This is a genomic window from Polynucleobacter sp. UK-FUSCHL-C3 (assembly GCF_040409815.1).
GTDB lineage: Bacteria > Pseudomonadota > Gammaproteobacteria > Burkholderiales > Burkholderiaceae > Polynucleobacter.
This window is the reverse complement of the sequence record NZ_CP099959.1, coordinates 862699-918721: the sequence shown is the minus strand read 5'-3', so window position 1 is coordinate 918721 and position 56023 is coordinate 862699. Positions and strand designations below refer to the sequence as shown.

At 48.0% G+C, this 56023-nt stretch carries 65 protein-coding genes (2 of these 65 running past the window's edge); 29 read left to right on the top strand and 36 right to left on the bottom strand.

What is annotated here, in order from left to right; translation table 11 throughout:
• Positions 1-541: the 3' portion of a 3-methyl-2-oxobutanoate hydroxymethyltransferase gene (panB, locus tag NKE59_RS04565; protein ID WP_353439821.1), read on the top strand. 344 nt of this gene lie to the left of the window's left edge; 541 of the gene's 885 nt are visible here — the last part of the coding sequence; the start codon falls outside the window, past its left edge; it ends in the stop codon at positions 539-541.
• Between the two features lie 70 nt (positions 542-611).
• On the opposite strand, the gene NKE59_RS04560 is transcribed toward panB, so the two are convergent.
• From NKE59_RS04560 to NKE59_RS04545, 4 genes are read right to left on the bottom strand one after another with little or no spacing between them, the layout of a single operon-like run.
• Positions 612-1445: a M48 family metallopeptidase gene (locus NKE59_RS04560; RefSeq protein ID WP_353439820.1), complete on the bottom strand. Its 834-nt coding sequence runs from the start codon at positions 1443-1445 to the stop codon at positions 612-614.
• 41 nt (positions 1446-1486) lie between these two features.
• Positions 1487-3127, bottom strand: a complete 1641-nt coding sequence (locus tag NKE59_RS04555) for a thiamine pyrophosphate-binding protein (RefSeq protein WP_353439818.1) — start codon at positions 3125-3127, stop codon at positions 1487-1489.
• A gap of 38 nt (positions 3128-3165) precedes the next feature.
• A complete protein-coding gene (locus NKE59_RS04550) occupies positions 3166-3798 on the bottom strand; it encodes a hypothetical protein (protein ID WP_353439817.1) in 633 nt (210 codons plus the stop codon).
• Positions 3799-3831: 33 nt separating this feature from the next.
• Complete coding sequence (locus NKE59_RS04545; protein ID WP_353439816.1) at positions 3832-4746, bottom strand: LysR family transcriptional regulator; 915 nt, start codon at positions 4744-4746, stop codon at positions 3832-3834.
• Positions 4747-4874: 128 nt separating this feature from the next.
• Between NKE59_RS04545 and gcl the strand changes: the two genes are divergently transcribed.
• Genes gcl through NKE59_RS04525 form a run of 4 tightly spaced genes read left to right on the top strand, consistent with a single transcriptional unit; the run spans position 4875 to position 9029 of the window.
• Complete coding sequence (gene gcl / locus NKE59_RS04540) at positions 4875-6665, top strand: glyoxylate carboligase (protein ID WP_353439912.1); 1791 nt, start codon at positions 4875-4877, stop codon at positions 6663-6665.
• 35 nt (positions 6666-6700) lie between these two features.
• Positions 6701-7474 (top strand): hydroxypyruvate isomerase, encoded by a 774-nt coding sequence (gene hyi, locus NKE59_RS04535; RefSeq protein ID WP_353439815.1) that lies wholly within the window; start codon positions 6701-6703, stop codon positions 7472-7474.
• A gap of 52 nt (positions 7475-7526) precedes the next feature.
• Positions 7527-8426, top strand: a complete 900-nt coding sequence (gene glxR / locus NKE59_RS04530; protein WP_353439814.1) for a 2-hydroxy-3-oxopropionate reductase — start codon at positions 7527-7529, stop codon at positions 8424-8426.
• A 3-nt stretch (positions 8427-8429) separates the two neighbouring features.
• A complete protein-coding gene (locus NKE59_RS04525) occupies positions 8430-9029 on the top strand; it encodes a YqiA/YcfP family alpha/beta fold hydrolase (RefSeq protein WP_353439813.1) in 600 nt (199 codons plus the stop codon).
• Here NKE59_RS04525 and NKE59_RS04520 read toward each other — a convergent pair.
• Complete coding sequence (locus NKE59_RS04520) at positions 9026-9901, bottom strand: LysR family transcriptional regulator (protein ID WP_353439812.1); 876 nt, start codon at positions 9899-9901, stop codon at positions 9026-9028. The genes NKE59_RS04525 and NKE59_RS04520 overlap by 4 nt on opposite strands.
• 81 nt (positions 9902-9982) lie before the next feature.
• On the opposite strand from NKE59_RS04520, the gene NKE59_RS04515 reads away from it, so the two are divergent.
• Genes NKE59_RS04515 through NKE59_RS04490 form a run of 6 tightly spaced genes read left to right on the top strand, consistent with a single transcriptional unit; the run spans position 9983 to position 14669 of the window.
• On the top strand, positions 9983-10714 hold the full coding sequence (locus tag NKE59_RS04515; protein WP_353439811.1) for a succinate dehydrogenase/fumarate reductase iron-sulfur subunit: 732 nt from the start codon (positions 9983-9985) through the stop codon (positions 10712-10714).
• Positions 10711-11058 carry a succinate dehydrogenase gene (locus tag NKE59_RS04510; RefSeq protein ID WP_353439810.1) on the top strand — a complete coding sequence of 116 codons (348 nt, stop codon included), beginning with the start codon at positions 10711-10713 and terminating at the stop codon, positions 11056-11058. Before NKE59_RS04515 ends, NKE59_RS04510 begins: the two co-directional genes overlap by 4 nt.
• A complete protein-coding gene (gene sdhC / locus NKE59_RS04505; protein WP_353439808.1) occupies positions 11055-11420 on the top strand; it encodes a succinate dehydrogenase, cytochrome b556 subunit in 366 nt (121 codons plus the stop codon). Before NKE59_RS04510 ends, sdhC begins: the two co-directional genes overlap by 4 nt.
• Before the next feature lie 33 nt (positions 11421-11453).
• Positions 11454-12329 (top strand): fumarate hydratase, encoded by an 876-nt coding sequence (locus NKE59_RS04500; RefSeq protein WP_353439807.1) that lies wholly within the window; start codon positions 11454-11456, stop codon positions 12327-12329.
• 7 nt (positions 12330-12336) lie between these two features.
• Entirely contained in the window at positions 12337-12945 is a 609-nt protein-coding gene (locus NKE59_RS04495) for a fumarate hydratase C-terminal domain-containing protein (protein ID WP_353439806.1), read from the top strand.
• Between the two features lie 2 nt (positions 12946-12947).
• The gene (locus NKE59_RS04490) at positions 12948-14669 is read left to right on the top strand and encodes an FAD-binding protein (RefSeq protein WP_353439804.1); all 1722 of its coding nucleotides are present in this window, start codon (positions 12948-12950) and stop codon (positions 14667-14669) included.
• 107 nt (positions 14670-14776) lie between these two features.
• Here the strand turns inward: NKE59_RS04490 and NKE59_RS04485 are convergent, their stop codons facing one another.
• Positions 14777-15760, bottom strand: a complete 984-nt coding sequence (locus tag NKE59_RS04485; protein WP_353439802.1) for a tripartite tricarboxylate transporter substrate binding protein — start codon at positions 15758-15760, stop codon at positions 14777-14779.
• 121 nt (positions 15761-15881) lie between these two features.
• Here NKE59_RS04485 and NKE59_RS04480 point away from each other — a divergent pair, with 121 nt between their 5' ends.
• From NKE59_RS04480 to NKE59_RS04460, 5 genes are read left to right on the top strand one after another with little or no spacing between them, the layout of a single operon-like run.
• Entirely contained in the window at positions 15882-16817 is a 936-nt protein-coding gene (locus NKE59_RS04480; protein WP_353439800.1) for a hydroxyacid dehydrogenase, read from the top strand.
• Positions 16814-17824 carry an Ldh family oxidoreductase gene (locus tag NKE59_RS04475; RefSeq protein ID WP_353439799.1) on the top strand — a complete coding sequence of 337 codons (1011 nt, stop codon included), beginning with the start codon at positions 16814-16816 and terminating at the stop codon, positions 17822-17824. The genes NKE59_RS04480 and NKE59_RS04475 overlap by 4 nt, the downstream gene beginning before the upstream one ends.
• Positions 17825-17850: 26 nt before the next feature.
• Positions 17851-18132: a UxaA family hydrolase gene (locus NKE59_RS04470; protein WP_353439798.1), complete on the top strand. Its 282-nt coding sequence runs from the start codon at positions 17851-17853 to the stop codon at positions 18130-18132.
• 39 nt (positions 18133-18171) lie between these two features.
• The gene (locus NKE59_RS04465; protein WP_353439797.1) at positions 18172-19344 is read left to right on the top strand and encodes a UxaA family hydrolase; all 1173 of its coding nucleotides are present in this window, start codon (positions 18172-18174) and stop codon (positions 19342-19344) included.
• Positions 19345-19387: 43 nt separating this feature from the next.
• On the top strand, positions 19388-20107 hold the full coding sequence (locus NKE59_RS04460; RefSeq protein WP_353439796.1) for a GntR family transcriptional regulator: 720 nt from the start codon (positions 19388-19390) through the stop codon (positions 20105-20107).
• 13 nt (positions 20108-20120) lie between these two features.
• Here the strand turns inward: NKE59_RS04460 and NKE59_RS04455 are convergent, their stop codons facing one another.
• The 3 genes from NKE59_RS04455 to NKE59_RS04445 are packed head-to-tail and all read right to left on the bottom strand — an operon-like array spanning position 20121 to position 24629.
• Positions 20121-21074: a DmsC/YnfH family molybdoenzyme membrane anchor subunit gene (locus NKE59_RS04455; protein WP_353439795.1), complete on the bottom strand. Its 954-nt coding sequence runs from the start codon at positions 21072-21074 to the stop codon at positions 20121-20123.
• Positions 21074-21742 carry a 4Fe-4S dicluster domain-containing protein gene (locus NKE59_RS04450; protein ID WP_353439794.1) on the bottom strand — a complete coding sequence of 223 codons (669 nt, stop codon included), beginning with the start codon at positions 21740-21742 and terminating at the stop codon, positions 21074-21076. The genes NKE59_RS04455 and NKE59_RS04450 overlap by 1 nt, the downstream gene beginning before the upstream one ends.
• Before the next feature lies 1 nt (position 21743).
• Positions 21744-24629, bottom strand: coding sequence for a molybdopterin oxidoreductase family protein (locus NKE59_RS04445; RefSeq protein ID WP_353439793.1), 2886 nt, complete (start codon positions 24627-24629; stop codon positions 21744-21746).
• Between the two features lie 442 nt (positions 24630-25071).
• On the opposite strand from NKE59_RS04445, the gene NKE59_RS04440 reads away from it, so the two are divergent.
• Positions 25072-25647 (top strand): HNH endonuclease, encoded by a 576-nt coding sequence (locus NKE59_RS04440; protein ID WP_353439792.1) that lies wholly within the window; start codon positions 25072-25074, stop codon positions 25645-25647.
• A gap of 42 nt (positions 25648-25689) precedes the next feature.
• Positions 25690-26664, top strand: a complete 975-nt coding sequence (locus NKE59_RS04435) for a DUF3108 domain-containing protein (protein ID WP_353439791.1) — start codon at positions 25690-25692, stop codon at positions 26662-26664.
• Between the two features lie 4 nt (positions 26665-26668).
• On the opposite strand, the gene NKE59_RS04430 is transcribed toward NKE59_RS04435, so the two are convergent.
• The 6 genes from NKE59_RS04430 to mltG all read right to left on the bottom strand — a co-directional run bounded on the left by NKE59_RS04430 (position 26669) and on the right by mltG (position 31608).
• On the bottom strand, positions 26669-27151 hold the full coding sequence (locus NKE59_RS04430; RefSeq protein ID WP_353439790.1) for an ion channel: 483 nt from the start codon (positions 27149-27151) through the stop codon (positions 26669-26671).
• Positions 27152-27219: 68 nt separating this feature from the next.
• A complete protein-coding gene (locus NKE59_RS04425) occupies positions 27220-27927 on the bottom strand; it encodes an ankyrin repeat domain-containing protein (RefSeq protein WP_353439789.1) in 708 nt (235 codons plus the stop codon).
• Entirely contained in the window at positions 27924-28712 is a 789-nt protein-coding gene (locus NKE59_RS04420) for a TatD family hydrolase (protein ID WP_353439788.1), read from the bottom strand. Before NKE59_RS04420 ends, NKE59_RS04425 begins: the two co-directional genes overlap by 4 nt.
• An 11-nt stretch (positions 28713-28723) precedes the next feature.
• Positions 28724-29872 (bottom strand): DNA polymerase III subunit delta', encoded by a 1149-nt coding sequence (locus tag NKE59_RS04415; protein WP_353439787.1) that lies wholly within the window; start codon positions 29870-29872, stop codon positions 28724-28726.
• A gap of 53 nt (positions 29873-29925) precedes the next feature.
• Positions 29926-30564, bottom strand: coding sequence for a dTMP kinase (gene tmk, locus NKE59_RS04410; protein ID WP_353439786.1), 639 nt, complete (start codon positions 30562-30564; stop codon positions 29926-29928).
• 3 nt (positions 30565-30567) lie between these two features.
• Positions 30568-31608, bottom strand: a complete 1041-nt coding sequence (gene mltG, locus NKE59_RS04405) for an endolytic transglycosylase MltG (RefSeq protein ID WP_353439784.1) — start codon at positions 31606-31608, stop codon at positions 30568-30570.
• Positions 31609-31715: 107 nt separating this feature from the next.
• Here mltG and NKE59_RS04400 point away from each other — a divergent pair, with 107 nt between their 5' ends.
• From NKE59_RS04400 to NKE59_RS04355, 10 genes are read left to right on the top strand one after another with little or no spacing between them, the layout of a single operon-like run.
• Complete coding sequence (locus tag NKE59_RS04400) at positions 31716-32660, top strand: folate-binding protein (protein WP_353439783.1); 945 nt, start codon at positions 31716-31718, stop codon at positions 32658-32660.
• Between the two features lie 17 nt (positions 32661-32677).
• Positions 32678-33535, top strand: coding sequence for an NRDE family protein (locus NKE59_RS04395; protein ID WP_353439782.1), 858 nt, complete (start codon positions 32678-32680; stop codon positions 33533-33535).
• A 4-nt stretch (positions 33536-33539) separates the two neighbouring features.
• Positions 33540-35006, top strand: coding sequence for a protein adenylyltransferase SelO (locus NKE59_RS04390; protein ID WP_353439781.1), 1467 nt, complete (start codon positions 33540-33542; stop codon positions 35004-35006).
• Between the two features lie 21 nt (positions 35007-35027).
• Positions 35028-35438 (top strand): peptide-methionine (R)-S-oxide reductase MsrB, encoded by a 411-nt coding sequence (msrB, locus tag NKE59_RS04385; RefSeq protein WP_353439779.1) that lies wholly within the window; start codon positions 35028-35030, stop codon positions 35436-35438.
• Entirely contained in the window at positions 35438-35986 is a 549-nt protein-coding gene (locus NKE59_RS04380) for a septation protein A (protein ID WP_353439911.1), read from the top strand. Before msrB ends, NKE59_RS04380 begins: the two co-directional genes overlap by 1 nt.
• Positions 35983-36261, top strand: coding sequence for a BolA family protein (locus NKE59_RS04375; RefSeq protein ID WP_353439777.1), 279 nt, complete (start codon positions 35983-35985; stop codon positions 36259-36261). Before NKE59_RS04380 ends, NKE59_RS04375 begins: the two co-directional genes overlap by 4 nt.
• Positions 36262-36298: 37 nt before the next feature.
• Positions 36299-37090 carry a peptidylprolyl isomerase gene (locus NKE59_RS04370; protein ID WP_353439776.1) on the top strand — a complete coding sequence of 264 codons (792 nt, stop codon included), beginning with the start codon at positions 36299-36301 and terminating at the stop codon, positions 37088-37090.
• A 1-nt stretch (position 37091) separates the two neighbouring features.
• Complete coding sequence (gene gloA / locus NKE59_RS04365; RefSeq protein WP_353439909.1) at positions 37092-37475, top strand: lactoylglutathione lyase; 384 nt, start codon at positions 37092-37094, stop codon at positions 37473-37475.
• Between the two features lie 6 nt (positions 37476-37481).
• On the top strand, positions 37482-38681 hold the full coding sequence (locus tag NKE59_RS04360) for a GNAT family N-acetyltransferase (RefSeq protein WP_353439775.1): 1200 nt from the start codon (positions 37482-37484) through the stop codon (positions 38679-38681).
• Positions 38682-38684: 3 nt separating this feature from the next.
• Positions 38685-38930, top strand: coding sequence for a DUF1289 domain-containing protein (locus NKE59_RS04355; protein WP_353439774.1), 246 nt, complete (start codon positions 38685-38687; stop codon positions 38928-38930).
• On the opposite strand, the gene NKE59_RS04350 is transcribed toward NKE59_RS04355, so the two are convergent.
• The 5 genes from NKE59_RS04350 to NKE59_RS04330 all read right to left on the bottom strand — a co-directional run bounded on the left by NKE59_RS04350 (position 38927) and on the right by NKE59_RS04330 (position 44540).
• Positions 38927-40534, bottom strand: coding sequence for an ABC-F family ATPase (locus tag NKE59_RS04350; protein ID WP_353439772.1), 1608 nt, complete (start codon positions 40532-40534; stop codon positions 38927-38929). The genes NKE59_RS04355 and NKE59_RS04350 overlap by 4 nt on opposite strands.
• A gap of 83 nt (positions 40535-40617) precedes the next feature.
• Entirely contained in the window at positions 40618-42252 is a 1635-nt protein-coding gene (locus NKE59_RS04345; RefSeq protein ID WP_353439771.1) for a gamma-glutamyltransferase family protein, read from the bottom strand.
• Between the two features lie 9 nt (positions 42253-42261).
• Positions 42262-42864, bottom strand: coding sequence for a protein-methionine-sulfoxide reductase heme-binding subunit MsrQ (locus NKE59_RS04340; protein ID WP_353439770.1), 603 nt, complete (start codon positions 42862-42864; stop codon positions 42262-42264).
• A 3-nt stretch (positions 42865-42867) separates the two neighbouring features.
• The gene (gene msrP, locus NKE59_RS04335; RefSeq protein WP_353439769.1) at positions 42868-43836 is read right to left on the bottom strand and encodes a protein-methionine-sulfoxide reductase catalytic subunit MsrP; all 969 of its coding nucleotides are present in this window, start codon (positions 43834-43836) and stop codon (positions 42868-42870) included.
• Positions 43833-44540: a queuosine precursor transporter gene (locus NKE59_RS04330; protein ID WP_353439768.1), complete on the bottom strand. Its 708-nt coding sequence runs from the start codon at positions 44538-44540 to the stop codon at positions 43833-43835. Before NKE59_RS04330 ends, msrP begins: the two co-directional genes overlap by 4 nt.
• Before the next feature lie 111 nt (positions 44541-44651).
• Here NKE59_RS04330 and NKE59_RS04325 point away from each other — a divergent pair, with 111 nt between their 5' ends.
• Positions 44652-45830, top strand: coding sequence for an acyl-CoA dehydrogenase (locus NKE59_RS04325; protein ID WP_353439767.1), 1179 nt, complete (start codon positions 44652-44654; stop codon positions 45828-45830).
• Here the strand turns inward: NKE59_RS04325 and mnmH are convergent.
• The 16 genes from mnmH to NKE59_RS04245 all read right to left on the bottom strand — a co-directional run.
• Positions 45823-46878 carry a tRNA 2-selenouridine(34) synthase MnmH gene (mnmH, locus tag NKE59_RS04320; RefSeq protein WP_353439766.1) on the bottom strand — a complete coding sequence of 352 codons (1056 nt, stop codon included), beginning with the start codon at positions 46876-46878 and terminating at the stop codon, positions 45823-45825. The two genes, NKE59_RS04325 and mnmH, sit on opposite strands and share 8 nt — an antisense overlap.
• Positions 46875-47300, bottom strand: a complete 426-nt coding sequence (locus NKE59_RS04315) for a thioesterase family protein (protein ID WP_353439765.1) — start codon at positions 47298-47300, stop codon at positions 46875-46877. Before NKE59_RS04315 ends, mnmH begins: the two co-directional genes overlap by 4 nt.
• Before the next feature lie 45 nt (positions 47301-47345).
• The gene (locus NKE59_RS04310) at positions 47346-47768 is read right to left on the bottom strand and encodes a DUF2244 domain-containing protein (protein ID WP_353439764.1); all 423 of its coding nucleotides are present in this window, start codon (positions 47766-47768) and stop codon (positions 47346-47348) included.
• A 23-nt stretch (positions 47769-47791) separates the two neighbouring features.
• Positions 47792-48094, bottom strand: a complete 303-nt coding sequence (locus NKE59_RS04305) for a 4a-hydroxytetrahydrobiopterin dehydratase (protein WP_353439763.1) — start codon at positions 48092-48094, stop codon at positions 47792-47794.
• A gap of 27 nt (positions 48095-48121) precedes the next feature.
• Positions 48122-48466, bottom strand: coding sequence for a TIGR01244 family sulfur transferase (locus NKE59_RS04300; protein WP_353439762.1), 345 nt, complete (start codon positions 48464-48466; stop codon positions 48122-48124).
• Positions 48467-48494: 28 nt separating this feature from the next.
• Positions 48495-48929, bottom strand: a complete 435-nt coding sequence (locus NKE59_RS04295; RefSeq protein WP_353439761.1) for a YeeE/YedE family protein — start codon at positions 48927-48929, stop codon at positions 48495-48497.
• A 4-nt stretch (positions 48930-48933) separates the two neighbouring features.
• Positions 48934-49365, bottom strand: coding sequence for a YeeE/YedE family protein (locus tag NKE59_RS04290; protein ID WP_353439759.1), 432 nt, complete (start codon positions 49363-49365; stop codon positions 48934-48936).
• A 16-nt stretch (positions 49366-49381) separates the two neighbouring features.
• Positions 49382-50509 carry a YeeE/YedE family protein gene (locus NKE59_RS04285; RefSeq protein WP_353439758.1) on the bottom strand — a complete coding sequence of 376 codons (1128 nt, stop codon included), beginning with the start codon at positions 50507-50509 and terminating at the stop codon, positions 49382-49384.
• 6 nt (positions 50510-50515) lie between these two features.
• Complete coding sequence (locus tag NKE59_RS04280; protein WP_353439757.1) at positions 50516-50824, bottom strand: hypothetical protein; 309 nt, start codon at positions 50822-50824, stop codon at positions 50516-50518.
• 139 nt (positions 50825-50963) lie between these two features.
• On the bottom strand, positions 50964-51404 hold the full coding sequence (locus NKE59_RS04275; RefSeq protein ID WP_353439756.1) for a DsrE family protein: 441 nt from the start codon (positions 51402-51404) through the stop codon (positions 50964-50966).
• Between the two features lie 20 nt (positions 51405-51424).
• Positions 51425-53155, bottom strand: a complete 1731-nt coding sequence (gene soxB / locus NKE59_RS04270) for a thiosulfohydrolase SoxB (RefSeq protein ID WP_353439755.1) — start codon at positions 53153-53155, stop codon at positions 51425-51427.
• A gap of 21 nt (positions 53156-53176) precedes the next feature.
• The gene (gene soxX, locus NKE59_RS04265) at positions 53177-53737 is read right to left on the bottom strand and encodes a sulfur oxidation c-type cytochrome SoxX (protein ID WP_353439908.1); all 561 of its coding nucleotides are present in this window, start codon (positions 53735-53737) and stop codon (positions 53177-53179) included.
• A gap of 66 nt (positions 53738-53803) precedes the next feature.
• Complete coding sequence (gene soxA, locus NKE59_RS04260; protein WP_353439754.1) at positions 53804-54667, bottom strand: sulfur oxidation c-type cytochrome SoxA; 864 nt, start codon at positions 54665-54667, stop codon at positions 53804-53806.
• Positions 54668-54704: 37 nt separating this feature from the next.
• Positions 54705-55013, bottom strand: coding sequence for a thiosulfate oxidation carrier complex protein SoxZ (soxZ, locus tag NKE59_RS04255; RefSeq protein ID WP_353439752.1), 309 nt, complete (start codon positions 55011-55013; stop codon positions 54705-54707).
• A gap of 50 nt (positions 55014-55063) precedes the next feature.
• Positions 55064-55516 carry a thiosulfate oxidation carrier protein SoxY gene (gene soxY, locus NKE59_RS04250; RefSeq protein WP_353439751.1) on the bottom strand — a complete coding sequence of 151 codons (453 nt, stop codon included), beginning with the start codon at positions 55514-55516 and terminating at the stop codon, positions 55064-55066.
• Between the two features lie 92 nt (positions 55517-55608).
• Positions 55609-56023, bottom strand: the end of a protein-coding gene (locus tag NKE59_RS04245; protein WP_353439750.1) for a c-type cytochrome. Its footprint extends 674 nt past the window's final position; only the last 415 of its 1089 coding nucleotides appear in the window; its start codon lies off the right edge, out of view; it ends in the stop codon at positions 55609-55611.

The following is a 56023-nucleotide window of genomic DNA, read 5'->3' as shown; positions in this document are numbered from 1 at the left end:
AGAGGCAGGATCGGATGCAGTTAAACCACAGGGCGGTAAATCACAGGCACATATCTTGAAGGCATTGGTCGACGCAGGCATACCAACAGCATCCCATATTGGTATGACACCACACACCGTTGCAGTCTTTGGTGGCTTTCGTATTCAAGGAAGAACAGCGGATGCCGCTATGAAAATCCTCGAGGATGCTTTTGCCATTCAGGATGCCGGTTGCTTCATGTTGGAGTTTGAAGCAGTGCCTGCAAAAATAGCAACGGTTATCTCTAAGCAACTTGAGATTCCGACTATCGGAATTGGAGCAGGGGTGGGTACCGATGGCCAAATCCTTCTATGCCATGATCTCTTGGGAGTCTTCTCTGATTTCAAACCCAAGTTCACAAAACGCTATGCGAACTTAACAGAGGTAGCTGTTAAAGGCATCAAGGAATACATCTCGGAAGTGAAATCTGGATCATTTCCAGATGATGATCACAGCTATTCTGTGGATGAGAAAGAGTATGAGAAGTTCTTAGGAATGGTTCAAAAGCGAAAACATATATAACGCATAACAATCAATAAAGCATGTCTCCAACTTTTGGGTTACTGCGGTAACCCATTTTTTTGCTCTTCGATTAAGGCTTCTTAGCTGCCTCATACAAAGGCATGACCCGCGGCATGAGAGCTGAGAGCTCTTTGATGCGATTCTCATTGGAGGGATGAGTCGATAAAAACTCAGGAGGGTTCTTACCTTTACTTTCTTTACTCATCTTCTCCCACAAGGTAATTGCAGCCCTGGGGTCGTAGCCGCCGCGCGCAGCAATCTCTAAACCAATCGCATCCGCCTCTTTCTCATTCTGACGCGAGTTAGGCAAGACCAAAACATATTGCATGATCTGATTAGCCGCATCAATCGATTGAGCAGAGCCGGCCCCTGCGGTAGCTAAGGCAACATTAGTAATAACATTCTGAGCCAGTGCTTGCGAGACTTGCTCGCGGCCATGCTCACGTACCGCATGCGCAATCTCATGACCCATGATGGCAGCAATCTCATCATCGGTAAGGTTGAGCTTATTAATAATGCCGGTATAAAACGTAATACGCCCACCAGGAGCACAGGTCGCATTAACCATGGGAGAGTCAATTAACTGCAAGCCCCAATTCCAAGAATGGGTGTCATCTCTAAAGACAGCGGTCTGCGGTATCAAACGATTAGCGATGGTCTTGAGGCGCTCATACTGAGGACCACTTGTAATCAAAATGTTCTTCTTTTGGGCAGCCTTAGCCTGCTGCTCAAAACTACTCGCTGAGATGCGATCGATTTGAGAGGCTGAGATCATCATGAACTGAGAACGCTCAACACCGACCACACCAGGACGACTCGTATTAGCACACGCCACCAACAAGCAAGCAGATGCCAACACAGTCACAAAGGACTGAATAAAGCAGGGCCGGTAGAAGATGTTCATATACCTAAAACGCTAAATAGGCCGCTAGGATGACAGGGGGTCTAAACCCTCTTCAAAGTAGGAGCCGGCAAGCCCTCAATCAAGATGTTCAAAATAGACGGTAAGCCTTGAGACTGCAAAGCCTTGGCAGCCGGCAAGACCTGCTCAACATCGGTCACCATTGAACCTGCACCGCCAAACGCAATCGCAACTTGGTCATAGCGTGATGGGAGTAACTCACATCCCTTGGCACGCTCTTTGCCATACTCACGAACTTGGATCTGATACTCGGCATTCCAACAGGCATCGTTACCAACGACTCCGATAAATGGCAAGCGATACCGGACTGCGGTATCTAATTCAGAAGAATGAAAACCAAAGGTTCCATCGCCCATCACTGCAACCACAGGAACGCCAGGTTTTGTGTACGCGGCGGCCGTTGCAAATGGAAGAGCTGCCCCAATCGAACCAGCCATGCCATTAATGATGCGATTAGGGGCATGCAAACACGCTTGGGCCCATTGCCCAATCTCACCACCATCAGCCACTAATACTGAGTCTGGATGCGAATCTAAAATAGCTTGCAATGCGAGCATCGCACGACCTGGGTGCGCATGATTGGGGGTAGACGAGACAGCAGTGGCCCACGCAGCAGGACGATAGGTAATCGCTTCTTTTACCCACGACAACCAAGTAGCATCGTGTACTTTGCTGCTGGCGCTCTTAGTGGCATTCACTAAAGCATGAACCGACGGTTCCAAATCAGCCTGAGCAGCTAAGACCAAGCGGGCACCTAAGGCATTCTTGGAACGCACAAGTTCAGCTGCTTCAGAGTCGACCTGCATAAATTTGGCATCGCTCATAAAACTGGGCGAACTACCAAACTTCAAAGTGAAATCGAGCTTCTTATCCAAGAGTAAAACGCAATCGCTTTGCGCTAAGACCTCGGCAAAGGCTCCTAAGCTAGGATCGCCAATACCGCGCGGACTCTCTGTTGCAATCACCGGAACACCCGATGCCTGACTTAGTTCTTGCAAAAGAGCAGGGTAGCGATGACAGCCTCGTGGGCCCACTAAGATCACGGGTTTCTTGGCAGCATGCAATTGGGCGATGATGCTCTTGGCATGTTCAGCAGAGAGTAATTGTGGGGCGGGTAATTTAGGGGCCGATGGACTAGGACTTGCAGAGGCCTGCGTTAACTTACCTTCCAGCGCATCGGACGGCAGACTTAAATGAACGGGGCCAGGACGTCCTGCTTGCGCAATGGCACAAGCAAGTAAAAAATCTGCCTGGAGGTACTCAGGGCCCGCACAGGTCCAAGAGGCTTTGCACAATGGTGCTGCAATATCGGCTTGCGCCATTTCTTGGAAGGCGCCTTTGCCTAATTGATTGAGAGGCGCATGACCCGAGAGTAAGACAACGGGAGCCTCAGCCATTGCTGTGGTGTACAGGGCAGACACCGCATTAGCGTGCCCAGGACCACCGGTTACCATCGCAACTCCTACTTTTTTAGTAAGACGCGCATAGGCATCGGCCATATGAACCGTTGCAGCCTCATGCCGCGTATGGATCAACTCAATGGATGCATCGATCACCGCATCAAATATGGGCATGATGTGATTACCCGAAAGAGTAAAGAGTGTGCTTACACCAGCTTTCTCAAAAGCATGCACTAAAGAACGGGCGCCGACTTGCTCAGCCATTAAAGGTCTCCACTAAAGGGGGTTCTAATACAAAAGGATTATTTCTTGGGATTGCTTGCGGGGGCAGTAAAGGAAGCGGCCATCGCATCGTATAGGGTAATCTTGACCTCATCATTAATAGCAATATCTTTTAAGAGAGATGCGCTCTTCACCCGATAGGTATCGGTCTTACCCTTCGGACCCTTCACCGACACGGTCATCTTCTGACGATCAACTGACACCACGTTCGCAATAATGATGGTGGTGTTGGAGATCACCGAAGCAGGCTTGCTACCCAATGCGGCAGAGGTTTGAGTACTCGTTTGCACTTCACTGCGCACACCTTGGTTATTGACCTTCACGAGCTCAATCGCAACGGCTAACTCATGGGTAACGGTTAAACGATCGCCCACCTTGATTTGGGGAAAGTTCTTAATCTCAGGGCCCGCTACAAAATTAGTGAAGGTGCCATCTTTATCTTTTAAGGTCACCGTACGGGTTTTGCTATCGACCTTCGTCACAACCGCATCAACTAATTGATAAACCTCATCAATACCGGCAGCAGCAATCGGTGCTTTAGCAGGATCGGTCATCGCTGGTTTGGTTTGCGCAGACCCTATTTGGGGGAGAGCTAAAGCGCTCACTGCAAAACAGCCAATGATTAATGAACGGGGGGATTGAGCGATACGCATGATGGTGAACTTAGTGTGTGAACAAGGTAATGATTATGACCCGATTTCTTGCGTCCACCAGTTTCCCCGAAACTGACCCGCTAGCCAATCGATCAACATGCTGACCTTGGTGGGTACCAAGCGAGGGGATGAGAACACCGCATGGATCTCTTGGGCGGGCAAACTCCAATCAGCCAGGAGCGGTTTGAGGTGCCGACTTTGCACCGAGCTGTAGGCAACATACCAAGGTAGAGCGGCAATGCCTAAGTGATTACGGGTGGCGGCAAGCAGGGTCGACAAATTGTTGGAATACAGCGGGCCATTCACCTGAATCGACTTATTAGAGCCGTCTCGCCCTGTAAATTGCCAACGGTGATCACCCTGAACCGAGCTGTAGATCAGAGCAATGTGCTTACTTAGATCGCTGGGGATGGAAGGGGTGCCGTTTTTCTCGAGATACTCGGGGGTCGCCACCACAACCCAAGGGTTGAGACCCAAGAACCGAGCACCTAGGGAGGAGTCAGAGAGTCGGCCCATCCGAATGGCCAGATCAACGCCTTCTTCAACCAAATTAATATAGCGATCGTCTAGGTTCAGGCTGACCTGTAATTGAGGGTGCTGCCCCATGAACTGTAAGACCAGGGGAGTTAAAACTCGACGCCCAAAGGCTACCGAGCTACTAATCATGAGTTTTCCCTGTACCTCAGATTGCAAGAGTCCGGCGATATTCTCGGCATCCTCGAGCTCGTGCACGATGGTCTTGCACTTCTCGTAATAGATCTTGCCAATCTCCGTTGGGGTCACCCCTCGCGTGCTGCGATGGAGCAAAAGGGAGCCTAGGCGCTTTTCGAGAGCGGCCACATGCTTGGTAGCGGTGGGTTGCGTAATGCCTAAGCTGCCCGCGGCTTTACTAAAAGAACCCGTCTCAACTACCCGAATAAAAAGAGAAATTCCTTGAATTCGATCCATAAGCTAATCATTATAAAGGAAAAAATACCATATATTCCAAAATGGAATAGGTGATATAGGGGTATCTATCTTCTCAGAATATCTATTAATAAGGATGATAGTGACATCTTATTCAAAAGGAGGCAATGATGGCACTCATGAAAGCCGCAATGGCAGCAGTTTTGGTAATGGAAAAAGAAGGTGTAACCACTGCATTTGGAGTACCCGGTGCAGCAATTAATCCACTCTACGCGCAATTGCGTGAGCGTCAATCAATCACTCATATCTTGGCCCGCCACGTTGAGGGTGCATCGCATATGGCCGAAGGTTATACCCGTGCCAAAGCCGGCAATATTGGTGTGTGTATCGGCACATCAGGCCCCGCTGGTACCGACATGATTACTGGTTTGTACTCCGCTACCGCTGACTCCATTCCTATTTTGTGCATCACCGGTCAAGCACCCCGTGCACGCCTCTATAAAGAAGACTTCCAAGCCGTCGATATCGAGAGCATTGCCAAGCCAGTAACCAAGATGTCGGTAACGGTTCGTGAGCCAGGCTTAGTGCCCCGCGTATTCCAACAAGCATTCCATGTGATGCGCTCTGGCCGTCCTGGCCCGGTCTTGATTGACCTGCCAATCGACGTGCAGTTAGCCGAGATCGAGTTTGATATCGACACCTATGAGCCATTGCCAGTCTACAAACCATTTGCGAACAAGAAGCAGATTGAGAAAGCCATGGAGATGTTGATGGCTGCCGATAAGCCATTGATCGTTTCAGGTGGTGGCGTGATCAATGCCGATGCAGCAGATCTCTTAGTAGAGTTTGCAGAACTCACCAACATTCCAGTGATCCCAACCCTGATGGGCTGGGGCACGATTCCGGATGATCATCCATTAATGGCCGGTATGGTTGGCCTACAAACCTCGCACCGTTATGGCAATGCCACCATGTTGGCTAGCGACTTTGTACTGGGCATTGGTAATCGCTGGGCAAACCGTCATACGGGTTCTTTGGAGGTGTACACCAAGGGCCGTAAGTTTGTGCACGTGGATGTAGAGCCAACCCAAATTGGTCGCGTGTTTAACCCCGACTACGGCATCGTATCGGATGCTAAGGCAGCGCTTGAGCTATTTGTAGAAGTAGCTAAAGAGTGGAAAGCCAAAGGCAAGTTAAAGAACTACAGCGACTGGGTTGCCCGTTGCCAAGAGCGTAAGCGTTTGATGTTACGTAAAACCAATTTTGATAATGTTCCGATCAAACCACAGCGCGTGTATCAAGAGATGAACGAAGTATTCAAGCGCGACACCATTTATGTATCAACCATTGGTCTCTCACAGATCGCAGGTGGTCAGTTCTTGCATGTGTATGGTGCCCGTCAGTGGATTAACTGCGGACAAGCTGGCCCATTAGGTTGGACAGTGCCAGCCGCATTGGGTGTACTCGCTGCAGATCCAACCCGTACCGTGGTTGGTCTCTCTGGTGATTACGACTTCCAGTTCCTGATTGAAGAGTTAGCGGTGGGTGCGCAGTTCCATTTACCGCTCGTGATGGTATTGGTCAACAACAGCTACCTCGGTTTGATCCGTCAAGCACAGCGTGGCTTTGATATGGACTATTGCGTCCAGTTAGCCTTTGACAACATCAACGTACAGGACGAGAACCTCAAAGGCTATGGCGTAGACCATGCCAAAGTAGTTGAAGGCTTAGGCTGCAAATCCTTACGTGTAACCAACCCTGCCAAGATCCAAGAAGCATTGATCGAAGCGCAGAAGATGGCAAAAGAGTTCCGGGTTCCAGTGGTAGTTGAGATCATCCTCGAGAAGGTCACCAACATTGCCATGGGTACCGAGATCAACAATATCAATGAGTTTGAGGATATTGATTGCCGTCACCCTGCGGGTACTGAGGGATTGGTTACTGCCGGTCTTTTAGAATAACTCCCTAAACCTAATCAACCCATAAAGGAACTGGAATGCCCAAGTTTGCCGCCAATCTCTCCATGTTGTACAACGAAGTTCCATTCATGGAGCGCTTTGATAAAGCAGGGGCGGCAGGCTTTAAAGCAGTCGAGTTCCTCTATCCCTATGCATTCTCGGCAGCCGATATCAAAGCTAAATTGGATAGCAATGGTTTGGCACTGGTGTTGCATAACATCCCTGCGGGTGATTGGGATGGCGGTGAGCGCGGCATTGCCTGTTTACCAGATCGGGTTGACGAGTACAGAGCGGGTGTTGCGAAAGCAATCGAGTACGCCAAAGCCTTGGGTGTGCCACAACTTAACTGCTTAGCAGGTAAAGCACCTGCTGGAGCAGACCGTAAAGTCTTGCACGACACCTTTGTGGCAAACCTTAAATACACGGCGGCAGAGTTTAAGAAGAATGGACTCAAGTTATTAATTGAGCCCATCAACACCTATGACATCCCTGGCTTCTTCCTGTCGACTACTGCTCAAGGTATTGCGATCTTGGATGAAGTCGGTGCTGATAACGCCTTCTTGCAATACGACATCTACCATGCGCAACGTATGGAAGGTGAACTTGCCAACACGATGCAAAAGCACCTCGCACGCATTGGCCATATGCAGTTAGCCGACAACCCAGGCCGCAATGAACCGGGTACTGGCGAAATCAATTACGCATTCTTATTTAAGTTCATCGACAAAATCGGTTACTCCGGTTGGATCGGTTGCGAGTACAAGCCGGCCACAACGACCGATGCTGGTTTAGGCTGGCTGAAATCCCTTTAAGCCTTGGTCCAGCCAAGGTAATTTCTATTATTTTTAAGCAGAAGGTATTGATATGAGCGCACAAAAGTTAGGCTTTATTGGTTTAGGCATCATGGGTTCACCCATGGCTGGTCATTTATTAAAAGGTGGCCATCAGGTCTTCGTCGCAACCCGCAGCCAAGTCCCCGAAGATTTAATCAAAGCCGGTGCTGTTGCTTGCAAGACCGCTGCTGATGTTGCCAAACAGGCTGACATCATTTTCACGATGGTTCCTGATACTCCGGATGTTGAGAAAGTTCTCTTTGGTGAGAACGGCATCTCCTCAGGTATCACCAAAGGCAAGACCGTCATCGACATGAGCTCGATCTCACCGATCGCCACCAAAGAGTTTGCTAAGAAGATGAACGATCTAGGCTGCGACTATGTTGACGCTCCTGTATCGGGTGGGCAAGTAGGCGCACAAAATGCCACCCTCTCGATCATGGTTGGTGCCGATGAGGGCGTATTCAATAAAGTGAAGCTCCTCTTTGAGCTCATGGGCAAGAACATTAATCTCGTTGGTGGCAATGGAGCAGGGCAGACCGCCAAAGTAGCCAATCAGATCATCGTGGCTCTTAATATTGAAGCCGTTGGAGAAGCACTCTTGTTTGCAGCCAAAGCCGGTGCCGATCCTGCTAAAGTTCGTCAAGCACTCATGGGCGGCTTTGCAAGCTCAAAGATCTTGGAAGTACACGGCGAGCGCATGGTCAATCGCACCTTTAATCCAGGGTTCAGAATTGAGTTGCATCAGAAGGATCTGAACTTAGCACTGAGCAGTGCTAAAGCCTTAGGTGTATCACTACCAAACACTGCAACTGCGCAAGAGTTATTTAACTCCTGTGCAGCACATGGTGGCAAGGCATGGGATCACTCCGCTATGGTGAAGGCCCTTGAGAAGCTTGCTAACTTTGAGATCGGACAAAAGGCTTCATAAGAAATGCCCACACCTAAACTCTTGATTGTTTATCTTCACGGGTTTAGGTCGTCCCCAAGTTCTTCTAAGGCACAACTAACAGGAGAGGCGATTGCCTCTCTCGTTAAAGACGGTCAAGCCATCGAATGGTATTGTCCCCAGTTACCACCATCCCCCCAAGCAGCAATGACGATGGTCAAACAAAAAATTGCAGAGACTAAGGCGAAAGATCTATGCATCATTGGTTCATCCTTGGGCGGCTTCTATGCCACCTACCTTGCTGAGCAATACCCGCACGCTAAAGCTATCATGCTTAACCCCGCCGTGCGCGCAGCGCGGGAGTTAGCCCCTTATGTCGGACAGCTAACTGCATACGATAGTGACGAGCCCTTTGATTGGCGAGCAGAGTATGTCGAGCAACTCAAAGAGCAACAGGTTGAAGAGATTACCCATGCAGAGCGCTATTTCTTGTTAGCAGCAAAGGGCGATGAGTTACTCGACTGGCATGAGATGGTAGAACATTACCCTGGAGCAAAGCATCTCATCATCGAGGGTAGTGATCACGGAATCACCGAGTACCCGCAGTATCTTGATCAAGTGATTGGGTTTGCGACCCACGCTTAGCGCTTTACCCCAGAACGCAAAGCTTTCTTGACCTTCCGAAAGTGATCCTCAATCGCTTGGGTAATGTTCTTACGCCCATGATTCTTGCGTTCTAACAAACCTACACGTCGGTAAACCGCTTTGCGACCAGGTATGCTGATTACAATGCGTTTATCTTTATCCCACTGCACATTGGCAAGCATCGGCACAATTGCATAGCCAAGACCCTGTCGCACCAACTCAATGATGGCCTCAACCGAGTTAACCACCATACTGCTCTCAATCTGCAAGTGATTGGACCGAATCACTTGATCAACGAGTTCACCGGTCCAGGTTTTGGGTTCAAAGCGGATGAAGGGTAAATCGGTACGATCTTTATCCTTGGGATAAATCAGGATCATTTGTTCTTCATAGAGAGCTGTCCATTGCACGCTTTTTGGAAGAGCGTAGGGTGACTCGGTCACAATCGCAGCATCTAAGACCCCAGCGATTACCTGCTCTAAAAAATCACTAGATAGTCCTGTGCTAATTTTGATCTCTAGCTCGGGGTATTGCTGCTTCAGTTGCTCAAGGGTCTTCCCAAATTGCCCCATCAAACTTGAGACCAGCGCCCCTAGGGTGAGCGAGCCGCTTAGGCCCGACTTAAACTCTGCGCCTAAGGACTCATAGCGCGAGATGATCTCCTGAATCGGCTCGATCAAAGCCCGACCTTGATTATTAAGAACCAAGGAGCGCTTATTGCGATCAAAGAGCGAAACCCCAATATCACCCTCAAGCTGGGCCAGTTGTTGACCAGCAGCAGCCGGGGTTAAGCCGATCTCACGCGCAGCGGCAGCGACGCTGGGGTGGCGGGTGACAGCAATAAAGTTCTTGAGAACACGGATACTCGACATAGATCAATTATAAATTAATTGTTTATCTCAATTAAAATACTATTCGATATAAATTTTACTGTCTATCCCTATAATGAGTACATGAGTCAATCGATCCTAAAAGTAAAAGTCTGGCGCGGCACCCAAGATGGCGGCTTCGTAGATTACGAAGTGCCCCGCGCAGCTAACCAAACGGTGTTGGATGTTGTGACCTATATCCAGCGCAAACTCGACCCAACACTGAGCTATCGCTTTGCTTGCCGAGTGGGGATGTGTGGGTCCTGCGCTATGACTGTAAACGGCAAAGCCCGTTGGACCTGCCGCACGCACGTGGCCAAGATTGCGGATAGCGACACCCTCGAGATTGCACCATTGGATAACTTACCAATCATCAAAGATCTAGCAACCGATATGAGCGAGTTCTTTGACAAGATGAGTAAAGCGGTTGGCTACTTTAAGGGAGAGCAAACTCGCCATGATGACTTCGCCAAGGTCAAACCCGATTCGGAAGAACGCCAACTAGCCAATGCCGGAATCGAGTGCATTGGTTGTGGTGTTTGCTACGCCTCGTGCGAAGTGGTGTCGGCCCGTGAGTCTTATTTAGGACCTGCAGCCTTAAATCGTGCTTGGACCTTAGTGAACGATGAGCGTGATAGTCAACAGCTTGATCGTCTGCGCTCGGTTGCCGGTGATGCAGGTTGTCACTCGTGCCACACCCAAGGAACTTGTTCAGAGCGATGCCCGAAACAAATTGAGCCCACCGCTGGGATTGCGGGTCTTAAAAAGATTGTGGGACGTGCCGCCGTAATGGGTAGTAAATGGGGCAAGCTGTGAGTGCAGCAATACTGCAAGCCAAACTATGGTACTACCAACGCATTAGTGCAATGGTCTTAGCTCTGTGCGTAGCGATCCATCTCATCATCATCTACATTGCTGTGCAAGACGGACTAACAGCAAATGAGATCCTTGGAAGAACGCGCGGCAATTGGGGCTTTGCTTTGTTCTACGAGATCTTCGTGCTCGCCTGCTTTGTGCATGCCCCCATTGGCCTTGCCAATATCTTGCGAGAGAACATCCAAAACGCTTTTCTGAACCGTGCCTTACCACTCTTGCTGGCAGCCCTAATACTCATACTAGGAACCATGGCGGTAATTGGTGTGGTCTGGGGACAGCCATGAGCCAAAAATCTATGCGCCAACTTGATTTTCGGGGAAGGGCCCACTGGTCTTATTTTGCTTACTATTTGCATCGTGTTTCGGGTCTACTATTGGCCTGCTTTCTGCCCCTGCATTTTTTCTTACTCTCGCGTTCTTTAAAGGGCGAAGCTGAGCTGGCAAGTTACCTTAAACTGACCGACTTCCCCATCTTCAAGTTTGGGGAATGGGCTTTGGTTACTCTCTTGGCATTGCACTTAATCGGTGGGACACGCTTGCTCGTAATTGAGTTTGGTGTTTGGAAGGGCTTACGGAAAGCATGGATCCAAATGGCAGTGCTTGGATCGCTCGTATGTGGCGGCTTATTTTTAATCTTGTCACGCTAGATCATCCCAGGACTTACTTCATTAGGATCGGATATGGAACTAAATCTGCAACACGTTGAGGACGCATGTAAGGAGTTGTATATCCGCGCACTTAAATTACTTCCCGATGATGTGAAACAGGGGATTAATCGACTGAAGAGCACCGAAACCGACGCACGTGCCCAAGTGGTGCTAGGAACCATGGTGACCAATATTGCGGTAGCCGAGCGTGAAGATAATTTGCTGTGCCAAGACACAGGTCTACCGATCTACAACGTTTGGATTGGTAGAGGCGTAACAGTGGATGGAGTGCGCCTAAAGGAAGCCATTCGCAGAGGGTGTGAACGCGCCACCACAGAATACCCGCTGCGCTCCTCCGTAGTTCATCCCATTACACGTAAGAACAATCACACCTCGAGTGGTATTGAGATGCCTGCAATCCATATTGATTTTATGGACAAGGCCGATACGATTGAGATTGAGATGATCCCAAAAGGTAGCGGCTCGGAGAACAACTCCTTCCTAAAGATGGCCATCCCAGCCGAAGGAATCTTAGGGGTCAAGGCCTTTGTGATCGAAAGCGTTGTGAACGCCGGTGGTAAAACCTGCCCGCCGACAATCGTGGGAGTTGGCGTGGGGGGCACCTCGGATCAATGCGTCGCCTTAGCCAAACGTGCTGCCACCCGAGCGCTGGGAACACACTGCAGTGATGAAGAGGGTGCCAAATTGGAAGTGGAACTGAGCACTGCAGTTAATCAATTGGGGATTGGTCCTCAAGGGCTTGGTGGTGATGGTACCGCTTTTGCAGTCCATGTAGAACTCGCTGCTACACATATCACCATGAACCCCGTTGCTGTAAACATGCAGTGTCATTCAGCGCGACGTGCGCGGGTTCGCATCACACCACAGGGTGTGGCATACGGATTTTAGGACGATCATGGCCCATTACAACTTACCCACCCCTGTTAGCGAAGCCGATATTCGGAAGCTCAAGATCAATGACACCGTAACCTTGCAACAAACACTTTTTGGGATTCGGGATGCCACCCAGATCCATTTGTTTGATCGGGGTCGTAAAACGAAGTTTGATCTTCGCGGTCATGCCGTGATTCATACGGCGCCCAACGTGCGTAAAGTGCCTGTCAGTGCAGAGTTCCCCGCAGGGTATCAGCCTATTTGTATTGGTACTACCACCTCGGATCGGATGGAACGATTTACTGAACCTCTCATGAACGAATATGGCGTACGCATGATTGTGGGGAAGGGTGGCTTACGCGAGTCATCGGCAGCAGCATTTGCAAAACATGGCGGGGTCTACTTAGCAATCATTGGTGGCACAGCCGCATTAGAGACCACCTGGATTGATCAGATTGAAGATGTGGATCTTGATGATCTCAATCCAGAGTCGCTCTGGAAGTTCAAGATTAATCAGTTTGGCCCACTCTTGGTAGCAATGGATAGCCACGGCGGCAGTATTTATCAAGACGTGAAAGCCGATGTGGCGATCAATAAAGCAACGGTACTAAAAAGTTTAGGGATTGTGTAACCATGACAAGCATTCAAACACTGCAAACCGATATCTTGGTATTAGGCTCTGGCGGTGCAGGGCTCTTTGCAGCCTTGCATGCACATCAAGCCAATCCCGATCTACACATCACCATTGCCGTAAAAGGACTTCTTGGTAAATGCGGATGCACGCGCATGGTACAGGGTGGCTATAACGTAGCCTTGGCAGAAGGAGATTCGGTTGAGCGTCATTTCATGGATACGATTGAAGGGGGAAAGTGGTTATCGGATCAAGAGTTAGCCTGGACCCTGGTCAACAAATCGGTTGAGCGTATTCGTGAGCTAGAGAATGAGCTCGGATGCTTCTTTGATCGCAACCCAGATGGGACCATTCATCAAAAGGCATTTGCAGGACAAACCTTTGATCGCACCGTACACAAGGGTGACCTCACCGGGATTGAGATTATTAATCGCCTAGCCGAGCAAGTGTGGGCGAGAGGGATTCATCGCCTGGAAGAACACCGCGCCATTGAGTTAATAAAGAACCAGGATGGCAAAGCACTTGCTGGGGTCTTAATGCTCAATATGCGTACCGGTGAGTTTGTGATGGTGCGCGCGAAGGCTGTATTACTCGGCACCGGTGGCGGGCCCACGATGTATAAGTACCATACCCCCTCGGGTGATAAAAGTTGTGACGGCTTGGCCATGGCCTTGCGAGCAGGCTTAACACTGCGCGATATGGAGATGGTGCAGTTTCATCCAACCGGAATGCTCGCTGGTCCAGATACCCGTATGACCGGAACAGTGCTCGAAGAGGGTTTACGTGGTGCGGGTGGTTATCTACTCAATGGCAATAAAGAACGCTTCATGGGCCATTATGACTCTCGCAATGAACGTGCAACCCGAGATATTGTCTCTCGATCAATTATTTATGAGATGCGTGCGGGACGCGTGACCCCAAATGGTGGCGTCTACATCCAAATGCATCACCTTGGTCCTGATAATGTGCGCAAATTATTTAAAGGCATGGTGGAACGCTGTGCTGATTCTGGATTTGATCTAGCAAATGATCTTGTGGAAGTGGTACCGACAGCACATTACATGATGGGGGGTGTGGTGTTTAAAGCCGACACCAGTACCGATCTGCCAGGTCTCTTTGCTGCTGGTGAAGATACCGGCGGTGTGCATGGTGCTAACCGTCTCGGTGGTAACGGAGTGGCTAACTCCACTGTCTTTGGTGGCATCGCCGGCGACACTATGGCGCAATATGTCATGGGCAAGAACCATCTTGATTACGATCTTGAAGCCATCGAACAAAGCCTGCTTGAGCATCAAGAGCCGCTGAACAAAGCACCGGGTGATATTGAGTTCATTCGCGATGAGCTAGCCGATTGCATGTGGGATCAAGTTGGTATCTTGCGTAATCAAGCCGATCTTGAAGCGGCACGGATACGTCTAAACAAACTCGATGACATATTACATACGATGGGGGTGGGTGAGACCAACCGAGCATTTAATCTGACCTGGCAAGATTGGATGAACCTGCGTAATCTCATCCTTGTGAGTAAGACTGTGGTCGTGGCAGCCTTAGCACGAGAGAACTCGCGCGGCGCTCACTATCGTGAAGACTACCCAGAAGAGGGTGACCTAGAAACCTCCTTCTTCACTGCTGTACACATGAAGGATGAGCAACTCATAATCAAGAAATGCCCGGTGACATTTAGTATGGTGCGCCCCGGCGAAACGATCTTGGTGGAAGCTTAAAGACGATTGCGATAAAAAATACCCAGCCTAGAAAATTCTAGACTGGGCACCAAGAGATAATTGATTGATTGTTGCTCAGTTAAAACTGAGTACTGCAGAGTATGTAATCAGTTAGCAGTCAGGTTGCGTGCCTTAATAACTTTCTCCCACTTAATCGACTCAGAAGCAATTTGTGCCTCAAGCTCTTTTTGGGTATTCAGGACAGGGGTTAAGCTATTGAGCTCTAAACTCTTTTGCATCGCCTCAGACTTTACTGCCTTAATCGCAGCAGCGTAGATCTTGTCGGTAATCACCTTGGGGGTGTTAGATGGTGCCATCAAAGCAAACCAACCAACGTTCTCAAAGCCAGGGATAGAAGCTTCTGCCACTGTTGGAATATTAGGAAGAGCCGCTAAACGCTTAGCGCTGGTCACTGCAAGCGCCTTGATTTGTCCACTCTTAATAAAGCCCGTAGAGGCAGGCACATTACAGGCACAGAAATCAATTTGTCCTGCAATTAAATCACTGAGAGCCGCCGCTTCACCTTTATAAGGGATATGGGTTGCATTAATACCAGTTGCCGTGATGAAGTTCTCACCAGCAAGGTGCACCTGACTACCAATACCGGCGGAACCAAAGTTGAGGTTCTTGGTCTTAGCCAGCGCAATTAAATCATTGAGATTATTAACTGCTAGCTTTGGATTAACAGAAATAATCATTGGACCACTAACCAAGGTAGAGATAGAAGCAAAGTCTTTGGCGTAATTAATCGACATCTTCTTATACATATGTGGATTAACGGTCAACATGCTACCTGAGGCGAGGAGTAGGGTGTAGCCATCAGCAGGCGCTCTTGCTACAGCCTCAGCACCAATATTGCCACCGGCACCGCCACGGTTTTCAACTACTACGTTCTGACCCAAGATGGGAGCCATTTGCTGCGCCAGGATACGGCCAATAATGTCAGTGGTACCGCCTGCTGCAAATGGAATCACTAATTTGATCGGCTTATCAGGCCAACTTTGTGCTTGCGCAGGACTCATGAAGCCCATGGTGGCGATTGCTACGATGCCAAGAACTTTTGAAATAGTTCGATAAAAACGCTGGTTCATTCTATGTCTCCTTGTAGATCCTTGTGGATTTTTATATTACGAAACTGTTGATACTCATTTAACCATAATTTTCTAGAAAACCCCTATTGCACGAGATCTATGTCATCTATATGATATGGATATGTCAGTTATTTTCATCTCCGAGTTCATCTCCCGTCAAGCCCTAGAAACCCTTAAACAATCTCATCAAGTGCGCTATGAGCCTGAGTCCTACTCTGACCCCAGCAAATTAGCCTCAGGGTTAATCAATGCCGATGCCTGGATCGTGCGTAATCTCACCAAAGTAAGTGCTGATCTGGTCCAAGGTGCTAAGCAACTGAAAGTAGTGGGGCGCCTAGGAGTTGGTTTGGAGAACATTGATCTACCCGCCTGTGCACAAGCCAATATCAAGGTCATTCCAGCCACCGGTGCGAACGCCGACTCGGTCGCCGAGTATGTGTTGGGTACATCGATGGCACTCATGCGTGCTTATGCACCCGCTAGTCTTGAGACCCTCTCAGGCGCTTGGCCAAGACCCAAATACTCCAAATGCCATGAGATCGCAGGTAACACCTTAGGGATTGTGGGCTTTGGCAGCATTGGGAGGGTGGTTGCACAAAAAGCCTTAGCCCTAGGATTGCATTGCATCGCCTATGATCCGATGCTAAAAGATAAACAAGTGGCACTCCAGAATGGCAGCGTTCATTTATATCCCTTAGCGGAAGTATTAGCCAAAAGCCAAATTGTGAGTTTGCACCTACCGCTATTACCCGAGACCAAAGGATTGTTCTCGGCAACTCTGCTCGATACGATGCAAGCTGGCGCCTATCTCATTAATACCGCACGCGGTGGCATTGTCGATGAGCAGGCATTAGCAGAGCGCTTGCGATCTGGGCGTTTAGGGGGAGCAGCGCTTGATGTCTTTACGAGCGAACCTGCCAAAGACCTATCGCATTTTAAAGATGTCCCCAATTTAATACTGACCCCGCACATTGCGGGAGTTACTGAAGAAAGTAATGAACGTGTGAGCAATATGATTGCTCGCGAAGTGAACGTATTTTTGGAGAACCATTCGTGAGTCATTCATTTAATGAGATGGTGCAGCTCGCCTATCAAGGCTTACGTGCTGCTGATATTGCCCATGATGCTGCCGCCGATACCGCACTCTTTTTGGCTCTTGCAGAAGCTGATGGTCTAGCATCACATGGTCTAGCCCGCGTTGCCCAATACGCTGGCCATGCCAAGCATGGTCGTGTGAATGCCCAAGCCAAAGCGAAGGTGCATGCTTATAAAGCAGCCTCTGCCGTAGTGGATGGTCAAGATGGTTTGGCATTCCCCGCCATTAAAACAGCTACCGATCTATCCGTACGCTTAGCTAACTCACAAGGTGTAGGAGTAGTTGCTGTTAAGAACACCCATCACTTTGGAGTTGCCGGACATTTCACCGAAGCAGCCGCACGTGCTGGTTATGTCTCGATTCTTCTAGGTAATACCCCAGCTGCGATGCCGATGGCGGGTGGCAAGAAAGCACTCTTTGGAACCAATCCACTGGCAGCGGCATTTCCGGTGAAGGGCAAAGATCCATTAGTGATTGATATGTCTTTGTCTGCGGTCGCGCGTGGCAAGTTATTAGTGGCCTCTAAAAAAGGGGAGTCAATTCCAGAGGGCTGGGCCTTAAATGCAGAGGGTAAGCCCACCACTGATCCAAATGAGGGTCTTAAAGGGTTGATGGTTCCGCTCGGTGGTGACAAGGGCGCTTTACTCGCACTCATCATTGAACTCTTAGCAGTTGGCTTATCAGGCAGTCAGTTCTCGTACGAGGCTGATACCTTCTTTGCCATGAATGGCAATAAGCCTCGTCTTGGACAATTACTCATCACCATTGATCCAGGCCTATCGGGTGCAGCGACTTATAACAAACGCATCGCAGCATTCTTAGCCATGTTGGCAAGTGATGACGGGATTCGTTTACCGGGACAAAGACGCTTTGCCCAACGCGCACAAGCGATGCGAGCAGGGGTCACCGTCAACGATACAGTCGTACTAGAAATTAATAGCGGTATTAGTAAGCGTTGGACCAATTAATAGTAGTACCTTAAAGGAGAGAAAGCATGATTCATTTCGTCGTACATGAACCTGGAGATGTTGTGGGAGTCGTCGTAGTAGAAGGCGTCAATTCTGGAACCGATTTAACAGGTTGGGTAATGGAAGGTGATAGCACCCTCAAGATTAAATCAGAGAGTGATATTCCAATTGGTCACAAGATTGCCTTGCAAGACCTGAAGGTCGGCGATATGGTTATTAAATACGGCGTGGATATTGGCAAAGTAGTTGCTCCCATCAAAAAGGGTGAGCACTTGCATGTACAGAACGTGAAGACCAAACGCTGGTAAGCCACATATCTCCTACTTAAACAGAAAGAAAGATAAACGATGATCGATTTAAAAAAAGCTACTTTTATGGGTTACCGTCGTGAGAACGGACGCATGGGGATTCGTAATCATGTGATTATTCTCCCCCTCGATGACCTCTCGAACGCCGCCTGCGATGCGGTCACCAACAACATTAAGGGTACTGTCAAAATTACCCACCCCTATGGTCGTCTGCAGTTTGGTGCTGACTTAGAGCTGCATTTCCGTACCCTCATTGGTGCAGGATGTAATCCTAACGTTGCTGCTGTAGTCGTGATTGGTATTGAGCCCCAATGGACCGCTAAGGTTGTAGAAGGAATCAAAAAATCTGGTAAGCCAGTAGAAGGATTCTGGATCGAGGGTAATGGCGATACCACCACGATTGCTAATGCAAGTCGTGCTGCCTATAAGTTCATGAAGCATGCCTCCAAAGCACAACGCGTCTCTGCACCTTTATCGGAGCTGTGGGTTTCAACCAAGTGCGGTGAATCGGATACGACATCGGGCTGCGGTTCGAACCCAACCGTTGGTAACGCTTTTGACAAACTCTATGAAATTGGTTCCACCTTAGTATTTGGTGAAACCACCGAGCTCACAGGTGGCGAGCATTTGGTAGAAGCACGTTGCCGTACACCAGAAGTCAAAGCCAAGTTCAAGATGATGTTTGATCGCTATCAAGGTGTGGTCGAGCGCAATAAGACTAGCGACCTATCAGACTCACAGCCTACCAAGGGCAATATTGCTGGCGGCCTTACAACCATCGAAGAGAAAGCTTTGGGCAATATTCAGAAGATTGGTAAGAAGTGTATGGTCGACGGTGTTTTGGATAAAGCAGAAGCACCCACAGGTAAAGGTCTTTGGTTTATGGACTCTTCATCGGCTGCTGCCGAGATGGTGACCTTGTGCGCCGCCTCAGGCTTTGCTGCTCATTTCTTCCCAACCGGCCAAGGTAACGTGATAGGTAATCCCATCCTGCCTGTGATTAAGCTTTGTGCTAATCCCAAGACTGTTCGCACGATGTCTGAGCATATTGATGTGGATGTGTCAGGTATTTTGCGTCGTGAGGAGAACATGGATACAGCGGGTGAGAAACTATTGGATGCGCTCTTGCGCACCGCCAATGGCGAACTAACCGCGGCTGAGATCCTTGGTCATAACGAGTTTGTAATGACCCGTTTATATGAGTCTGCCTAAGTAGCCTGCTTGGTCACCCAACTCTTGGGTGACCAACCAAACTATGAAAGCCATTACTGCCTACCAAGAAGTAAAACGGAAGATCACCAATGATTTGGTGAGTGGACGTTTCTTCATGGGTGAGGCATTGCCCTCCGAGAAAGACCTTGCTAAGGAACTCAAGGTCTCTATTGGCACTCTTCGCAAAGCAGTAGACGAACTGGTCGCTGAAGGAATTGTGATTCGGAGGCAAGGCAAGGGCACCTATGTTGCTGAGCACGATGAACAACGACTTTTGTATTACTTCTTTCATGTAGTCAAACACAATGCTGAACATAAAAACTACCCCAAGGTAGAGCTTGTCTCCTTTCAGAGCGCAAGTGCTAACCAAGAGGAAGCTACTAAACTCGCAATAAAAGAAGGTTCGCCTGTTTGGAGAATCGTCAATCGTCTCTTTTTAGATCAGACCTGTGTATTGGTCGATCACATTACTCTGAGCAAGAAACACTTCCCTAAGCTGACTAAAGCGGCCTTTGCACAACGCGAGGGTAGTATTTATCAACTCTATCAAGCGCAGTATGGACAAACTGTTGTGCGCACAAGTGAACGACTTCGTGCGGGAGCAGCTAGCAAACAACATGCAGAATGGTTGGATCTCAAAGTAGGCGCACCGGTGATTATTATTCGGCGTCTTGCACTAGGCATCCAAGATGAGCCCATCGAATGGCGCATCTCAACATTAAATACCGAACACCACGAGTACTTCAGCGAACTTGGTATTTAAACAAGCAAATCATTTAAGCAATTCGTTGGTAGTACAAGTTTTGTGGGTGATTGGCTTCTGCAAAAAAGAGCCAACGCTCAGCCATCAATCCAGCGCAATGAACGATAAATGCGATCACCAGTAAGCTAAGAGCGCCATTGCTCACCACAATTGCCAGCAAAATAACTGGCAGTAAATAGGTTCCAAAGAAAGCAATCTTACGGACATTGGCTACAAAGAAGGCACTCTGTTGATGGAAAAACTCACGGGTATTAAAACTACCTCCCATCATCCCCATCGAGATCTGGCGCACAAAGCCGGTCTTAATACCAGTAGCCGACTGTAAATTAGATTTAGGCTTAAGACTGCGATTACGTTTCCAGATCCACAGCTTCAGCGTAAGCGATAAAAGAATTAAGAACCCCGTAAAGCCAGCAACCCCAGCGATATTAGAACTGGTGACCACGGCTTGATCACGGTGCAGCATAGACCAAAGCGATAGCAAGGCCATTAGGAAGAACCAACCGGAACTAATTCCTAATGCGATGAAGTTGACCATGGTGGTTGGATGCGCCCATTCCTGTATAAAACGAATGCACTGATAGATCATGGCGGTACAAACCCAAAGAGCAAGTGAGGCAACACATAAAACAAGCCATAACCAATTGGGAACCCGGTCTTGCCATGAGAAGTAATAGGCTAATGCAGTGAGCGCGATAAAAGCTGGGAGCACTAAAACCTCACGCGATAACCATGAGGTACGCCACATCATGGTGGCACGCCAGGCACGTTCAGGATGCCCCAAATGAAAGGTGGAAGCAAGTAATCCGCCAATTAGTAAAGCCAAGATCAAGGGGAATAAATAAATATTTAAGAGCTCACTTGGTAATTGGTCAGAACCTGAGTTGAGCACAGCAAGACTAACAATAGCCCCCTGAGCCATCCCCGCCATACTTGTAAAAAGAATTAAGGAGAAGGTCGGATGCATTAGTTTTCTGCTTTCACGGCCGCAATGGTCTCAGTAATGGAGCGCGGTAAATAATGATTGGCTGGTTTGGTCTCCCACTCTGGCATGAGTTCATAACCACCGCGCTCTGCAATGGCTTTGCTCGCATCGGAGAGCGGATCATGCACATCACCAAAGATACGTGCACTGGTAGGGCAGGCTAAGACACAAGCAGGCTTACGGTCAGACTCGGGAAGGGTCTCACTATAAATACGATCAACACATAAAGTGCACTTGGTCATGACCTGACGTTCTTCATCAAGTTCACGTGCGCCATAGGGACAAGCCCAAGCACAATATTTACAACCAATACACTTGTCGTAATCGACCAAAACTATGCCATCTTCTTTGCGTTTATAGCTCGCACCTGTTGGGCATACCGGAACACAGGGCGGATCTTCACAATGCAAGCAGGATTTAGGGAAGTGCACCGTATCCATCTTGGGAAAAACGCCTGCTTCAAAAGTTTGCACACGATTAAAGAAAGTACCACTTGGATTTGCACCGTAAGAGTCTTGATCGGTCATGGGACCGGCAGAGCCTTGCGTGTTCCACTCTTTGCAGGAGGTTACACAAGCATGGCAGCCAACGCAGACATTGAGATCAATGACCAGAGCGAGTTGTTTGCTAGATTGAGTAGATGCTGGCATATTATTTTCCATGAATCATTCCAGGTACTAAGGCAGTGCGTGCTTTTGGCCAGGTATCGGGCTCTTCATGAAGACCCACAGGGCTCAACTTAACGCGTACGTCATACCAACCCGCTTGCCCGGTAATAGGATCCGAATTGCTCACACGAAATGTGCCAGCGCTATCAGCCAGAGGAATCTCCTCGGTAATAAGGTGATTGAGTAAGAATCCTTTTTTAGACTCATCAGCGTTCGGATCAAGATGCCAGGCAGACTCTGCTTTACCAATCGCATTCCAGGTCCAGACGGTACCAGGGTCAACTGCCTCAGTATGGCGAGCCATGCAACGCACCTTGCCCCATTGCGACTCGACCCAAATCCAAGCACCATCTTCAATACCATGATCCACTGCGGTCTTAGTATTGATGTGCAAATAGTTATGACTATGAATCTGTCGTAACCATGCGTTTTGTGAGTCCCACGAGTGATACATCGCCATCGGTCTTTGTGTAATCGCGTTAATCGAAAACTCATTGAGATCCGTGACCGCATCCTCAAGGGGTGGATACCAAAAGGGGAGTGGATCAAAGAATTGCACAATGCGATCTTTAAGATGCGCGGGTGGAGTTCTGCCCGGACGCTGGCCCTTAGCTGCTAAACGAAACTGTTGCAAGATGTCTGAGTACACCGCCAAGATAATCGGATCGTTCTTCTGACGTAAAGCGTTAGCCTTAGCAAAATCAAGATAGCCTTGATTCCAATTGCGCATGTAGTGATGCTCGGGTGGCATGCTGTAATGAAAGACACAGTTATTGTCTTCATACATCTGCCACTGATTGGGATTAGGCTCCCCCCGAATACTCTTTTCACCTTCTTTACCGCGCCAACCCATTAAGAAACCAATTCCGGAGTCGGGTGCGGTCTGGAAATTAGTAATGAAGTCAGGATAGTCCTTAAACTTGCGCTGGCCTTCTGCAGTTGTAAATGCTGGGAACTTAAGGCGCGATGCCAACTCAATCAACACCTCTTGAAACGGTTTGCATTGGCCAGTCGGTGGTAATACTGGAATGCGCACGGAGTCGCAAGGCCCATCAAACTCAGAGATTGGGCGATCGAGCATACTCATTGCATCGTGACGCTCTAAATAGGTAGTATCAGGCAAGACCAGATCTGCAAAAGCTACCATCTCCGATTGGAATGCATCGCAGATCACCAGAAACGGTATCTTGAACTCGCCATTCTCATCTTTGGCGTTGAGATGCTCGCGCACCTCCATGGTGTTCATCGTAGAGTTCCACGACATATTCGCCATGAAGATCATTAGCGTATCGATCGAGTAAGGATCACCCTTAACCGCATTGGTGATTACGTTATGCATCAAACCGTGCGCTGCTAAGGGATGCTCCCAGCTATAGGCTTTATCGATGCGCAGTGGCTGCTCATTGCTATCGAGCGCAAGATCCTCTGGGCGAGTTGGCCAACCAAGGGGCGCTTTACCCAGCGGAGTATTGGGCTTAATGTCTGCCTCCGAAGAGGGTGGTTTGATATTGGGCGGTATCTGTCTTGGGTAGGGAGCTTTATGACGAAAGCCGCCAGGACGATCGATGGTGCCCAACAAGGTCATCAAGACTGCTAAACCGCGTGTGGTCTGAAAACCATTGGAGTGTGCAGACAGGCCGCGCATTGCATGAAAGGCAACGGGTCGACCGGTGACAGTATTGTGTTTTTGTCCAAACGAATCGGTCCATGCGATGGGTAACTCAAAGGCTTGCTGAAATGCGGTATGCGCCATCTCTTTTGCAAGTAAACGAATACGCTCTGCTGGTATGGATGTAATCTTCGCTGCCCACTCCGGTGTACATGCCTTAACCTGGCGACGCAGTAACTCAAAAGCAGGGGCAACTCGTTTGCCCTGATGAGGACCAGGGCCCATCATAAACTCGCCACTTAATGCTGGCTTTGCAGTCTGATCAAAACAAGGCTTAGCGCTTTGTGTGTTTTGATCCCACACATATTTATTGTGCGGAATATCGGTATTGATTGGATCGCTATCGGGATCAAACAAGAAGAGTCCTTCTTCAGAACCAGACTCAAGACAAACTAATTGCGCAGAGTTGGTATAGCGTGACAAGAACTCATGATCAACGGTATTAGCAGTAATTAACTCGTGCATCAAGGCCATAAAGAGGGCGCCATCGGTACCGGGCTTAATGGGTATCCACTCATCGGCAATAGCTGAATAGCCTGTGCGCACAGGATTGATAGAAATGAAACGCCCACCATTACGCTTGAACTTGGATAAAGCAATCTTCATGGGATTGCTGTGATGATCTTCAGCTGTACCAATCATCACAAATAATTTAGCCTGCTCTAGATCGGGTCCACCAAACTCCCAAAAGCTACCGCCGATGGTGTAGATCATGCCGGCAGCCATATTGACCGAGCAAAAGCCGCCATGGGCCGCATAGTTGGGCGTACCAAACTGGCGTGCAAAGAGACCAGTGAGGGCCTGCATTTGATCGCGACCTGTGAAAAGAGCAAATTTCTTGGGATCGGTCTCGCGGATCTTCGCTAAACGGGTGGCCAGCAGATCAAAGGCCTCTTCCCAGCTAATCTCCTCGAATTCTGATGCGCCTCGATCAGCACCTGCTTTGCGTAACAAGGGCTTAGTAATACGAGCCGGTGATTTCTGTTTCATGATGCCAGAGGCACCCTTAGCGCAGATTACACCTTGATTAAGTGGATGCTCTGGATTGCCATCGATGTAAACCAACTCGCCATCACGCAGATGCGCACGAATACCGCAACGACATGCGCACATATAACAGGTGGTGGTTTTTATTTCAGTAGCAGGTCCAACCTTGGTAATGGGATCGTGGACAGGGTCAGACGAGAAGATTTTGAACATGGATATTGTTGATTTAATGGGGTTTATTGTACCTGTTTTATCCTCGTTTTATTCAAGGATAGCATCTGAATAGTTGAATAATTCATGATGAAAATCAATGAATTAGGTAAATTAAATGAATCTATATTTGAAGCTCATCTCTTGAGCCTTTAAGACATCAAACTAAAGACCAATAACTAGGAGATGATCATGAAAAAATTAGTCGAATGGACCGTTTGGTTAGTCTTTGCAGAGCGCCCAGGTGAGTGGGGCAGGAAAGAATGGGTCTGTCGCATTAACCGTCAATAGGCCCTTTTCACCCTAACCCCTGAGCCTATTTCAAATGCCTTTAACACCCTAGGGGCTTGAAAAAAGTCATTGTTTTGTTGCAAACTTAGTCTATATTAAGGAGTATGTAATCGGGAGCGCCTTGACGTCGACATCAAGGCAGAAAGGGGGGGCGGTGCTTAGTATTCTGAAATTGGATGCCGGCGGAATTCCACAGTGCTGGATTGATACGGAAGACGCCACCCGACATTACGCCGATAACAGCGTACTCTGGACCTTGGGTGACCCCATTGCCGTCATGCGTGGCGGTATGTCACGGCTCACCGGTCGCCAATCGATTATTGAGCTGCACTCCATCATTGCTGTAAAAGGGTCTGCCAAGATCAATTTATTTGATGTGGTGCCTGCCATCACCAAACGCAAACTTTATCGACGTGATCGTGGTCTTTGCGCTTATTGTGCTTGCCGTATCTCTGAAAATGATGCCGAAGCCGAACATATTGTCCCCAATAGTAAGGGTGGCAGCTATACCTGGATGAACTTAGTGGTCTCATGCCGTCCTTGTAATCAACGCAAAGGGAATCGCACTCCAGAGCGAGCTGGGATGAGTCTGATTTATGCACCTTACACACCAAGTTTGTATGAGGACATGATATTGAAGGGCAGAAATATTCTGGCGGACCAAATGGATTTCTTGGCGGCCAACTTACCAAAAGATAGCCGAATACTTCAAGACCCATTTTGGGTTTAGTCGATTGCATTCTGCAATCACAATCCATTCCATTTTTCTCCGATGAACGGCTTACGTATTCTCAAGCCTCGCTCGATCGTTCTCATTGCGCTTCTCATCTCTGTGTTGGGACACCTTTATCTTTTTGTCGGGTTCCCTAGTTTTTTGTTCTCTAAAGCCGCTCCGCTTGAAGAGAACTTTGTTGCAGAGCTACGAGTAGAGCCTATTAAGAAAGTAAAACTCAGCAAACCAGCAGCACCCGCACCAACTGTTCAGGAAGCAAGCTCTAATGCAGTGGGTGATGGCGCAAAGATTGAGGCGGGTGATGGTGGTCAGGGTGGGGCGCAAGAGGGGCAGGCCTTTCGCTTGCCAGACTCTGGTATCTATTACTACGATGCCTATCTCGATGGTCAATATCTTCAAACTGCATCGATTGAATGGCAGGTTGATCCAAGCAATGGCTATCGTTTGTTTATTAATATCCCATACGCATTTTTTGGGCCATTTATCTTTGAGTCTCGAGGCAAGATAGATGCTTATGGTTTAGCCCCAGACTTTTATGTGGAGCATTTAGGAAGCCGCCCTGCACGATTTACTCGTTTTGATCGTGATGGCAAAGGAGGAGGGAAGATGTTCTTCTCCCAAAAGCCAGAGGAGATGAAAGACCTGCCACCGGGTACACAAGATCGCCTTAGTCTAATGATGCAATTAGCATCCTTATTAGGTGGTGACGATAAGATCGATGAAAAGGGAACGGTCCGTGAGATACCGATTGCTAATTTAGATTCGATAGAAACTTGGCGCTTTCAAAGCCAAGGTGAAGAGTTATCCGATGCAATCTTTACCATGGGGCCCATGGTGCTTCGTCATTACAAACGTTTGCCCGTGAAAGAAAAAGATTTCAAGCGCCGCAATGATATTTGGCTCATTAAAGATTATGGTTGGATTCCGGGTAGAGTTCGTCTTGAAAATGAAAAGGGCAGAACCATTGAGCTTTTTTTTAAACAATTAGATCCAATAGCAGACCTACCGAAGTAAGTCTTTATTTTCCTGATTTCTTGCGAATTATTTGACTAATCATATTAAAGAGAATAGCGCCCGACATAGAGGCAGCAAAGATGCCACTAAAGGCAATCATCACGGGCAGAATCTTCCAATTCTCAGGCAATGAAAAAGTGCCATATCCAATGGTGGTGTACATCTCGCCCACAAAGTAAAACGCATTGGTATCGACCTCAAAGATTTTCAAGGCAATTAAAGCGTAGGTCCAAGCAATCATATCGACTAAATGCGTCATAAAGATTAGGCCCACAGCCACCATAAAAAAGGGGACGGATAACCAAAAAATCCCTTGACGGTCAGCCCAATCAATCAATAACTGATAGATCTTTCCTACTAACAATATGAGTAAGGCGTGGACAGCTAACAAACTAATTGCCACCAGAAATACGATATAGAGTTCATCGATTGGGAGGCTGCTCGATACCTTTGTAAAGAGGGTAAAGAAGTTAGGTAGGTCAATCATTAGATAGATAAGACAGATTTATCTTATTTGACATAATAATGATTATACGCAGATAAGCCTAGTAGGATCTAGGGCTTAGATTCAACAAAAACAGGCTTGGGTCCACCCTGATACTTCGTCTTGTAAAGCTTCTCCCAGCGGGATCGCAAGCCCTTTGAGATCTCTTCTTGATTAAACAACTCTGCGACATCAATCGCACTAAAGCCTTGATGATTACGGATCTGCAGATCAGCTCCGCGATCCAATAACAAGCGTACCAATTGAATATTCCCGGAACGAACTGCCATCATCAAGGGGGTTGTGTCGCTTTCAGACAAAGCATCCACTTTGGCGCCTTTGCTCAAGAGATAATCCGCTACCGCTAAATGGCCCTCCGTGCAGGCGTAATGCAAGGGTGTCCATCCTGATTTATTGATCTCGGCGCCGCGTTTATCCACTAAGACCTTTACCTCAGGCAACATGCCATAAAGGGATGCCATCATCAAAACAGTTTCGCCAGAGAGATTGGGATGGTCTACATCGACACCTTTGAGACCAATCAAATAATCCAGAGTTTGCTTGGATTTCTCCTTAGCGGCATATACGGTTAATGGATTGCCGCCCTTAACCAGCAAATTGGGGCTTACACCAGTAGAAATTAGTTTCTTAACCTCAGAAAGATCATCAAATTGCACTGCCTTGGTCATCTTGTCGACCTGCTCTTGGGTCTGAGCAACAGCCGTTAGACTTACAAGAAGGAAAGCTAGCAGAGTAATTAATTTGCGGTGTAATCTCATGAATCACTTCTATTTAACTGAAAACATTGATAAAAATTATGGGTTGTATGCTCAGCAATCGACTCAACCGAGACCCCTCTTAAATCCGCTATAAAGCCCGCTACATGGGATACCCAAGCCGGCTCGTTTGTTTGGCCACGATGGGGCACCGGCGCTAAATATGGCGAGTCGGTCTCAATCAAAATGCGCTCTATAGGCAATGCTTTGCAAGTTGCCTGGAGATCCTTGGCGCTCTTAAAGGTCACAATACCCGAGAACGAGATATAAAAACCCATCTCGATAGCTGCTTTTGCAACCTCATAACTCTCAGTAAAACAATGCATTACCCCACCAATCCGCCCTGCACCCTCCTCCTGCATAATTTTGAGGGTGTCCTCCGAGGCTGAACGTGTATGAATTATTAATGGCTTCTTTGCAGCCAATGCCGCCCGAATATGAGTACGAAAGCGCTCGCGTTGCCACTCCATCGACTCATAGGAGCGCTCGCCCATGCGGTAGTAATCTAAACCGGTCTCACCAATCGCAATCACCTTAGGATCTTTAGCCTCCTCGATCAAAAACTCTAAAGTAGGCTCGGGCGTGTCTTCGTAATCAGGATGAACACCGACCGAGGCAAACAAATTAGGGTGGGATTGCGCCAAGAGTTTCACCTTGGGGAAATCTGGAATATCCACTGAAATACACAAGGCATGCGTTACCTTGGCTCGCGCCATATTCTCCAGAACTTCAGGAAGACGTTCTTGGTATTCTGGGAAATCGAGGTGGCAATGCGAATCAATAAACATGAGGTCGCATTTTAGTCTGCAAAAAGCTGCTGGTACTGCAAAAGTAAGGATTCTAGTTGAACCCTTGTTGATAAAGGATGATTCTCATGGCGCCTAGCAAGAAGCACAAGCTTCCATAACTTAAGCAGTTTGTTCATATTGACCTGCTGGGCCAAGGCCTGAACATGCTTTTCATGCCTGCGGTAATAGCGCGCTTCACCCGCTTGCTTTGCCGACTGTATATCAAACAACCAACGCTGCATGCATGCCAAAAGAATGCCAAAGGGTGCTTTATAGATTTTCTCAGCACAGTCTATCCATGGAATATCGCGCCCCTTACTTAGCGCCTCTAATAACAAGCGAGTCGCAGAACTCGCCAGAGCCATGCTATCTTTATCATCACTTAGACGGCGCGCCAAGATCACTTCCTTGGCGGCTAACGGTGCCCCGCCTTGCTCGTCTAGGCTGGCCTCTATTTCTTCTGAACTAATTTTTTGCTCAGACAAAGATCCCAAATGAGTGCTTAACCATTGCAAAGCAATTGCACGTTGAGGCTTAGGCAGTGCTATCAACTGGCAGCGCGAGCGAATAGTAGGCAACACTCGATCAAGACGATCGCTTAGGAGAATAAAAATAGTTTGCGCATTGGGCTCTTCAAGAGATTTCAGTAAGGTATTTGCAGCATCAGGCCGCAAACCCTCAAGGGGATAGATCAAAACAACGCGCTGACCACCTCGATGGGTTCCCACATTAATGGCCTCAATTGCCCTTCGCACCTGCTCGATTTTGATAAAGGCGCTCTCCTTCTTTCCGTCGCCCTCCTCTTTGTCTTCCACTTCCTCCACTTCGGGTTTGGGCATCCCCTCCAATTCAGCATGGGGCATACGGTGCTGATAGAGGGCTGGCACGAGACCAATAAAATCAGGATGGTTGGCAGTCTCAAACCAGCGGCAGGCTTGGCATTCCTTACAGGGCTTTACCCCCGAGGAGAATAGATCGGCCTCACACAAAATAGCCTGAGATAGCTCCAAGGCAAAGTCTAATTTACCAATCCCCGCTTGCCCATGTAGCAAGATCGCTTGGGGAAGGTTCTCAAGATTGAACTGCTCCCAAGCATCAACATGCCAGGGGTATACCGACCGGCCCACCTGGCTTTCATAATTAGGATTTTCTATTTCCATGCGATATAGACAAAAACTATTATTAAATAAGTCAATTTATTCAATGACTTAGCCTAGTAATCTAAACAGATTTCTTGAAGCTGTTGCCAGATGGCATCTGGGGTCTGTAAGGCATTAATGACCATAAATCGCTCTGGATCTGCTTTAGCTCGGCGCAAATACTCACCCCGAACCTTCTCAAAAAAGCTTAAATCCAACTGCTCAAATTTATCGGGGGAGCGTGCTTTTGAGCGGCGCTCTTCGGCAACATTCCCAGGGAGGTCAAACAGCAACGTTAGGTTTGGCTGAATAAGACCCCCCACCCTACCCTGCACCAATTGCTCAAGAGCATTGAGCTTCTCTAGGCTCAAACCACGCCCTCCCCCCTGATACGCAAAACTCGCATCGGTGAAGCGATCGGAGATCACAATCTTTCCAGCCTGAAGGGCAGGCTCAATTACCTCGGACAAATGCTCTCGCCGGGCGGCAAACATCAACAGGGCTTCGGTCTCAATATGCATGGCTTGATTCAGGAGCAGCTTTCTTAACTCCTCTCCCAATGGGGTACCCCCAGGCTCACGGGTGAGAACAATCTCCTTCCCTTGATAGCGCTCTCGCAAATGCTTCGCAAAGGCCTCAAGATGAGTGCTTTTACCCGCTCCATCAATGCCCTCAAAGCTGATAAAGAATCCAGGGTAATTAGGCTTGGTCACTTATTATCTCGCTGGTTTAGAGGCGGACTTCGCCGGATTGCGTTGGTAGCGATCCACCGCCGCCTCGTGTTCTTTCAAATTAGTCGAGAACTGGCTGCTACCATCACCGCGTGCCACAAAATACAGAGCATTCGATACTGCAGGCTGAGCGGCTGCCAGCAAGGACTCTTTCGATGGCATTGCAATGGGGGTTGGAGGCAGTCCATAACGCATATAGGTATTGTAGGGAGTATCTCGGCGCAGATCGGCTTTCTTAATATCGCCATCAAACTTTGGGCCAATGCCATAAATGACAGTGGGATCTGTTTGCAGCATCATGCCCCTCTTTAATCGATTCTGAAACACTGCCGAGATCATGCCTCGTTCGCTTGCCTGACCCGTTTCTTTCTCAACAATGGAGGCGAGGATTAGTAACTGATAGGGGCTTTTTAACGCCCCTCCCTCAGGATTGGCTTTGGTGTAAAGATCCCAAGCGCCAGCCAATTGTTTTTGCATCGCTGCGAGTGCGCGCTTATAAATCACTAAATCAATTTCATCGGGATCAAAAATATAGGTATCTGGTAGGAAATAGCCCTCTGCACTTTCGGCATCCAAACCCACAGCCTTCACAAATTGGCTTGGGTCTAGGCGATTACTTTGAAGAGTCATGGCGGGGTGCGCATCCATCGCTGCCCTAACCTGCCAAATACTCATCCCGGGGATGATCTTGACGCTCTCCCGAATTCGATCACCCCGAGCCATTTGTAGCAAGACGCTGCCCAAACTGGCATTGGCAGGAAACGCGTAGGTCCCGGGTTTGAGTTTAGAGCCCACCCATAAAGATCGGGCCCCCACCTGAAAAAGCCAAGCTGGGGAGCTCATGCCTTGGTCTTGCAATTGCTTAGCAATGCTAGAGACGCCCGATTTGGGTAATACCTTAAAGCGTTGCTCTGCAGTGATGCCTTCTTTTGGCTTGGGCACAACCCCCCATGTAAACAATGCAAGGTAATAAAGCCCAATCAGGGTCAAGGCAATCAGGATGCCCGTTCGTAATTTAGAGATCAAAGCAGTCTAGTCAAGGGTGATGGTATTGGGGATCAGAAAGTTTTTGTTCATACCACTATGATAAAAGTCTTAGCAAACAGATTCATAAACGACACAATACAGCCCAAATGACCGAACACCAAGTAACCGAGTTACGTGATTGGGGACTCCTTTTGGTAGAAGGCCCAGATGCTAGCTCCTTTTTACAAGGACAATTGACCAACTCCGTATTAGGAATGACTCGTACACCTCCCGCAGCGATTGCTCAGGATCATTCTGGTGTGCGTCTCTCGGGTTACTGCACCGCCAAGGGGCGTTTACTGGCGAGCGCTTGGATTTGTTTGTCAACGCATGCAGAGCAAGACCGTTTCGCCCTGTTTGTATCGCGCGACCTGGCCGCTACGTTTGCAAAACGCTTAGCCATGTTTGTGTTGCGCTCTAAAGCAAAGGTTGTAGATGTTAGTCATGAGTGGACAGTCTATGGCGTACTTGGTCCGGCAAATACATTACCTGCAAACTTACCGAGCGATGCGATTGCTCTCACCATGACCCATCCCTCAGGTACTAGTGATCAAAAACGTATTCTGTTTGCGACACAAACACCACTTCCATCACAAAGCGCATCTTCCGAACATCTTGATGCATGGAATGCTGCTGAGATAGCCAGTGCAATACCACGCATTGTTTTGGCGACCCAAGATCAGTTTGTACCGCAGATGATCAACCTAGAATCCATTGGTGGGGTCGACTTCAAAAAAGGGTGCTACCCCGGACAAGAGGTGGTGGCGCGCAGTCAATACCGTGGCGCTATTAAACGTCGCCTATATCTTGCCCAAGTTGAGACCGCTCTTGCGCTTGCAGGTCCTGCTACCGAAGTTGTTCATGAGGATGATCCAAACCAGCCAGCCGGTATGGTGGTCTTATCCGCCCAGCATCCTACCCAAACGGGGCTTGTGTCCCTGCAGATCGAGTGCAAGTCTGAGTTGGCCCAAAGCGGCAAATTACATCTCGGTAAGGCGGATGGCCCTGCATTGCTATTAGGAAATCTGCCATATTCCCTGATTGAAATTTAATCAGGCATATTATTGGTATGTGCCTCATTTTATTTGCCTGGAAATCTCACCCAAAGTACCCCTTGGTCGTTGCTGCCAATCGGGATGAGTTTTATGAACGCAATACTGCGGGTATTGGCTGGTGGCCAGAACATCCCCATATCCTAGCAGGACGTGATCAAGCCGATGTCATTGGCAGTCCTGGTACCTGGTTGGGTCTTACTAAAAATGGGCGCTTCTCTGCCCTCACCAATGTACGCTCACCCAGTGAGAAAAAACCGGATGCCCGGACTCGTGGTGAACTGCCACTCATGTACCTCTCAGGTGCCGATAAACCAGATCACTTTGTTGAAAAACATAGTAAGCGTTTTGATCAGTACAACGGCTTTAATCTCCTCATGGCAGATTTGAGTGACCCTAGCAATGCAGAAATGCATTGGGTTAGTAATCGGGTGGTCATGGGTAAATCGGTGCGACCTCGCAAAACATTCCCGACCCAATCACTCACTCCTGGTGTGTATGGACTTTCGAATGCAATGCTCGATACCCCATGGCCCAAGGTGAACCATCGTATCGCTGCGTTTGCCCAAACTCTTGCCATGGATACAGGCAATCTCAAGCACGCTGATCAATATCTGCATTTACTTGCAGACGATCATGAAGCACCAGATAGAGAACTCCCCAACACTGGTGTGAGCCTAGAGTGGGAGAAAGCTCTGTCGGCCGCCTTTATACGTACGCAACACTATGGCACACGATCAAGTACTGTCTTGCGCGTGCGCAATGATGGCAACTATGAGGTCGTTGAGCGTCGCTTTGATGCCAATGGTGTAATCGCACACGATGTGATTACCGGCAATTTAATTGGGTCAGCCTGGGCTAATTACTCGGTGTAAGCGCATGGCATTTCCGCTACAGGGTGAAGACACCTGTCAACATCTCCTGCCCACGCCATTGCCAAATCCTTATTGGGTTGGCTTTGAAAGCAATCTTGCCAAAGAACTTGGTATTACTGTAGACGCATCGGGCTTACCGCAAGACCCACGATGGTTAGAGGTCTTGAGCGGCATTGCTCTAGAGACCCATGAACATACCTTTGCCGATCCAATTGCCACGGTGTATAGCGGCCATCAATTTGGGATATGGGCAGGTCAATTAGGCGATGGGCGCGCCATTCTGCTGGGTGATCTACGAGGCTATGAGCTTCAGTTAAAAGGTTCTGGCATCACGCGCTATTCACGCATGGGCGATGGCCGTGCAGTTTTGCGTTCCTCGATTCGGGAGTTCTTGTGCAGTGAGGCGATGCATGCACTGGGGGTGCCTACTAGTCGCGCTCTAGCGGTCACCGGTTCTAAAAAATCTGTACTTCGTGAGAGTCTCGAGACCGCAGCGGTCTGTACGCGACTTGCCCCCAGTTTTATCCGAGTGGGTCACTTTGAACACTTCGCCGCTGCACGCTCTACTGAGCATCTCACCACCATGGCTGATTATTTACTTACGCATCACTATCCAGAATGTCAAGGTACAGATGACCCCTATCTTGCATTGTTTGCAGCGATCAGCGAACGTACTGCAAAACTAGTTGCTCACTGGCAAGCGATTGGCTTTTGCCATGGCGTATTAAATAGTGACAACATTAGTATCTTGGGTCTCACAATTGATTATGGCCCCTTTGGCTTTTTAGATCGTTTCCAAATGGACCACATCTGCAATCATAGTGACGGTCAAGGTCGGTATGCCTATCAACGTCAACCACAGATCATGCACTGGAATATGGCCTGCTTAGCTGGGGCAATGCTTCCTTTAATCGAGACTCGCTACGGTAGCGAGCTTGCGCAAGAGCACTTACAAAAAACCTTAGAGGAGTTTCCAGAGATCTATCGTGCCGCTTGGTTAAAACACTTTAGAACGAAGCTTGGTTTATTGACCCCTAATCCTGACGATACATCTTTAGTGGAGTCACTCTTGCAGTTGATGCATCACAATCGCGTCGACTTTACTAATACCTTTAGAGCGCTCTCGCATTTTGATGCAAGCCATGATGCTCGATCCAACCCCTTACGCGATCAGTTCTTAAATCGGGACGCTTTTGATACCTGGATGCAATCCTATGTCGCTCGCCTCAAGGAAGAGAAGTGTTCCCATGCAGAACGTCAGTCTCACATGCTAGCCACAAATCCTAAGTTTGTATTGCGTAATTATTTAGCCCAGATAGCAATTGAGAAAGCCCAAAACGATGATTTCTCGGAAGTGAAGCGCTTGCTAGCAGTCCTTCAAGACCCGTTTTCCGAACAGCCCGGTCTCGAAGAATACGCCGCCCCTCCCCCTGCCGCACTAGAGCATATTGAGGTCAGCTGTTCTTCTTAATCCTTCTTTACAATCACCATCATGACTAAATCAGACGACCAATACCGTCAAGAACTCAGCGAGATCGAATACCGGGTTACGCGCCATGCCGCCACCGAGCCACCGTTTACAGGTCGCTACTGGGATCATTGGGACGAAGGTCGCTATCACTGTGTGTGCTGCGGTACGCCGCTGTTTATCTCGGCGACTAAGTTTGATGCTGGTTGTGGCTGGCCAAGTTATCACACACCATTTAACACCGAGGTCATTAGCGAGCATCGTGATACAACGCATGGCATGATTCGCACGGAAGTGAAATGCTCTAAGTGCGATGCGCATTTGGGTCATGTTTTTGAAGATGGCCCCATGCCCAGTGGACTGCGCTATTGCATTAACTCCGCCTCCTTACGTTTTGAGCCAAGCAATAATGCCAAATCGGGTCACTCATCATGATGAAATTTCTGTTTGATCTATTCCCGGTCATTCTCTTTTTTGTAGCATTCAAGTTAGCAGATATTTATGTTGCTACCTTGGTGGCAATTGCTGCCACGATTGCACAGATCGTTTGGCTCATTGCACGCCGTAAGAAGGTGGAAGGCATGCAATGGGCCAGCTTAATCTTGATCGTGTTCTTTGGTGGCTTAACCATTCTCCTGAAAGACAAAACCTTTATTCAGTGGAAGCCTACGGTCTTGTATTGGCTATTTGCTGCGGTCCTGTTCATTAGTGCGCAGTTCTTCAAGAAGAATTGGATTGAGAGCCTCATGGGTAAGCAAATAACGCTCAAGCCCGATAGTCCTAAATCACTTTGGCTCAAACTCAATCATGCTTGGGCACTCTTCTTCTTTTTCATGGGTGTACTTAACATCTATGTTGCCTATACTTTCTCTGAAGATATTTGGGTGAACTTCAAACTATTTGGTGGCATTGGTTTGCTGATTGCCTTTGTGATTGCCCAAGGCCTATGGTTAAGTCGTCATATGGAAGCAGAGCAATCATGAGCAAGAATCAAGAACGTATTGTTTTATTTGAGGCCGCTCTGCAGCAGCAACTGCAACCATCGCATCTTGCGATTGAGGATGAAAGTCATTTGCATGCAGGTCATGCTGGGGCAGCAAGTGGCGGCGGTCATTTTCGGATTACACTCACCGCACCTGCATTTGCTGGACTCAATCGAGTTGCCCGTCACCGCTTGGTGTATGAGGCGCTGAACGCTTACATCCCCACAGAAATCCACGCCCTCGCAATTCATGCTCTTGCACCAAATGAGTCATAATTCTGTTTTAGTCTTTTAATTCAATTCACTATCTCTCATGCTTAATTCCAAGAAAATCCTTGTAGCCCTCTCATTTGCCTTTGTTACCACTGCGGTCTCAGCTCAAAACGCCGCAATCGTCAATGGCAAGGCCATTCCAAAAGCACAGCTCGATCGCTTAATTAAGAACTCTGGTCAATCGGCTACGGATCCTAAGATACGTGAACAAGGTCGTGAGTTATTAATAACCCGTGAGCTTGTCATACAGGAGTCGGATAAGCGCGGCCTTACTCAGAAAGAGGAAGTGAAAGATCAAATGGAACAAGCTCGCTTAGGCGTCTTGGTCTCTGCTTTGTTTGATGATTACATTGATAAGGGTGGCATTACTGAGGATGATTACAAAGCAGCCTATGAATCAGTCAAGAGCCAATTTGGTGGTAAAGAATATAAAGTCCGCCATATCCTAGTTGAGAAAGAGTCTGAGGCCAAAGCTTTGATTGCTAAGATTAAGGCGGGTGCCAAGTTTGAAGATCTAGCCAAAGCGAACTCTAAAGATCCAGGCTCTGCTCCTAACGGTGGTGATCTGGATTGGGTTAGTGATAAGGCCTTGGTACCAGAGTTTTCTAAAGTCATGGTTACCTTGAAGAAAGGTCAAATGACCGATCAGCCCGTTAAGACTCAATTTGGTTGGCACATTATTAAGCTTGAGGACGTTCGGGATGTGAAAGTACCCACCATGGCTGAGATCAAAGATCAGCTTAAGCAAATGATGTTGCAAGACCAGGCCTGGCAAAAGGCAAAGTTTGCTGAGATGATGAAAAAGATGCGTGAGAAAGCGCGTATTGAGTAATATGATTTTGCACACCATGCTTCGGGTGGGCGATATTGCCCGATCCGTTGATTTTTATACACGCGTCTTAGGTATGAACCTATTGCGCACCACTAATCGTGAAGAGCAAAAATACTCTCTCGCATTTGTGGGCTTTGGTCGTGGCAACGAAGATGGTCAAGCAGAAATTGAGCTTACCTATAACTATGGGGTGAGTCAGTATGAGCATGGCGGTGCTTATGGTCATATTGCTCTTGCTGTGCCCGATGTGTATAAAGCCTGTGAGGATATTGCAGCAGCCGGTGGAAATATTACCCGCCCTGCTGGCCCTGTTCAGGGTGGCAAGACCTTAATTGCGTTTGTAACCGACCCTGACGGATACAAGATCGAACTGATCCAACATTAGTTCACGATGAGTCAAGTACCTGGACTCGAGATTCGGGTCATACGAAGTCTTAGTAGCATTGCACCATCTGACTGGCAGCGCGTTTTGCCTAAGGATGCCGGCCCCTTCTTGCACTATTCCTTTTTAAGCCTCTTGGAAGAAACGGGCTGCGTTTGTACAGAGACCGGTTGGGACCCTGCGCATCTAGCACTGTATGCCAAAGGGGATAATGAGCTATTGGGAGCAATGCCACTCTACTTAAAGACCCATTCTTATGGTGAATACGTATTTGATTGGTCTTGGGCAGAGGCTTATGCGCAACAAGGTCTCTCCTATTACCCCAAGGCCTTATCGGCCATACCCTTTACGCCGGCAACCGGCTCGCGTCTCTTAGCGCGTACTGCTAACCATCAAGCCGCCTTAGTAAGCGGTCTTGTACAGCTGCTCACGCAACTCAAGCTCTCCTCGGCACATGTACTCTTTCCTCAGACTGAAGATGCCCGTTTATTAACCGAAATCGGCTTTATGCGACGTGAGTCTGTGCAGTTCCATTGGCACAATCAGAACTATGCTGACTTCGATCAGTTCTTAGCCACGCTCACAATGAAGCGTCGTAAGAACATTAAGCGAGAGCGCAAACAGGTACACGATGCCGGGATTGCGTTTCGTCACATACCCGGCTCACAGGTAAGTGAGGACGAAGTACTCATGTTCTATCGCTGTTATGCCAATACCTACCAAACGCACTATTCCACCCCTTACTTAAACCAATTGTTCTTCCAAAAATGGGTTCAGGCTATGCCAGACTCATTGCACTTCATTATGGCGATCCGCGATGGGCAAACTATTGCGTCTGCATTATTAGTCATTGACCGAGATGGTCATAAGGCTTATGGGCGCTACTGGGGCTGTTTAGAACAGCATCCTTGTTTACATTTTGAGACCGCTTTTTATCAAGCGATTGAGTTCTGTATTAAAGAGCATATACAGCTACTAGAAGGTGGTGCTCAAGGGGAGCATAAGATGGCAAGAGGCTTTATGCCAAGCACTGTTAGCTCCTATCATTATCTGGTTGACCAACGCTTTGCCGATGCGGTCGGCAGGTTCTTAGAGCGGGAACGTATGGGAATTGGTCAATATCTGGATGAGCTGGCTGAGCATAGCCCCTTGCGCCAGAGCAGTCATGGCCTAGAGCTCGGTAAGAATAATGAGAATGCGCTAAAGTAGCTTATGTCTAATAATCACTCAAACCCTTCTGCTGGTGCCAACTCAATCCTCATTGGCGATGCAGACTCCGACTCTCCCTGCATTGGTATTTGCTCTACTCTCTTTGATGAGATCTGCAAGGGCTGTGGGCGCACTGCCCTAGAGGTCAGTAATTGGGTATTTATGAGTCTAGAGGAGAAGCAGGCGGTCTGGACTCGGATACAGGCAGAGGGTACAGCGATGCGCTTTACCCGCGAGCAAAAGACCTAACCTGTAAGCGCTTGACTACGTAAATACTCTTCGTAGGTTCCCGAGTAGTCATTAATCGTACCGTCGTTTTTAATCTCTAAGATACGATTTGCGAGTGCTGAAACAAACTCACGGTCGTGCGATACAAAGATTAGGGTTCCCTCAAACTTCTCTAAAGAAATCTGTAAGCTCTCAATCGATTCCATATCCATATGGTTGGTCGGTTCGTCCATGGCCAAGACATTATGTTTTTGGAGCATTAATTTGCCCCAGATCAGTCGACCCTTCTCGCCACCCGATACTACCTTGACCGATTTACCAATCTCATCGCCCGAGAACAATAAACGGCCCAAGATACCTCGCACTGCTTGATCATCATCGCCTGGCTTACGCCACTGGGTCATCCACTCAAACAAGGTCTCTTCTTTAGGAAAACACTCGCTCGTATCTTGTGGCATCACACCCACATTGGCGTTCTCTGCCCACTTCACATCACCGCTATCGGCTGGAATGCCATCAAAGCGTTTGCTTAGAATCGTTTTAAGCAAGGTGGTCTTACCCGCACCGTTTTGTCCAATGATGGCAACCTTCTCTCCCGGACGAATTGCTATCTTGAAATTCTTGAAGATCACGCGGTCAAATTTTTTGGTCAGTGCATTGCACTCCACCGCCATATTGTGTAATTTCTTTTCGGTTTCAAACCGAATAAATGGGTTCTGGCGCGATGAGGGTTTAATCTCAGCCACCTCAATTTTCTCGAGCTGACGTTGACGCGAGGTTGCTTGTCTCGCTTTGGATGCGTTGGCTGAGAAGCGACTTACGAAGGCTTGCAGTTCAGCAATCTTCTCTTTGGCTTTAGCATTCGATGCCAGTTGTTGGGCTCGTGCTTGGGTAGAAGCCAACATATAGGAGTCGTAATTACCTGGGTAGACCTTAAGGGTCCCAAAGTCCATATCAGCCATATGCGTACACACCTCGTTTAAGAAGTGACGATCATGAGAAATAATGATCATGGTGCTGTTACGCTGATTCAGAACATCTTCTAACCAGTGGATGGAGTGGATATCTAAGTTATTGGTAGGCTCATCAAGCAGCAAAACATCAGGATCTGAGAACAGGGCCTGCGCCAACAGAACCCTCAGTTTCCAGCCCGGAGCAATATTACTCATCGGGCCATTGTGTTCCTCTAACGGAATCCCAATACCCAGTAATAACTCACCGGCTTTTGCTTCTGCTGTGTAACCACCATACTCCGCATATTTAGCTTCGAGCTCGGCAGCACGCATATAGTCTTCGTCGTTTGCATCAGGGTTCGCATAAATTGCATCACGCTCAGCGGCAGCTTGCCACATCTCTGCATGCCCCATCATCACCACATCCAGCACCCGCACATCTTCATACGCAAATTGATCTTGGCGCAATTTACCCAAACGAATATTAGGCTCTAGGCTGACATTTCCCGCAGAGGGCTCTAACTCGCCACCTAAGATTTTCATGAAAGTAGATTTACCACAGCCATTGGCGCCAATCAGGCCGTAGCGATTGCCTCCACCAAATTTGACGGAGATGTTCTCAAACAGGGGCTTTGCCCCAAACTGCATAGTGATATTGGATGCGTTTAACACAACGGCTTTCTATAACAAAAGATGAATCGGGAATGCCGGGTGGCAAAGTTCACTATTTTAACGGGCTTCTGAAACGAGGGATGCTAGTAGGCTGCGGCTAGACCATCACGCCGGCTATCGCTGGCTGCGACATAGCCGTCGGCTATCTGGTCGCTAAGGCGCCAGATAAACTGGCCTGAGCCAAAGTCCATATAGGGATCTTCTACCTTTTTTAGGATATGCCCCTTTTCTACTAGGCCCTGGACGGTCTCTGGGTTCATATTGGCCTCAACATCTAGGCTAAAGTCGCGATTTACTTTCCAGCGAGGTGCATCACAAGCTGCCTGAGGCTGCTGTTTATAGACCAACATTCTGAGTAGGGTTTGCAGATGGCCTTGCGGTTGCATATCGCCGCCCATCACTCCAAAGCTCATTTGAGGAACTGTTTTGCCGTTCACCTCTTTGGTCAAGAAGGCCGGAATAATCGTATGGAAGGGTCGCTTATTACCAGCCACCACATTCGGAGAATTTGGATCGGACGAGAACCCATAACCGCGGTTCTGAAAACTAATTCCCCAATTGGGCTCCACTACTCCAGAGCCAAAGCCCATGTAATTACTCTGAATGAATGAGATCATTCGGCCTTCCTCATCGGCTGCGCTGAGATAAATGGTGCCGCCGGTATTGGGCATCCCAAAGGAGAACTGGGTTGCTTTCTGTTGATCAATTAATTGGGCTCTTTTGGCTAAGTAATCCGTGTTGAGCATTTGCGCAGGACTAACTTCCATCGAACGTGGGTCAGCCACGTAGCGATAGACGTCTGCAAAGGCAAGTTTCATGGCTTCAATTTGCAGATGCTGGCTCTCAACACCATCCACAGGATATTTAGCCAAATCCAGTTGCTCTAGGATACCCATGGCGATTAAGGCACCGATACCTTGACCACTTGGAGGAATTTCGTGCACATCATAGCCCTGCACTTTAGTTGAGATGGTACCGACCCAATCAGGTTTGTAATTAGCTAAATCGCTGGCAGTCATCGCCGCACCATGTTCTTTTGCAAATGCAGTAATGGTTCGTGCAATGTCGCCCTCATAAAAATCTCGCAGGCCTACTTGCGCTAATCGTTTGAGAGCTTTTGCTGCCTGTGGAAAATAAAACATCTCACCGGTTGCAGGTGCCCTACCCTTGGGCATAAAGGCTTGTGCAAAACCGGGTTGTGAGGCTAACTCGCCGGTAGCCGCTGCCCATTTGTGGGCAACAATTGGGGCTAGGGCGTGCCCTCTCTCTGCAATCTCAATCGCGGGTTGGAGTAGATCCGCAATGGGTAATGAGCCAAAGCGCTCATGCAAGGTTTGCCAACCAGCTAATGCACCTGGCACCGTTACGCTATCCCAGCCCCGCATAGGACGTTTTGCGAGACCATTACTCTCCCTGCCATACTTGGCGGCAAAGTAATCGAGGCTCCATGCTGCGGGTGAGACTCCTGAGGAGTTCAGTCCATGTAATTGCGTACCATCCCACACGATTGCAAAGCAATCACTTCCAAGACCATTGGATACGGGCTCCACAATCATTAGGGCTGCAGCGGCAGCAATCGCCGCATCAATCGCATTACCACCCTGATGCATAATCTTCAGACCCGCTTGGGCTGCATAAGGGTGCGAGGTTGAGACAATATTGCGCCCCATCACAGGCATGCGGATGGTGGGATAGGGATTATTCCAATTAAATGACATTGCTATTCCTTAAGAACGGGTTCGCGTCAATCGTTTCTGAATGACTGGAACTCGGATCACTAATAATAAGAAGATTATCCCAGCATAGATGTAGACCACCTCAAAATCATTCTTTCCGGCCTTATGCCACAGATAGTGCAAGACTCCTAGGATGGCAATTAGATAAATTAGGCGGTGCAATAAAGACCACTTACGCCCCAACCAACGCATAGCCATCTGATTTGAGCTCATAGCCAAGAGGCTCATACAGACAAAGCCCAAAAATCCCACAGTGATGAATGGACGCTCAATCACATCATCAATCATTGCCTTGGCATCAAGGTTGTGATCTAACCAATACCAAATGGTGAAGTGCAAAAATGCATAGAAGAAAGTAAAGAGCCCTAACATGCGTCGTAACTGTATCCACCCACTCCACCCCGACATCCAACGCATTGGGCTCATGCTTAAGGTGATGCACAAGAAGGTAATGGTCCAAGTGCCAGTCGATCGGGTAATGAACTCTACTGGGTTGGCTGTGAGATCACCAAGGTAACCCAAGACCAATAAACGCACTAGCGGTATTAGCGCCAGTGCAAAGACAAAATACTTGATGGAGGTAATACCTGGCATTGCCTAGTAAAACTTTTTTAGATCCATGCCGGCGTAGAGTTTTGCCACATACTCACCATAACCATTAAAGGGCTCGGTCTTAATCTTGGGCGCAAAGATGCCACGACCATCAATCCGGCGCTCGGTCGCTTGGCTCCAACGGGGGTGACTCACGCTTGGATTTACATTGGAGTAAAAACCATATTCGCGCGGTGCAGACATGCTCCAACTCGTGAGCGGTTGTTTTTCGGTAAAGCGGATTGTCACTAATGACTTGGCACTCTTAAAGCCATACTTCCAGGGCACCACTAAGCGCACTGGCGCACCATTCTGCTTGGGCAAAATCTCTCCGTATAAGCCTAAGGTTAAGAGTGTCAGAGGGTTCATAGCCTCATCCATGCGTAAGCCCTCTCGATAGGGCCAGTCCAATACGGGTCTACGTAAGCCCGGCATTTGTTTTGGATCAGCAAGAGTAATGAACTCCATGTATTTGGCAGAGCCCAAGGGTTCTACTTTATTAATCAGATGCGAGAGTGCATAGCCGTTCCAAGGAATCACCATTGACCAGCCTTCTACACAACGCATGCGATAGATGCGCTCCTCCATCGGAGCTAATTTGAGCAAGGCATCAATATCGAGAGTTAAGGGCTTTTTAACTAAGCCCTCAATGCTGATTGCCCAAGGTCGGGTTTGTAAACGCTCGGCGTATTTGGCGGGCTCATCCTTGTCCATACCAAACTCATAGAAGTTGTTATAGCTGGTTACTTCTTCATATGAGGTGGCAGTCTCTTTGGTGGAGTATTGTTCATTGAACTTAGCTGCTAACTTCTCTTTAGCAATTGGGGTTTTAGCGAACGCCTCACGCTCCAACCATGAGCCAAGACCCATCGCCATCGATCCCATCGCTGCGGTCTTTAGCCACTCACGGCGCTGTTCAAATACTCTGCGTGGGGTGACATCGCTACTTTGTATGCGTCTATCTTTAAATATCATCGATCAACCTTTAATTGAAATGGTGTGAAATTAGTATTGGTATCGTAATAATCTTCATTCTCTTTACGCTTCAGATAGCCAATAATCCAGTAGGTAAAGGGGGTTGCTAAAACCTCCCACGAGGTCTTCAATATATATTGCGCTATTGCTACCTGAATAATTTCAGCAGTCGGCCAGACAGCATAAAAGGCAATCATGTAGAACAGAGATGAGTCCACCAACTCTCCCGTTGCGGTTGAGCCAATGGTCCGAGCCCACAAATACTTGCCTTGGGTCCAGACCTTCATCTTGGCTAAGACATAGCTATTAACAAAGCTACCGCACCAAAAGGCAATCATCGATCCCAATGCAATCCGCCATGAGTTACCAAATACTGTTTCTAGGCCTTGCTGATAATTAGCCATGTATGACCCAGGCGCTACTGGTAAATGAATCACCACCTGTACCATGATGGCTGCAAAGCCTAAGGCTGCAAATCCAGCCCAAACGGTGCGCCGATCGTATGCATAACCATAGACCTCGGTGAGCACATCGCTAATGAGATAAGAGATCGGGAAAAATAAGATACCGGCCCCAAACACCACCAAGCCAAAATACGGCAGATCGAGGGTCGCAGCCTTACCCGCACCAATGAAGTTAGAGCATAGGATCACCGCCACAAATGCGGCCAAGATCAGGTCGTAATAGCGGTATTGCCGGCGCATAGTTAGCCAAGGGCCCTTGTGGTGACTGCTTTCCTGTTAAATCAGTGAATATTTCATAGAATAGCGGTATTCAGTCTTTTTATCCGAATTCATCTCAAATCCAGAAAAATAATGAGCAAACCAAGCTTTCACTGGGAAGATCCCCTTCTCCTCCAAGACCAACTAAGCACCGAAGAGCGCATGATCGCTGACGCCGCTAGAGAATATGCCCAGGGCAAGCTCGCACCGCGGGTCCAAGAAGCCTTTCGTGCGGAGAGTACCGATCCATCGATCTTCCGAGAAATGGGTGAGCTGGGGCTCCTGGGGATTACTATCCCCGAGCAATACGGCGGCGCTAATTTGAACTATGTCTCGTATGGCTTGATCGCGCGTGAAATTGAGCGAGTAGATTCGGGTTATCGCTCCATGATGAGTGTGCAATCTTCCTTGGTGATGGTGCCAATTAATGAGTTTGGTACTGAAGCCCAGAAACAAAAATACCTCCCCAAGTTAGCAACTGGTGAGTGGATTGGTTGCTTTGGCCTGACTGAACCCAACTTTGGCTCGGATGCGGGCGGCATGATTACACGTGCCAAGAAAGTTCCCGGGGGGTTCTCGCTAACGGGCTCCAAAATGTGGATTTCAAACTCACCGATTGCGGATGTCTTCGTGGTCTGGGCTAAAAATGATGCGGATCAAATTCGGGGCTTCATCCTAGAAAAAGGGATGAAAGGTTTAAGTGCTCCCAAAATTACGGGTAAGCAAGGATTACGCGCTTCTATTACCGGCGAGATTGTGATGGACGAGGTATTCGTTCCTGCAGAGAACGAGTTCCCCGAGGTCACTGGCCTAAAGGGTCCGTTCACTTGCCTTAACTCAGCCCGCTACGGTATCTCTTGGGGTGTACTAGGTTCGGCTGAGTTCTGTTGGCATACTGCGCGTCAGTACACCTTAGATCGCCATCAGTTTGGTCGCCCTCTTGCGGCCAATCAATTAATCCAAAAAAAATTAGCAGATATGCAAACCGATATCGCCATGGCTTTGCAAGGCGTTCTACGTTTAGGGCGTATGAAGGATGAAGGCACTGCTGCTCCCGAAGTCACATCGATCATGAAACGCAACTCCTGCGGCAAGTCACTCGAGATTGCACGGATGGCACGCGACATGTTGGGTGGTAACGGTATCTCAGATGAATATGGTGTGATTCGGCACATGCTTAATCTAGAAGTGGTCAACACCTATGAGGGCACGCATGATATCCATGCGTTGATCTTGGGTAGAGCCCAGACAGGTATACAGGCTTTTAGTTAAGCTTTAAGAGCTCGAGCGCGATTGCCTGATAGGCTTCTGGTTTGGCACTACTAATCACAAGCTTTTTTCCTGCTGTGTAGTTCGGGAAGTTTCTCTGGATCGAATCGGTATACGCAGGGTCATAGTGACGAACTAGCAGTTCATCCACCAGTATTTGAAACTTCTTCTCTTGCGATAGTGCTTGCCATTGACTAATTTGTTCTTTGCCATAACGCTGGGTTAATAAAGCCAGTAAGTTTTCGAGAGCCTGATTGTCTTCTAAGAAGTGTGCGTATTCTTCCATTAAGCAGTCAACCCGAACTCTGCGCTCAGCCTGAATCTCAAGGCACTCACTATTCCGAATCTGCTCCATCAATGCATCTGGTATGTGTAGGCCGCCTACTTTTTTACTCTCCGACTCTACATAGATCACTTTCTGAAGATCAAGATGACGTAAGGCATTCCATAAGCCAGTCTCAAATGCTTTTTGGCTTGGCTGCTCTTGATGAGGCAAGCCACCCAATACCGATCCGCGATGAGCAGCCAGTTCTTCTAAGTCTAATACTTGGGCATGAGATTTGAGTGCTTGCAAAAGTCTAGTCTTGCCACTACCAGTCATGCCACAGATCACCTTGAACTGAAGTTGAGCCGCCCATTGATCTAAATCGGTGATAACTTGACGCCGGAACTCCTGGTAACCACCGCGGAGCTGATGAGCCTTCCAGCCAATGCGTTGCAGAATATGAGTAAATGCGCCGCTGCGCTCTCCCCCTCGCCAGCAATAAACCAATGGGGTCCAATCACGCTCTTGATCAAGAAAATTGTCTTGCAAGTGGCCGGCAATGTTCTTGGCTACTAATGCAGCACCAATTTTCTTGGCAGCAAATGGGGATTCTTGTTTATAGATCGTGCCTACTTGCGCACGCTCTTCATTACTTAGTACAGGGCAGTTGATTGCGCCAGGAATGTGATCTAAGGCAAACTCTGCGGGTGAACGTACATCAATAATGCAATCAAAGCGGCTCAGGTCTTGATGTAAAGACCCCGGTTCAACAATCCAAGAGCTCAAGCTAAACCCAAATGTTTCTGAAAGGGCTCAGGCCATGGTGCAGGACGCTTGGTCTTGAAGTTAACCCATACCAATGTGGTGCCACCCGCAGCACAAAGCACATCAGGATTGCTAGCAAGAGACATCAGGTTATAGATATCAACACTCGTACGTCCCACTTTGCCAACATATGTTTTGATGATCAGATCGCCTGGGTACGATACCTGTGAATAGAAATTACAGAATGCATTAGCGATTAAGGCCCCGCCCTCAGCATGTTGAATACCAAATCCAAAGGACTCAATCCAATGAATACGCCCCTGCTCCATATACCGAAAGTACAGGGTGTTGTTAATGTGACCAAAGGCATCCATATCGCCCCAACGCAATGGGATGATGGCTTCGTGCACTAATTTTTTATCGTCTGGTATATCAATCCGCATACCACTAAGTTCCTTGGGTGCTAAAGATCTAGTTTACCCTGTGCCCTAAGACTCGCAGCGGATTTGCTGGCGCAGATCCTTGAAAAATTGAGCTCTAGCGTCTACTGGTACAAAGATACCGATGGAGAGCTCTTGATCGCTTTGCTCTATCCGAATTAATCGTTTACCGTCTTCTTCTTGCTTGAGTTGCAACCACTTGGTGTTGAACTCATGGCGCTCGAGCTTGCCCCCAATGTTCTTCTCAACGGTGACTGAACTACCATCGATGGCAATCGACTCATAATCGAGTGCGTGGCGTGCGTAGATTAATAAGGCGATCCCTAATGCAGTAAGCTCAATGATGGTAAATGGCAAGATCATCCAAATGCCTTGTACCAAGAAATACGTAGCAATGATTGATGAGAACATCAGCATCGAGAGATAAAAATAGCCTACTTGCCTAGGTGTAAACGAACAATTTCGTTTCATATGCCATGTACGCATACTATTTACTAGATGAGGTGCTGTGCAGCACAGCGATCCATCGCACGTGCCAGTTCAATATCACGCTGAGTGAGACCACCCGCATCGTGAGTAGATAAGGTCACCTCTACACGATTCCAGACATTAAACCACTCAGGGTGGTGGTTCATCGCCTCAGCATGCAGAGCACACTGGGTCATAAAGGCAAAGGCGCTCTTGAAATCTTTAAATGAATAAGTGCGAGTGATTGCATCCCGCTTAGGTACTACAGCCCAGTTGGCTAACTCTGTTTTAAGAATGGAGCGCTCATGATCGTTCAGTAAGGCAGCCATTTTGATTGCTTTAGCAGGAAGTTGGTATTAAGAATTTTGTAAGGCGAGTTGATACAAGAAGGTAGAACGTGCACCCGAGCGACAGAAGGCTAAGATGGGTTGCGGCATACTCTTTAAAAGTTTAGACATTTCGACTACTTGCTCAGGAGTAATCGCACCACTCACGACCGGTAAGTAAGCGTATTCCAGACCTTGAGATTTAGCCATTGCTGCAATCGATGCATTGCTTGGCTGCTCCGGGCCCTCTTCACCATCCGGACGATTATTAATAATACTTTTATAACCCTGCTGTGCAATCTCAGCTACATCAGTGGGCTCAATTTGGCCAGCTGTTCCAAAGTTTGGGTTATGACAAGAAATATGTACGTTCATGCAATCCTCACAAAATAATAGGTCTTGATTATTTCTTCTGACCCACAAAATCAAATAGCAACATCCCACCAAGCATAGCAATTACAAAGGCCAAAGCCTTTAACTCACCAGAGCCCAGAGATACCAATGCGGGTCCTGGACAAAAACCTGCTAGACCCCAACCAAGTCCAAACATCGCACTACCAATTAGCAAGGGACGATCGATATCACGCCGTGTCGGCATATGCATCGCACCTCCCAAGAAACTCTGGGTCCGATTTTTAGCAAGATAAAACGCAATCAAGCCAACCAATACTGCACCACCCATTACAAAGATCAGAGATGGATCCCATGCTCCTGAAAGATCTAAGAATGCCAAGATCTTGGCGGGGTTGGTCATGCCAGAGATCATTAGGCCCAAACCAAATAGAACCCCGATCAGATACTCGCTTGCATTAGAGAACACCGAAGTATTTTGGCTCATGGTCTTAAACAAGATGACGAACAACGTAAACAATTAGGAAGCCACAGCCCATAAAGGTCAAAGTAGCCAACAAGGAACGAGGCGACAGTCTAGATAAACCACAAATACCATGGCCACTGGTACATCCAGATCCATAACGTGCTCCAAAGCCAACTAATAAGCCCGCAATGATGAGGGTCAGGTAATCCGCATCAATCACAGACTTCACCTGGATATCAAAGACATACTTCCCCCACAAAGCTGCAGTTAATAGGCCAAGGGTAAAACTAAGTCGCCAGAGCCAATCGGATTTTTTTGCCTGCAATAGTCCGCCCACAATACCGCTGATTCCCAGAATGCGCCCATTAAAGAGAACATAGAGAGCTGCAGCAATCCCCAACAAAATCCCGCCTACTAGGGCGGGTCCTGGAGAGAATGAGGTCCAATCAATGGTCATCGTCTTATTTTAAGGCCTAACAAGGCTTAGGGCTAAGGCGCCATTGCAGGTATTGAAGTCCAATGTAGGCTCCCAAGATAAATCCAGGAAAGGCAATAAAGGAGTTCAGTGCCAAGGTAGAAAGACCACTCAAGCCCTGTCCAACCGTACAACCAACCGCGGTCACACCCCCAAAGCCCATTAAGGCCGCACCCACCAAATGATTAGCGGTATCTTCTACCCCACGGAATGACTCCCAGCGAAAGTTTTTGCTAAGGATGGAGCTAATTGCAGAACCCAGGATCATGCCAATCACAGCCACAATGCCAATGGTTAAAACCTTCGACTTATCGCTCGTGAACATCATCCAATCTAAGGCAAATGCATAAGGGGCAACAAAAGAGAGACTCTCCATCCGTCCAGAATTAGTTACCAAGAAGGCTTCTTGCAAAGTGTTTGGGTCCTCTGTGAGGTGGGCATAGTGTCCCGAGACCCACCAGATCGCTGTAATACCGACACCGACTCCAATACCAGCGAGTAGGTTTTCGGTATTCCAGAATGATTTCTTGAGAACAGCAAAGCCTATAAATGCGCCACCAATGATGAGCGCCAAGATCGAACGTAAACTTTCTTTAGCGATTCCAAACGAAGCAGACAAAATACTTGGTAGGTCTTGGTTGGTATTTAAGCTCAAGGAGACCTTATCAATGGTGTTTGCTTTCATGATCCCTAGAAAGCCGCGCATGGTCATATAGGCAACAAGTCCTAAGACGATGAAGACCACGATCGACTTCAGGTTACCGCCACCAATCCGAATGAGGGTCTTACTGCCGCAGCCAGATGCCAAAACCATGCCGATACCAAATAATGTGCTCCCAATCACAGTTGAGAGATAAAGCACACGATTGCCGGTGTAAAACGATTTACTGACATCAATCCATCCCAGGTGCGACATCAAAGCTACACCCAAAATTGCGATGCCAATGGCCAAGCACCATTGACGCATTCTGGACCAGTCTTCCATCAGAATGCCATCCGACACAGCACCAAGAGTGCAAAAGCTAGTCTTTTGCATAATGATGCCTAGGATTGTTGTAATAAACAGGGTAATCAATAAAGCTTGACTGCCCAGAGAACTAATTTGCTCTGGTGTTAGATCGTTCATAAGAAATTAGGGCTTAAATTTATAGTACTGCTGATTGAGATAGGCGGTGACGTCAGCCTCATCCTCAGGAAATAGATCAAGTCGTAACTCAGTATTACAGCGAGCCACCATCACTTTTAGACGTTCAAGATTTTGCACACGACGATCTTTGCGTGTATAGATCAAGCTGCCATCCCCAAAGCCAGATTTATCCGCGTGGCATTTGTAGCATTTGTTGTCTTCGATTTCTTTGCCATTCTTTAAATTGGGGGCAGCCTCAATGGGCTGAGACAAAACGGCCGCGCCGAGAATCAGTAAGAGTGCTACTTTTTTCATATCTAATGCTTATGGAATTTAGGAATCCATAATTTTATGGCAGATTTTTATAGAAAGTACTGATAAATCAGAGATTTAGCCATTAAAAGTTAGATTTATTAGAAATACCCTTATAAGCTATGCTTATAAAGCGTGACCATTAAGGCCGAATATAGGCGTATTTATCCTTATATTGCAGGTCTGCAATACGCACGACTCCGGATGGGGTGAACTCCGCATCGAGGGTAAATTGCTCCTTTTTAAGGCTGCGATTTCTGAGGGTGATTTCACAGACCTCAAAGCGCACTCCGCGCGATTTCAAGGCGCCTACTAAGGGAGCGTAATCGGTTCCACTCTTTGCGTCCTTAGCACCATCCATCAAGATATCAACGCCGTTTGCATGTGTGACCACAATAATTTTAGTTTGGGGGGAGACATCCAAGTGATTTCGGATATTACGCAAGCCTTTTAATCCTTGATTAGCCGCATCATCAATGTGATAGACCACCTTAGTAGAGTCGGCCAAGGCAAGGCCTGATCCAAGACCTAAGGTACTCATTACAAGTAAAGACAAGAGGATGGAGCGTAAGAATGCGTTCATAGTAGACCCTGACTGTTTAGTTAGATTGCAACCATACCTGGATTTTTAGAGACACCCTTGATAAGCGGCTCGTTTAATTTAACGGCTTTAATGGTCTTCACCTCTTTTAAGTGTCTAGCCATTAAATCCCAAATGGCTTCACCGCCGGCCGCCTTGGCCTCCTCAGACACTGGTGCCCACCCTGCTACTTTGTAGGTCTTCCCCGCTTCAATCAGTTTGCCATTTAGACGCATCTCAGAAATTCGCTTACCGGTTGCGCCGGCCGGATCAATCGCATATTGCAATCCTCCAACGCGTACCATGTCGCCACCCTGCTGGTAATACGGGTCAGGATTAAATAAGTTATCTGCTACATCCTCGAGCACGGTCTTGATGGTCTCACCGGTCATATTGGTGACTGTTGTAAATGGATAGGTGATCGCGGTTTGATCCAGTAAGTGCTCCATCGTAATAGCCTCACCTGGCAATAGCGAAGTACCCCAACGGAACCCTGGTGAGAATGAGATCTCAGCGTTCTTCTGTTTGATCAAACCATCTAAGATGACTTGATCAAAGCTCCCATTAAAGTTACCGCGACGATACAAAAGACCATCGGTGACTGCTAATTTCTCGGCAAGCTTGGCTTCATACGGAGCGCGTATCTTCTTAATTAATGCGCTCATACCTGCGTCGGCTGGTAATAAGTTCGAGAACACGGGTAATAGTTTGTAGCGGAAGTCGCTAATCTTGCCCGCCTTCACATCAAAGTCTAGTACACCCAAGAACTTACCATTGGATCCTGCATTGGTAACCAAGGTAACACCACCCGGATTTTTTACCTTCACCGGAGCCGGTACTCCGTCGTGGGTATGCCCACCCATAATGGCATCAATACCGCGAACCCGAGAAGCCATCTTTAGATCAACGTCCATACCATTGTGCGATAGCACGACAACCACCTTGGCACCCTTTGCTCTGGCTTCATCCACGGTCTTTTGCATGTTCTCTTCCTGAATCCCGAAGGTCCAGTTGGGTGTGAAGTAACGTGGATTTGCAATGGGTGTGTAGGGGAATGCTTGGCCCACAATTGCGACCTGTACACCATTCATGGTCTTCATGATATAGGGAGCAAACACGGCATCACCAAAATCATTAGTCTTAATATTTTGAGCAATAAACGACACTTTGCCCCGGAAATCTTTTTCCACGATCTCCATCACGCGTTTCTCACCGAGGGTCATCTCCCAGTGAGGGGTCATCACATCAACACCCATGGCAAGACACGCATCGACCATATCTTGGCCATTGGTCCATAAGGCAGTGCCTGAGCCCTGCCAAGTATCACCACCATCGAGTAATAGCGCACCTGGACGACTCTCTTTAACTTGCTTAATCAGGGTTGTGAGATGTGCAAAGCCACCAACCTTGCCGTAGGTCTTGGCGGCTGCTGCAAAATCGAGATAGGTAAATGCGTGGGCATCACGGGTACCGGGCTTAATGCCATAGGCCTTGAGAAGGTACTCACCAACTAGGTGAGGCACTTTCCCGTCTTGGGAACCAATACCTAAATTAACGTTCGGCTCCCTGAAGTAGATCGGCATGAGTTGTGCATGACAGTCTGTGAAATGCAACAAATGGACATTACCAAATTTTGGTAGGTCATAAAACTTTTGTGCAGCACTTTGAGCCAGTGAGAAATTAGACTGTAAGCTCATTCCACCGGCCGATGCAACTGCAAGGGCCTGCAGAAACTCCCGTCTACTGAAAGACATATCGCTTCCTAAATTAAGTGATTACTGATTAATTGGCGAGTTTGGATCTAACAAAAGAGCCATCACGTCTTGCATTTGCTTTTCGGTCAAGAGATTAAAGTGACCAAAACGCGGCATATTGCTACAGACGTTATATGCTTTAGAGTTGTTAATCCGGTTCCACGTATACGTAATTAACTCTTTACTGTAACCGCGCAGCTTGCCGTAGTTCCAAAGGCTTGGGCCAATATTGCCATAGGATAGTTCGGTCTTATTAATTTGGTGGCAGTTATAGCATCCGCCGCCATTGGCCGCATCAGCTTTATCAGTCCAAGTTGCACCACGACCACTTTGAGCAATCCGCTCACCTAATTTCCAGTCACCAATGTATTTACCATCTGCGGGTTGCTTAATCGTAGCCATATTAGCTTTCTGGATTGCTTCCGCACGCTTTGGGTCACCCTTCCCTGCGAGGGTAGCTGGGTCAGAGCAATACTTTTGTGCAGCATCTTGATTTAAACGATCAAGCGTTGCAATACCATTTGCCTGGAAACTATCCTTCATCATTTTGTCAAACTTAGCATCGGCCAAGGCAGAGCCCATTGGCAAAGCAAGCAAGGTTACTGCTGTTATTAGATATCTATTATTCATATTATTTTTCTCCAGCCATTAACGCTTCAAACCAGGAGCGGCCATCTTGCCACCATTAGCGGTTGCTGCCATATACATTGAAAGGGCAATCGTATCGTCGGAGATATAAATTGGCTCAGGGAATCGTTGCTGACGATAGCAATCATTCAAACGGTATTGCATGGTCCAGAATGTGCCACTCGATACTCGGTATGCAGGCCATGCGCCCCACCCTAATGCAGCGCCCTTTTGCTGGGTTAAATTAGGCAGATCTTGTAAACGAATGCGCTTGCCATCTTCTGCATGGCAGGAGGCGCACGAGAAATCCATAGGGCCGCCTTGGAAGAAGAAGGCTTTCTTACCAAGCTCATACATTTCTTTCTCTTTGGGATGCTTGGTCGAAACATTGATGGTCATGCCTTTTGAGTTGGCAACCACATAAGCCACAATCGCCTCCACATCTTTACGTTGACCTCGACCAAATGTACCTTTGATGATCTCTTTGGAATCAAATCCTTGTAAGCGCTCCATGCAGGTCACAATGCGTGACTCAAGGTCTTGCACTTTATTGGTATCTTTAAAGTACTTCGGAAGTACTGCGTAGGCTCCCTTAACCACACCAGGGCCCATACCTAAATCACATTTCTCAAGACTGGCGTTCTTGGGGCCCATTTTTTTCTTCCAGAGCTCTTCACCAGCCATTTCATATAAATCAGAGGGATTACCATCCGCTATCATGGCGCGATACTTTTCTATTTCAGCGGTTGGTGCACCTGCAGGTGCAGCAGGAGCTGCAGGTACTGGCGCAGAAGCTTTCTTAGGCGCTTCGGCAGGCGTAGTACAGGCCTGCAATAGCACAGCGCTTGCAGCAATTACAGCGCCATATATCCAATGTTGTCTCATGGTATCCCTCTTATTGTTATGGAGTAAACGTATTCAACTAGGACGCAGTTGCTTCGTCGGTGCGTTTTCCGCCTTTGTTATCGACCCACGATACGGTGATCTTGTCACCCTTCGCACCTTTGTACTTAAAGTTCAAGAAAGGGTCTTTGGATACAGCCGGGCCAAACTCGCCTTTGAATACATCTTTACCATTGGCTTTTGCGGTCACGGTGCTGATAAACCACGCCGGAATTGCTTTACCAGAAGCGTCTTTACGCTGACCGGTTTCCATATCGTGTTTCATCAAAATCTTTACATCAACCACGCCACCACTCTCGGTTGCTCGTACGCGCATCGGATCTGACATGTTGTTTCCTCTCTAAATGTGTTCTATATAAAAGTGTGTACTTGGGCTACTTAACCGCCACAACCACCCAAAGTAACTTTGACCTCTTTCACAGCCACGCTCCATTTGTTATCCGCTTTAACCAGCGCATACACATTGGAGGTTTGACCCATTTTGATACGGGTGGTCACAAATGGTTCTGTGCCAGCAGGAATAAAGAACTGGGCTGCTAAGGCGCTTGGATTTTTATCAACCAAGATAGCCATTTGCTGTGCCTTCAGTGTGGTGTTCATGCCAACAGGAACGACAGCGCCGTTCTCAGCAATATCGGGAGCAATCATGGTAATTGCCGATGAGCTCTCTGGCTTACCAGCACCTAGCACTTTAAACACATCATCCAAAGACTTGCCTTCAAATGCGGCCTTATTCCACTCTTGTGCTTGGGCTGGACTAATCAAACCGGCAGTAGCCATCAAACCAAAGACCGCTGAATACTTCAGTACATCACGACGTTGCTGATCCATAAAAACTCCTTTTTATCTACGACCACAATATTTAACGTATAACTATAAAGCCTGTCTACAAGCGCTATTCTAAGTACTAACCCTTGCTACATTTACTTCCCACCATTGAGCATCCACTGCACTAAGACCTTGTTATCGGCATCCGATAGTTGCCCTTGTGCTGGCATGGGTATCGCACCCCATACACCGGCGCCGCCTGCTTTTACTTTCTTCTCGAGCATTGCTTGTGCTGTTGCAACGCCCTTGTACTTATTCGCAACATCCGCAATCGATGGGCCCACTAATTTCGCTGCGGGCGCATGGCAAGCAGAACAGTTCTCTTTCTTAAATAGATCTGCTGGACCCGCTACTTTCGGAGCGGTACTTGCCGTTGACACCATCATCATTCCGCCTGCTGGTAATGCAGCCAACGGAGGCTTGGTGGTATCAACCCCCCGATAAGGACCATACTCCCGATTTTGTTCAGCCAAATTATTATGCGCGTTACGTGCATAGTCTGGTAAGACC

Excerpts from the sequence above, each read along its gene's own strand:
- NKE59_RS04560 (WP_353439820.1), bottom strand. The coding sequence starts at position 1,445 with ATGAACATCTTCTACCGGCCCTGCTTTATTCAGTCCTTTGTGACTGTG.
- NKE59_RS04555 (WP_353439818.1), bottom strand. The coding sequence starts at position 3,127 with ATGGCTGAGCAAGTCGGCGCCCGTTCTTTAGTGCATGCTTTTGAGAAA.
- NKE59_RS04550 (WP_353439817.1), bottom strand. The coding sequence starts at position 3,798 with ATGCGTATCGCTCAATCCCCCCGTTCATTAATCATTGGCTGTTTTGCA.
- NKE59_RS04545 (WP_353439816.1), bottom strand. The coding sequence starts at position 4,746 with ATGGATCGAATTCAAGGAATTTCTCTTTTTATTCGGGTAGTTGAGACG.
- gcl (WP_353439912.1), top strand. The coding sequence starts at position 4,875 with ATGGCACTCATGAAAGCCGCAATGGCAGCAGTTTTGGTAATGGAAAAA.
- hyi (WP_353439815.1), top strand. The coding sequence starts at position 6,701 with ATGCCCAAGTTTGCCGCCAATCTCTCCATGTTGTACAACGAAGTTCCA.
- glxR (WP_353439814.1), top strand. The coding sequence starts at position 7,527 with ATGAGCGCACAAAAGTTAGGCTTTATTGGTTTAGGCATCATGGGTTCA.
- NKE59_RS04525 (WP_353439813.1), top strand. The coding sequence starts at position 8,430 with ATGCCCACACCTAAACTCTTGATTGTTTATCTTCACGGGTTTAGGTCG.
- NKE59_RS04520 (WP_353439812.1), bottom strand. The coding sequence starts at position 9,901 with ATGTCGAGTATCCGTGTTCTCAAGAACTTTATTGCTGTCACCCGCCAC.
- NKE59_RS04515 (WP_353439811.1), top strand. The coding sequence starts at position 9,983 with ATGAGTCAATCGATCCTAAAAGTAAAAGTCTGGCGCGGCACCCAAGAT.
- sdhC (WP_353439808.1), top strand. The coding sequence starts at position 11,055 with ATGAGCCAAAAATCTATGCGCCAACTTGATTTTCGGGGAAGGGCCCAC.
- NKE59_RS04500 (WP_353439807.1), top strand. The coding sequence starts at position 11,454 with ATGGAACTAAATCTGCAACACGTTGAGGACGCATGTAAGGAGTTGTAT.
- NKE59_RS04495 (WP_353439806.1), top strand. The coding sequence starts at position 12,337 with ATGGCCCATTACAACTTACCCACCCCTGTTAGCGAAGCCGATATTCGG.
- NKE59_RS04490 (WP_353439804.1), top strand. The coding sequence starts at position 12,948 with ATGACAAGCATTCAAACACTGCAAACCGATATCTTGGTATTAGGCTCT.
- NKE59_RS04485 (WP_353439802.1), bottom strand. The coding sequence starts at position 15,760 with ATGAACCAGCGTTTTTATCGAACTATTTCAAAAGTTCTTGGCATCGTA.
- NKE59_RS04480 (WP_353439800.1), top strand. The coding sequence starts at position 15,882 with ATGTCAGTTATTTTCATCTCCGAGTTCATCTCCCGTCAAGCCCTAGAA.
- NKE59_RS04470 (WP_353439798.1), top strand. The coding sequence starts at position 17,851 with ATGATTCATTTCGTCGTACATGAACCTGGAGATGTTGTGGGAGTCGTC.
- NKE59_RS04465 (WP_353439797.1), top strand. The coding sequence starts at position 18,172 with ATGATCGATTTAAAAAAAGCTACTTTTATGGGTTACCGTCGTGAGAAC.
- NKE59_RS04460 (WP_353439796.1), top strand. The coding sequence starts at position 19,388 with ATGAAAGCCATTACTGCCTACCAAGAAGTAAAACGGAAGATCACCAAT.
- NKE59_RS04455 (WP_353439795.1), bottom strand. The coding sequence starts at position 21,074 with ATGCATCCGACCTTCTCCTTAATTCTTTTTACAAGTATGGCGGGGATG.
- NKE59_RS04450 (WP_353439794.1), bottom strand. The coding sequence starts at position 21,742 with ATGCCAGCATCTACTCAATCTAGCAAACAACTCGCTCTGGTCATTGAT.
- NKE59_RS04445 (WP_353439793.1), bottom strand. The coding sequence starts at position 24,629 with ATGTTCAAAATCTTCTCGTCTGACCCTGTCCACGATCCCATTACCAAG.
- NKE59_RS04435 (WP_353439791.1), top strand. The coding sequence starts at position 25,690 with ATGAACGGCTTACGTATTCTCAAGCCTCGCTCGATCGTTCTCATTGCG.
- NKE59_RS04430 (WP_353439790.1), bottom strand. The coding sequence starts at position 27,151 with ATGATTGACCTACCTAACTTCTTTACCCTCTTTACAAAGGTATCGAGC.
- NKE59_RS04425 (WP_353439789.1), bottom strand. The coding sequence starts at position 27,927 with ATGAGATTACACCGCAAATTAATTACTCTGCTAGCTTTCCTTCTTGTA.
- NKE59_RS04420 (WP_353439788.1), bottom strand. The coding sequence starts at position 28,712 with ATGTTTATTGATTCGCATTGCCACCTCGATTTCCCAGAATACCAAGAA.
- NKE59_RS04415 (WP_353439787.1), bottom strand. The coding sequence starts at position 29,872 with ATGGAAATAGAAAATCCTAATTATGAAAGCCAGGTGGGCCGGTCGGTA.
- NKE59_RS04400 (WP_353439783.1), top strand. The coding sequence starts at position 31,716 with ATGACCGAACACCAAGTAACCGAGTTACGTGATTGGGGACTCCTTTTG.
- NKE59_RS04395 (WP_353439782.1), top strand. The coding sequence starts at position 32,678 with ATGTGCCTCATTTTATTTGCCTGGAAATCTCACCCAAAGTACCCCTTG.
- NKE59_RS04390 (WP_353439781.1), top strand. The coding sequence starts at position 33,540 with ATGGCATTTCCGCTACAGGGTGAAGACACCTGTCAACATCTCCTGCCC.
- msrB (WP_353439779.1), top strand. The coding sequence starts at position 35,028 with ATGACTAAATCAGACGACCAATACCGTCAAGAACTCAGCGAGATCGAA.
- NKE59_RS04380 (WP_353439911.1), top strand. The coding sequence starts at position 35,438 with ATGAAATTTCTGTTTGATCTATTCCCGGTCATTCTCTTTTTTGTAGCA.
- NKE59_RS04375 (WP_353439777.1), top strand. The coding sequence starts at position 35,983 with ATGAGCAAGAATCAAGAACGTATTGTTTTATTTGAGGCCGCTCTGCAG.
- NKE59_RS04370 (WP_353439776.1), top strand. The coding sequence starts at position 36,299 with ATGCTTAATTCCAAGAAAATCCTTGTAGCCCTCTCATTTGCCTTTGTT.
- gloA (WP_353439909.1), top strand. The coding sequence starts at position 37,092 with ATGATTTTGCACACCATGCTTCGGGTGGGCGATATTGCCCGATCCGTT.
- NKE59_RS04360 (WP_353439775.1), top strand. The coding sequence starts at position 37,482 with ATGAGTCAAGTACCTGGACTCGAGATTCGGGTCATACGAAGTCTTAGT.
- NKE59_RS04355 (WP_353439774.1), top strand. The coding sequence starts at position 38,685 with ATGTCTAATAATCACTCAAACCCTTCTGCTGGTGCCAACTCAATCCTC.
- NKE59_RS04345 (WP_353439771.1), bottom strand. The coding sequence starts at position 42,252 with ATGTCATTTAATTGGAATAATCCCTATCCCACCATCCGCATGCCTGTG.
- NKE59_RS04340 (WP_353439770.1), bottom strand. The coding sequence starts at position 42,864 with ATGCCAGGTATTACCTCCATCAAGTATTTTGTCTTTGCACTGGCGCTA.
- msrP (WP_353439769.1), bottom strand. The coding sequence starts at position 43,836 with ATGATATTTAAAGATAGACGCATACAAAGTAGCGATGTCACCCCACGC.
- NKE59_RS04330 (WP_353439768.1), bottom strand. The coding sequence starts at position 44,540 with ATGCGCCGGCAATACCGCTATTACGACCTGATCTTGGCCGCATTTGTG.
- NKE59_RS04325 (WP_353439767.1), top strand. The coding sequence starts at position 44,652 with ATGAGCAAACCAAGCTTTCACTGGGAAGATCCCCTTCTCCTCCAAGAC.
- NKE59_RS04315 (WP_353439765.1), bottom strand. The coding sequence starts at position 47,300 with ATGCGGATTGATATACCAGACGATAAAAAATTAGTGCACGAAGCCATC.
- NKE59_RS04310 (WP_353439764.1), bottom strand. The coding sequence starts at position 47,768 with ATGAAACGAAATTGTTCGTTTACACCTAGGCAAGTAGGCTATTTTTAT.
- NKE59_RS04305 (WP_353439763.1), bottom strand. The coding sequence starts at position 48,094 with ATGGCTGCCTTACTGAACGATCATGAGCGCTCCATTCTTAAAACAGAG.
- NKE59_RS04300 (WP_353439762.1), bottom strand. The coding sequence starts at position 48,466 with ATGAACGTACATATTTCTTGTCATAACCCAAACTTTGGAACAGCTGGC.
- NKE59_RS04295 (WP_353439761.1), bottom strand. The coding sequence starts at position 48,929 with ATGAGCCAAAATACTTCGGTGTTCTCTAATGCAAGCGAGTATCTGATC.
- NKE59_RS04290 (WP_353439759.1), bottom strand. The coding sequence starts at position 49,365 with ATGACCATTGATTGGACCTCATTCTCTCCAGGACCCGCCCTAGTAGGC.
- NKE59_RS04285 (WP_353439758.1), bottom strand. The coding sequence starts at position 50,509 with ATGAACGATCTAACACCAGAGCAAATTAGTTCTCTGGGCAGTCAAGCT.
- NKE59_RS04280 (WP_353439757.1), bottom strand. The coding sequence starts at position 50,824 with ATGAAAAAAGTAGCACTCTTACTGATTCTCGGCGCGGCCGTTTTGTCT.
- NKE59_RS04275 (WP_353439756.1), bottom strand. The coding sequence starts at position 51,404 with ATGAACGCATTCTTACGCTCCATCCTCTTGTCTTTACTTGTAATGAGT.
- soxB (WP_353439755.1), bottom strand. The coding sequence starts at position 53,155 with ATGTCTTTCAGTAGACGGGAGTTTCTGCAGGCCCTTGCAGTTGCATCG.
- soxX (WP_353439908.1), bottom strand. The coding sequence starts at position 53,737 with ATGGGCTCTGCCTTGGCCGATGCTAAGTTTGACAAAATGATGAAGGAT.
- soxA (WP_353439754.1), bottom strand. The coding sequence starts at position 54,667 with ATGAGACAACATTGGATATATGGCGCTGTAATTGCTGCAAGCGCTGTG.
- soxZ (WP_353439752.1), bottom strand. The coding sequence starts at position 55,013 with ATGTCAGATCCGATGCGCGTACGAGCAACCGAGAGTGGTGGCGTGGTT.
- soxY (WP_353439751.1), bottom strand. The coding sequence starts at position 55,516 with ATGGATCAGCAACGTCGTGATGTACTGAAGTATTCAGCGGTCTTTGGT.